Source organism: Streptomyces sp. NPDC024555 (assembly GCF_055559335.1).
This window is the reverse complement of record NZ_JBVHKV010000002.1, coordinates 288,461-344,929: the sequence shown is the minus strand read 5'-3', so window position 1 is coordinate 344,929 and position 56,469 is coordinate 288,461. Positions and strand designations below refer to the sequence as shown.

Below are 56,469 nucleotides of genomic sequence, written 5' to 3'. Positions count from 1 at the left end.
GACGTGTTCATGGGATGCCTTTAAGTTCCTCACTCATTGCAGCGTTCACAACCCGGCTCATCGTTCACAGACATGAACAACCTGTGTGCGGGCCGGGTTCCGGACCTCCCCGCAACCGGAAGGCACCCCCACATGCGCACCGGAACCATCGGCCTCGGCCTCGCCGCCGCCCTCGCGGCGCTCGTCACGGGCCTCACCCCGGGCCCCGCCTCCGGACGGCCCGCCGCCGTCCCCGACGCGGCCCCGGCCGCGGCCGCCGCCCCCGCGGCCTTCACCCACCCCGGCGTCCTGGTCAGCCGCCCCCAGCTCGACTTCGTACGCTCCAAGGTCCAGGCGGGCGCCCAGCCCTGGAAGAGCGCCTACGACCAGATGATGGCCGGCAAGTACGCCTCCCTGACCCGGACCGCCAAACCCCGCGCGGTCGTCGAGTGCGGCTCGTACTCCAACCCCAACTACGGCTGCACGGACGAGCGCGAGGACGCGATCGCCGCGTACACGCTCTCGCTGGCCTGGTACATCACCCAGGACAGCCGCTACGCGCGGAAGGCCATCGAGATCATGGACGCCTGGTCGGCCGTGATCAGGGACCACACCAACAGCAACGCCCCGCTCCAGACCGGCTGGGCGGGCTCCTCCTGGCCGCGGGCGGCCGAGATCATCGCGTACACGTACAGCTCCTGGCCGAACTCCGGCCGCTTCGCCACCATGCTGCGCGACGTCTATCTGCCGAAGGTCATCAACGGCTCGAACAGCAACGGCAACTGGGAGCTGTCCATGACCGAGGCCGCGATCGGCATCGCGGTCTTCCTGGAGGACCGGACCGCCTACGACAAGGCGGTCGCCAAGTTCCGGGGCAGGGTCCCCGCGTACATCTACGTGAGCGCGGACGGCGCGCTGCCGAAGACCGCGCCCGGCAGCGGGCTGGACACCCGCGACAAGATCATCAACTACTGGCAGGGGCAGTCCACGTTCATGGACGGCCTCTCCCAGGAGACCTGCCGCGACCTCACCCACACCGGGTACGGCCTCTCGGCCATCTCGCACATCGCCGAGACCAGCCGCATCCAGGGGCAGGACCTCTATCCGGAGATCGCTGAGCGGCTGCGTCACGCGCTGGGGCTGCACGCCAAGTACCAGGTGGGCAACCCCGTTCCGGGCAATCTGTGCGGCGGAAGCCTCAAGGACAACCTCGGTCCGGTCACCGAGGTCGGCTTCAACGCGCTGCACCACCGGATGGGCATCGCGATGACCAACACCCAGACCCTCACCGAGCGGCAGCGGCCGGCCGGTTCCAACAACCTGTTCGTCGCCTGGGAGACCCTGACCCACGCGAACAACCCGAACTGACCCGCACGCGCGCGGCCGCCCGGGAGGAGGGTGCTCCTCCCGGGCGGCCGCGTCGTGTCAGCGGTGGTGCGTTTCCGGCGTCCGGATCAGAAGGTCAGCTTGAAGCTGTTGATCTTCCCGGTGTCGCCCGAGTAGACGTCCTGGACCTTGAGCTTCCACGTGCCGTTCGCGACCTCGGAGGAGGCGTTGACGGTGTACGTCGCCTGGACGTTGTCCGCGGAGTCGCTGATCGAGGAGTTCTTCAGCCGGTACGTGGACCCGTCCGGGGCGACCAGGTCGATGACCAGGTCACCGCGGTAGGTGTGGGTGATGTCCACGCCGACCTTGAGGGCGCTCGGGGCGTTGCCGGTGACACCGGTGACGGCGACCGAGCTGGTGACGGCCGAACCGGCGTCGGGGATGGAGACGGTGGACTTGCTCTCGAAGACCGAGCCGGTGCCCGGGTCGGGGTCGGTGCCGCCGGGGCGCGAGCCGACGTTGATCGCGGCCCACGCGTCCGCCACGGACTTGTACTCGGCGCTGGTGGTGCCGTACAGCTCACCGGCCACCGCGAGCGTCCCGGTGCGGGCCGAGGCGTAGTTGGTCGTCGAGGTGAACTTGGTGCTGAGGGCCTTGAACCAGATCTGCTCGGCCTTGGCGCGGCCGATGCCGGTCACCGGCAGGCCGTCGGAGGTCGGGGAGTCGTAGTTGACGCCGTTGATGGTCTTGGCGCCGCTGCCCTCCGACAGGAGGTAGAAGAAGTGGTTGGCCGGGCCCGACGAGTAGTGCACGTCGATGTTGCCGATGCCCGAGTACCACGAGTCCTTGGACGCCCCGTCCCGGCTCGGCTTGTCCTGGTAGCGCAGCGGGGTGCCGTCGCCGTTGATGTCGATCTCCTCGCCGATCAGGTAGTCACCCGGGTCGGACGAGTTGTTCGAGTAGAACTCGACGGCGGTGGCGAAGATGTCGCTGGTCGCCTCGTTGAGGCCACCCGACTCGCCGCTGTAGACCAGACCGGCGGTGTTGGACGTGACACCGTGGCTCATCTCGTGGGCCGCGACGTCCAGCGAGGTCAGCGGGGCCGCGTTGCCGCTGCCGTCGCCGTACGTCATGCAGAAGCAGCTGTCCGACCAGAACGCGTTGACGTAGTTGTTGCCGTAGTGGACGCGGGAGTACGCGCCGACGCCGTCGCCCTTGATGCCGGTCCGGCCGTGGACGTTCTTGTAGTAGTCCCAGGTCTCGGCCGCACCGTAGTGGGCGTCCGCCGCCGCGGTCTCCGGGTTGCTCGGGGTGCCGTCGCCCCAGACGTCGTCGGAGCCGGAGAAGAGCGTGCCGGTCCCGGACGTGCCGTGGTTCAGGTTGTACGTCTTGTGGTTGCCGCGCGTGGTGTCGGTGAGGTTGTACGACCCCGAGGTGTTCAGCGTGACCTGGCCGCTGAACTGCGTGTTGCCGACGCCGTTCTCGATGGCCTGCCACTCGAAGAGCTTGGCGCCGCTGCTCGCGTCGGTGATGACGTGCAGCTCGTTGGGGGTGCCGTCCTCCTGGAGGCCGCCGACGACGGTCTCGTAGGCGAGCTGCGGGGTGCCCGAGGCCATCCAGACGACCTTGCGGGGCGCCTTGTCGGCCGCGGTCCGCGAGGAGCCGTCCGCCTTGGCGAGGCCCACGGCCTGCTTCTCGGCGGCGGCCGGGGCGACGTCGGCCGTGGTGTCGACGGCCTTGAGCTGCGAGGAGGTCACCCGGGAGGCCTTGGAGACGCCCTGGGTGGCGCCGGCCGCGGACTCCTTGACGACCAGGTCGCCGCCGAGGACGGGCAGACCGGCGAAGGTGCGCTCGTAGCGGGTGTGCGTGGTGCCGTCGTTGTCCTGGACGACGTCCCGGACGACGAGCTTCTCCTGCGAGCCGAGGCCCAGCTCCTTGGCGGTGGCCGCGCGGTTGGCGGTCGCCTCCCGGATCAGCTCGGCGCGCTGGGACGGGGAGAGCTGCTTGGGCAGGGCGCCGGGGCGGGCCTGCGACGTGGGGGCCGCGGCCTCGGCCCGGTCCGACGGCGTCGCCGTGGCCGTGGTGCCCTGGACGCCGACGGCGAGGAGGGCGGCTGCGGCTATCAGAGCGCCGGTCGCGGTACGACGGCTGTGCGTGGATCTCACGCGGAACTCCTTCTGCGAGGGGGGTACCGGCGGCTGGGTGACCGTCCGGGCAGAGCAGGCAAGCGCAGAACGGGGTGAAGAGTGTCAGCCGCACGCGTGTCCTGTCAGGACCGCGTCAACAACTTGGCCGGAATTCGTCCGTTGTCGGTTGGCTCATGTTCGTTAAGCGGACGTTTCGCCGATCATCACCGCACGGCCTTCCGGGGGCCCGGAATCCCGAAAGCGGAGCGAGGAGCGGGGGTGGGGCCGTTTGTGTCGTGTGCGAAGAGCGTGTGAAGAAGTGGGAAGTTCCCACCAGTCGAGACGGTCCGGTGGCATGGCGCGTTCCGCGCACACGGCGAACGCCCCGGCGCGCACACGGCGAACGCCCCGGCCGTGGCCGGGGCGTTCGTACGGCGGGTGCGAAAGGTCCTACGCCAGGCTCTCCCGCCAGGCGCGGTGCAGACCCGCGAAGCGGCCCGTGCCGCCGATCAGTTCGGCGGGTGTGCCGTCCTCCACGATGCGGCCGTGCTCCATGACGAGGACGCGGTCGGCGATCTCGACGGTCGAGAGGCGGTGGGCGATGACGACGGCGGTGCGGCCGTGCAGCACGGTGTCCATGGCCCGCTGCACCGCCCGCTCGCCGGGGATGTCCAGCGAACTGGTCGCCTCGTCCAGGATCAGGACCGCCGGATCGGCGAGCAGCGCCCGCGCGAAGGCCACCAGCTGGCGCTGGCCCGCCGAGATCCTGCCGCCCCGCTTGCGGACGTCCGTGTCGTACCCGTCCGGCAGGCCCGCGATGAAGTCGTGCGCGCCGATCGCCTTCGCGGCCCGCTCGATCTCCGCCCGGCTCGCGTCGGGGCGGCCGATCGCGATGTTCTCCGCGACCGTCCCGGAGAACAGGAACGCCTCCTGCGTCACCATGACCACCCCGCGCCGCAGCTCCGGCGTGGCCAGATCGCGCAGATCGGTGCCGTCCAGCAGGACCCGGCCCTCGGTCGGGTCGTAGAACCGGGCCAGCAGTTTGGCCAGCGTGGACTTGCCCGCGCCCGTCGAACCGACGACGGCCACCGTCTGCCCGGCCGGCACCGTCAGACCGAAGCGGGGCAGCACCTCGCCGCCCGTACGGTACGAGAAGCCCACCGCGTCGAAGACCACCTCGCGGCCCGGCAGTTCACCGGAACGCTCCGGCAGCTCCCGGGGTTCGGCCGCCTCGGGGACCGAGGGCGTCTGGGCCAGCAGGCCCGCGATCTTCTCCAGCGAGGCCGCCGCCGACTGGTAGGAGTTCAGGAACATGCTGAGCCGGTCGATCGGGTCGTACAGCCGGCGCAGGTACAGCACGACGGCGGCCAGCACCCCGAGCGCCAGATCCCCGGACGCCACGCGGTACGCGCCCCACAGCACGATTCCGGCCACCGCCGTGTTGGCGACGAGACGGGAGCCGACGACATAGCGGGCGTTCTCCAGCATCGCGTCGCCGTTGGTGCGCTCGTGCGTCTCGTTCAGTGTCCGGAAGACCTCGTCGTTGACGCGCTCGCGGCGGAAGGCCTGGACCGGCCGGATCCCGTTCATCGTCTCCGCGAACTTCACGATGACCGCGGCGATCGCCGTCGACCGGCCCGCGAAGATGACGGCCGCCCGGCGCTGGTAGAGCCGCACCAGCAGATACAGCGGGACGAAGGAGAGCACCGCGACGGCGCCCGTGGCGAGGTCCAGCCAGAGCAGCATCAGCGAGATGGAGACGAAGGAGAGGACGACGCCGATCAGTTCCTGGAGGCCCTCGCTCAGCAGCTCCCGCAGCGATTCCACATCGGTGGTCGACCGGGAGATCAGCCGTCCCGAGGTGTAGCGCTCGTGGAAGTCCACGCTGAGCGCCTGCGCGTGGCGGAAGATCCGGCCGCGCAGATCCAGCAGCACGTCCTGGTTGACCCGGGCCGAGGCCCGGATGAAGGCGTACTGCAGGGCCCCGGCACCGGCCGAGCAGAGCGCGTAGCCGAGCGCCACCGCGATCAGCGGCCCGTAGTCCTTCTCCCGGAACGCGGGCACCCCGCTGTCGATCGCGTACGCCACGATCAGCGGACCGGCCTGCACCGCCGCCTGCTGCACCAGCAGGAACAGCGCCGCCAGGGCGACCCGGCCGCGCATCGGCCGCAGCAGCGAGCGCAGCAGGGCGCCCGTGGCACCGGGCGGGGCGGGCAGGTCGTCCCGGTCGAAGGGGTCACCGGCGGATCCGCCGGACTCCGTGCCGGCGGACGCCGCCTTGCCGGTGCCGGTGGCCGTCGCGGGCGCCTCGCTGCCCCCGCGTGCCGGGGATGCCGGTGCGCCGGCCCCCTCGTCGCCGGTGTCCCCGTCGCCGTCCGGTGAGGCCGGCCGTCCCGTCGTGGTGCTGGTCATCGGGTGGTGCCCTTCCCGGCCGGGGCGTCGGTGCCCCGTGCGTCCTCGGCCGGGATGTCCTCGGGGGACGGCCCGGTACGTTCCTCGCCGTCGGCGCCCGACATCAGCCAGGCGTACTCGGCGTTGTCGCGCAGCAGTTCCTGATGGGTGCCCACCGCGCTGATCCGGCCCTCCGACAGCAGGGCCACCCGGTCCGCCAGCATCACCGTGGACGGGCGGTGCGCGACCACGATCGCCGTCGTCCGCGCCAGCACCCGCCGCAGCGCGGCCTCGACCAGCGCCTCCGTGTGCACATCGAGCGCGGAGAGCGGGTCGTCGAGCACCAGGAAGCGCGGGGCGCCGACGACCGCGCGGGCCAGGGCGAGCCTCTGGCGCTGACCGCCGGACAGGCTCAGCCCCTGCTCGCCGACCTGGGTCGCGGTGCCCTGCGGCAGCGCGTGGACGAAGTCGGCCTGGGCGACGGACAGGGCGCCCCGCAATTCCTCCTCGCCCCCGCCGGCCGTGCCCATCAGCACGTTCTCCCCGACGCTCGCCGAGAAGAGCGTCGGCTCCTCGAAGGCCACCGAGACCAGCGACCGCAGCCGCTCGCGCGGCATGGCGGTGATGTCCTCGCCGTCCAGCGTGATCCGGCCGGCCGTCGCCTCGTGCAGCCGGGGCACGAGCGCGGTCAGCGTCGTCTTGCCGGAACCGGTGGCCCCGACCAGCGCCATCGTCTCGCCGGGGCGGATCCGCAGATCGATGCGGGCGAGGACGGGCGGGGAGTCCTCCGCCGCGTCCGGGTAACGGAATTCGACGCCCTCGAAGACCATGCCCCCGGCGTCGGACTCCCCGGCGGCGGCCCGCGGTTCCGAGGTCACGGTCCCGGCGGCGCGCGGCGCGATGGTGCCCGGCGCCGGCTCCCCGCCCCCGGCGGTCTCCCGTTCCTCCGCCACGTCCATCACCTCGAAGAACCGCTCCGTCGCCGTCGCCGACTCCTGGCTCATCGCCAGCAGGAAGCCGATCGACTCCACCGGCCAGCGCAGCGCCAGCGCCGTGGAGAGGAAGGCGACCAGAGTGCCGGCCGACAGACCGCCGTCCGCGACCTCGACCGTGCCGAGCACCAGCGCCGCGCCGATCGCCAGCTCCGGGATGGTCGTGATGAGGGCCCAGATGCCCGCGAGGAGCCGGGCCTTGTGCAGCTCCGTGGTGCGCAGCCGTCCGGAGAGCGCGCGGAAGGCCTGCGCCTGGCTGCGGTGGCGGCCGAAGCCCTTGATGATGCGGATGCCGAGCACACTCTCCTCGACCACCGTCGTCAGATCGCCCACCTGGTCCTGGGCCCGCCGCGCCACCACCGCGTACTTCGCCTCGAAGAACGAGCAGATGACCACCAGCGGGATCACCGGCACCATCAGCACCAGCCCGAGGGTCCACTCCTGGAGCAGCAGGATCACGAAGCCGACCAGGATGGTGGTGGCGTTGACCAGCAGGAAGGTGAGCGGGAAGGCCAGGAACATCCGCAGCAGCATCAGGTCCGTGGTGCCGCGCGACAGCAGCTGCCCCGAGGACCAGCGGTCGTGGAAGGCCACCGGCAGCCGTTGCAGATGGCGGTAGAGATCCGCCCGCATCGCCGCCTCGACCCCGGCCAGCGGACGCGCCACCATCCACCGCCGCACCCCGAACAGGACCGCCTCGGCGATGCCGAGCAGCAGCAGGTACAACGCGCCCAGCCACACCCCGCCCGGGTCTCGGTCCGCGACCGGTCCGTCGACGATCCACTTCAGCACGAGCGGGATCACCAGACCGACGCAGGAGGCGGCGATCGCGATCAGGGCGGCACCGGACAGACGGATCCGCACGGGCCTCACATACGGCCACAGCCGCAGCAGCGAACGCGCGGCGGACCGGTCCTTGGGCACTGCATCTTTTTCGGGCATCAGGAGCGAGCCTACGTTTCGGCACTGACATCGTTCACGTGCTTTTCCGGCCGCGGAGCCCCCGTGACGACACCCCCGCAGCCCCGCCGGTGACGCTCCCGCAGCCCTCGCGGCAACGCCCCCGGAACCGCCGCGCGCCGGGCCCCGGCCCGCCCGGTCGTAGTCGCGGGTCAACCGATCGGACGATGCCGGTCCGAGCGCGACGGCGGATACCGGGACGGGGTCCGGCCCGCGAAGCTCCCCGTATGGCAATCATCGAAGTGGACGGGCTGCGCAAGTCCTACGGGGGCCGCGCCGTCGTCGACGGGGTGGGCTTCACCGTCGAGGAGGGGGAGATCTTCGGGATCCTCGGACCCAACGGCGCCGGCAAGACCACCACCGTCGAATGCGTCGGAGGGCTGCGGACCCCCGACAGCGGTACGGTCCGGGTCGCCGGACTCGACCCCGTCGCCGACCACGACCGGGTCGCCCTGCTGCTCGGCGCCCAGCTCCAGCAGAGCGAACTCCAGCCGAAGATCACCGTCGGCGAGGCCCTGGAGCTGTACGCCTCCTTCTACCCGCGCCCCGCCGACTGGCGCCCCCTCGCCGAACGCCTCGGGCTGCACACCCGGCTGACCACCCGCTACGGCCGGCTCTCCGGCGGCCAGAAGCAGCGGCTCTCCATCGCCCTCGCGCTGGTCGGCGCGCCCCGCGTCGTCGTGCTGGACGAGCTGACCACCGGCCTCGACCCCCGGGCCCGCCGCGACACCTGGCAGCTCATCGAGTCCGTCCGCGACGGCGGGGTCACCGTCCTGCTGGTCACCCACTTCATGGAGGAGGCCCAGCGCCTCTGCGACCGGGTCGCCGTCATCGACCGGGGCCGGGTCGCCGCCCTCGACACCCCGGCCGGGCTGATCGCCGGCGCCGGCCGCTCCACCGCGATCGCCCTCACCCCCTCCGCACCGCTGCCCGAGGCCGAACTGGCCGCCCTGCCCGGCGCGGTCTCCCGCGAGGACACCGACGGACGCCTCGTCATCCACGGCACCGACGAGACCGTCAACGCCGTCATCTCGCTGCTCGCCCGGCTCCGGGTCACCGCACACCGGCTCCGCGTCACCGAGGCCACCCTCGACGACGCCTTCCTCGACCTCACCGAACACCCCGTCCCCGCCGAGGGGCGCGGCACGACCGGACAGGCGGCCTGACATGACCGACCCGCACCCCGCCCCCGCACCGGCCGCCGCGCCCCGCGCCGCCACCGGGCCGATGCGCGCGGTCCTGCGCGCCGAGACCCGCCTCTTCCTGCGCGAACCGGGCAGCCTGTTCTGGATCCTGGTGTTCCCGACCGTGCTCATGACGATCCTCGGACTGGTCCCCTCCTTCCGGGACCCCGACGAGAACCTCGGCGGACGCCGCGTCATCGACCTCTACGTCCCCGTCGCCGTCCTCCTCGCCATGATCATGGCCGGACTCCAGGCGATGCCGCCCGTCCTCACCGGCTACCGCGAACGCGGCATCCTGCGCCGGCTGTCCACCACCCCCGTACGCCCCTCCGCGCTGCTCGGCGCGCAGATCGCGCTGCACGGCGTCGCCGCGCTCGGCTCGACCCTCCTGGTGATGGCGGTCGGCCGCGTCGCCTTCGGCGTGGACCTGCCCGGACAGCCCTTCGGCTACGCGCTGGCCCTGCTGCTCGCCGTCGCCTGCGTCCTGTCCCTCGGCGCGCTCGTCTGCTCGATCGCCCGCACCACCCGGATCTCCGCCGCGATCGGCTCGGTCGTCTTCTTCGTGATGATGTTCACCGCCGGGGTCTGGGTGCCCGTCCAGGCCATGCCCGACACCCTGCGGCGGATCGTGCAGGTCACCCCGTTCGGCGCGGCCTCCCAGGCCCTGGACCGGGCCGCCACCGGCGCCTGGCCCGGCTGGCTCTGGCTCGGCCTGGTCGCGGCCTGGACCGCCGTCGCGGCCGTCGCCGCCGTCCGCACCTTCCGCTGGGAGTAGCCGGCACGGGGCACACTGTCCGGGGGACGAGGGGGATCCGATGAGCAGTACGACGACGGCCGAGCAGTGGTGGGACCGCTTCTTCCGCTACGGGCCCTACGGCCTGCTCGCCCTCTCCACGGCCGTCGCGGCCGTCACCCGGGGACTCGTCATGACCGGCGCGGGCGTCCGGGCCGCCCTGGTGCTCGTCCCGGCCGTCCTCCTCCTCCACCTCGCGTGGAGCCGGTACCAGGACCGGGCGCCGGGCTGGGCGGCCCCCGCCTACTTCACCGTCCGCACCCTGCTGGCCTTCGCCCTCAGCTGGTGCAACCCGTTCTTCTCCATCTACGCCGTGCTCGGCTACTTCGACGCCGGCCGGGTGCTGGGGCCCCGGACCATGCGGGCCGGACTGCTGGCCACCGCCGTCATCATGGCGGGCGCGCAGTCCGGCGGCAGTCTGCCGCCCGCCACCCTGATGAACTGGGTCGTCTTCGGCATCGTGTTCGGCGTCCACGCCACCCTCACCATGGTCTTCGCCCAGATCGGCAACCGCGAGGCCGAGCAGGCCAGGACCCAGACCGACACCATCACCGCCCTGGAGTCCGCCAACGCCCGCCTCGAACAGGCCCTGGCCGAGAACGCCGGACTCCACGCCCAGCTCCTCGTCCAGGCCCGCGAGGCCGGTGTCGCCGACGAACGCGGCAGGCTCGCCGCCGAGATCCACGACACCATCGCCCAGGGGCTCACCGGCATCATCGCCCAGCTCCAGGCCGCCACCTCCACCCAGGACACCGATCCCGCACTCGCCCGCGAACACCTGCGCCGCGCCGCCGGCCTGGCCCGCCACAGCCTCGGCGAGGCCCGTCGCTCCGTACAGAACCTCCTCCCGTCCGCGCTGGAACACGACGACCTGCCCGGCGCACTGGAGAAGACCGTCCTCGGCTGGTCGGAACGGACCGGCGTGCGCGCCGACTTCACCGTCACCGGCACCGCCGAACCCCTCCACGACGAGGTCGGCGCCACCCTGCTGCGCATCGCCGAGGAAGCCCTCGCCAACGCGGCCCGGCACGCCCGCGCCACCCGCGCCGGCGTCACCCTCTCCTACATGGACGACGAGGTCTCCCTCGACGTGCGCGACGACGGCCGGGGCTTCGACCCGCACGCCCTGCCCGCCCGCCGGAGCACCGGCGGCTTCGGCCTCGGCGGCATGCGGGCCCGCGCCGAACGCATCGCGGGCACGGTCGAGGTCGAGACCGGACCGGGGCTCGGCACCGCCGTCTGCGCCCGCGTACCGCTGGTGCCGCACCACTGACCCGTCCCGTACCGTGACGTCCCATGGACCGGGAACCCGCGCGCGTCATCACCCTGATCGTCGTCGACGACCACCCCGTCGTACGGGACGGACTGCGCGGGATGTTCGCCGCGGCCGCAGAGTTCCGGGTGCTCGGCGAGGCCGCCGACGGGGTCGAGGGCGTCGAGATGACCGCCCGGCTCGACCCCGACGTCGTCCTGATGGACCTGCGGATGCCCGGCGGCGACGGCGTCGCGGCCATCACCGAGCTGACCCGGCGCCGGGCCCGCTCCAAGGTCCTCGTCCTCACCACGTACGACACCGACTCCGACACCCTCGCGGCCATCGAGGCCGGCGCCACCGGCTATCTGCTCAAGGACGCCCCGCGCGAGGAGCTGTTCACCGCCGTACGCGCCGCCGCCGACGGCCGGACCGTGCTCTCACCGGCCGTCGCCTCCCGGCTGGTCTCCGCCGTCCGCGCCCCCGCCGCGCCCGGCCACGAGAAGCTGTCCGCCCGCGAACGCGAAGTGCTCGCGCTGGTCGCCCGGGGCACCTCCAACCGGGAGATCGCCGCCGAACTGTTCATCAGCGAGGCCACCGTGAAGACCCACCTCACCCATCTCTTCGCCAAACTGGGCGCCAAGGACCGGGCGGCCGCCGTCGCCGTCGCCTACGAACGCGGCATCCTCGGCTGATCCCACGGGCGCCCCCCGTCACTCCCGCACCCGCAGCAGCAGCACCGACCGGGCCGGCACCGTCAGCTCCGCACCGCCCCGGTGGACCGTGCCCGGCGCTGCGGACTGCTCCTCGCGCGCGGTGTCCAGCAGCAGTTCGTACGCCCGCGCCCACGGCGGCCCCGGCAGCAGGAACTCCACCGGTTCCGCCCCGGCGTGCAGCACCGCCAGGAAGCTGTCGTCGCTCACCTGCTCGCCCCGGGCGTCCCGCCCCGGAATGTCCCGCCCCGACAGATACAGCCCGACCGTCGCGGCCGGCGCGTACCAGTCGGCCTCCGTCATCTCCGTCCCGCGCGCGGTGAACCACGCCAGGTCCCGCAGCCCGTCCGGGGCCTGTGCCCGGCCGGAGAAGAAGGCCCGTCTGCGCAGCACCGGATGGCGGTGGCGCAGCTCCAGTACCCGGGCCGTCAGCTCCGTCAGCTCCCGCCACCGGGGGTCCTCCAGGAGCGACCAGTCCACCCAGCCGGTCTCGTTGTCCTGGCAGTACGCGTTGTTGTTGCCGCCCTGGGTCCGCCCCATCTCGTCCCCGGCGACCAGCATCGGCACCCCGGTCGACAGCAGCAGCGTGGTGAGCAGATTGCGCAGCTGCCGCCGGCGCAGCGCGTTGATCCCGGCGTCGTCGCTCTCGCCCTCCGCGCCGCAGTTCCACGACCGGTTGTCCGAGGTCCCGTCCCGGTTGCCCTCGCCGTTTCCCTCGTTGTGCTTCTGCTCGTAGCTCACCAGATCGCGCAGGGTGAACCCGTCGTGCGCGGTCACGAAGTTCACCGAGGCGTACGGGCGGCGCCCGCCCCACGCGTACAGATCGCTCGACCCGGTCAGCCGGTAGCCGAGGTCCCGTACGTCCGGCAGCGCGCCGCGCCAGAAGTCCCGTACGGCGTCGCGGTAGCGGTCGTTCCACTCCGTCCACAGCGGAGGGAACGCCCCGACCTGGTAGCCGCCGTTGCCCACGTCCCACGGTTCGGCGATCAGCTTCACCCGGCGCAGCACCGGGTCCTGGGCGATCACCGCGAGGAACGGGGAGAGCATGTCCACGTCGTGCATCGAGCGGGCCAGCGCCGCCGCCAGATCGAAGCGGAAGCCGTCCACGCCCATCTCGGTCACCCAGTACCGCAGCGAGTCGGTGATCAGCCGCAGCACGTTCGGCTGCACCACGTGCAGGGTGTTCCCGCACCCCGTGTAGTCCGCGTACCGGCGGGCGTCCGCCTGGAGCCGGTAGTAGCCGCGGTTGTCGATGCCGCGCAGCGACAGCATCGGGCCCAGCTCGCCCGCCTCGGCCGTGTGGTTGTAGACGACGTCGAGGATCACCTCGATCCCCGCGTCGTGCAGGGCCCGCACCATCCGCTTGAACTCCCCGACCTGCTGGCCCGCCGTGCCGCTGGCCGAGTAGCCCGCGTGCGGGGCGAAGTAGCCGATCGAGTTGTAGCCCCAGTAGTTGCGCAGCCCCCGCCGCAGCAGATGGTCCTCGTGGGCGAACTGGTGCACCGGCAGCAGCTCCACCGCCGTCACCCCGAGGCGCCGCAGATGGCCGACCGCGGCCGGGTGCGCGAGCCCGGCGTAGGTGCCGCGCAGCTCCGGGGGGATCTCCGGGTGGCGGGCGGTGAAGCCGCGCACATGCAGTTCGTAGATGACGGAGTCGGCCCACGGCGTCTTGGGCCGGCGGTCCTCGGCCCAGTCGTCGTCGTCATGGACGACCACCCCCTTGGGGACGTACGGGGCGGAGTCCCGCTCGTCGCGCACGGTGTCCGCGACCTGCTGCTCGGGCCAGTCCCTCACATGGCCGTACACCTCGGCCGGAAGGGTGAAATCCCCGTCCACGGCCCGGGCGTACGGATCGAGGAGCAGTTTCGCCGCGTTCCACCGGGCGCCGGTCCACGGATCCCAGCGGCCGTGCACCCGGTAGCCGTAGCGCCGGCCGGGCCGGACGCCGGGCACGAAGCCGTGCCAGACCTCATGGGTCAGCTCCGTCAGCGGACAGCGGATCTCCGTGCCGTCCTCGTCGAAGAGACAGAGCTCCACCGCCTCCGCACCCCCCGCCCACAGGGCGAAGTTGGTGCCCGCGACCCCGTCGGGGCCCACCCGGAACCGGGCCCCCAGCGGCATCGGGGCCCCCGGCCACACGGGGACGGGGGAGCCCGCGCCCGGCACCGGCCCCGTTCTCGGGGCCGTCTCCTGCTCGGCTGCGCTCGACACCTGCACGCCTCCCGCGGCTCGTGGGGACCGGCCCCGGAAACGGGGCGCGCGGCGTCCCGGCCGCGGCTCCCCGTGTGTCGTCGTCCCCTCTGTTCTGCCCACGAGCGGCCCCGCACTCACGTTTCCCTCCGGCCGCCCCCGTCGTTGGGGGGACGTGAACCACGTAGCGAAGAAGGCAGGGACGGGCCCGGCGACCGGGCCGGCACGCGCCGCGCTGCTCGCCGTACTGGCCGCGCTGGCCGTGCTGACCGGCTGTTCGGGCTCGGGCACGCTCATCGGCGGGAAGTCCGGGCAGGCGGCCGGCACCATCCGGGTCACGCCCGAGGACGGGGCGCGGAACGTCGCGGCCGACCGGCGCGTGACCGTGTCGGTCCCCGACGGGCGGCTGGAGAGCGTGCGGGTGACCCGGATCGAGGACGCGCAGCGGCAGGAGGTGCGCGGGCTCATCGCCGAGGACGGGCGGTCCTGGGCTCCGCAGGGGACGGGCGGCCGGCTGGGGCTGGCCGCCAAGTACAGCGTCGACGCGGTGGCGGTGGACGGCGCGGGCCGCCGCTCGGCGCGCCACACGACGTTCACCACGGTGATCCCCGACCACCGCTTCATCGGCTACTTCAAGCCGGAGAACCGCTCGACCGTCGGCACCGGGATGATCGTCTCGTTCGCGTTCAGCAGCCCCGTCACCCGCCGGGCGGCCGTGCAGCGGGCGATCCGGGTGCGCTCCGACCCGCCCGTCGAGGTGGTGGGCCACTGGTTCGGGAAGACCCGGCTGGACTTCCGCCCGAAGGCGTACTGGCGGCCCGGTACGGAGGTGACCGTGGACGTGGGGCTGCGCGATGTGGAGGGGGCGCCGGGGGTGTTCGGCAGCCAGCGCAAGACGGTCCGGTTCACCGTGGGCCGGGAGCAGATCTCCCGGGTGGACTCGGCCGCGCACACCATGGAGGTGCGCCGCGACGGGCGGCTCGTCGCGACGGTCCCCATCACCGCGGGCTCCCCGACCACCACCACGTACAACGGGCGGATGGTCGTCTCCGAGATGCACGAGGAGACGCGGATGGACGGGCGGACCGTCGGCTTCGGCGGCGAGTACGACATCAAGGACGTCCCGCACGCCATCCGGCTCACCGACTCCGGGACCTTCCTGCACGGCAACTACTGGTCCGACGACGACATCTTCGGCTCGGAGAACGTCAGCCACGGCTGCATCGGACTGCGCGACGTCCGGGGCGGCGGCGGTGACACCCCGGCCGGCTGGTTCTTCGACCGGACCCTCGTCGGGGACGTCGTCGAGGTCGTCAACTCGCGCGACAAGAAGGTCGCTCCGGACAACGGACTGGGCGGCTGGAACATGGACTGGGCGCGGTGGAAGGCGGGTTCCGCGCTCTGATCCCGCCCGGGGGCGTACGCGGGAGCGCAACGACGGCGCGGCCGGAACGGCCGCGCCGTCGCCGTTTCCGCCGCCCGGGACGTCCGCACCGCTGCGACCAGGTGAACTCCCGGGGTGAGTTGGGACGGAACGGTGACATTCGCGAGGCGAAATGCCCACTGTCAGTGTGATTATCTTTTCGCTGAGCGCGCATATGCAGCGCGCGGGGGCAGGAGCCCGAGGGCTCCCATGACCTTGGCACGGCCGGGCCGTGTGAGGGGAGACGACCACATTGAACGGGCAGCCGATATCGGGGGCATCGGCCGGGGCGGGCAACAGGCGACGGGGGCGTGGGGCCACCGGACTGTCGGCTCTGGCGCTGGGTGCGTTGCTGATGCTGGTGACGGCGTGCGGCGGGGGAGACGGCGACGCGGGCAAGGGCGGCAAGGCCGGTGCGCGGTCCGACGACACGGCCGCCTCCCAGGCCGTCGTGAACATCGTGCCGAAGGACGGGGCCGAGTCCGTCGCCACGAACGGGGCGCTGAAGATCTCCGCCCAGCAGGGGAAGCTCGCCACGGTCAAGGTCTCGGACCCGAAGGGGGCCGAGGTCGAGGGGAAGATCGCGGCGGACGGCGCGAGCTGGGTGCCGGACCACCATCTGGCCGCCGCCACCAAGTACAAGGTGCACGCGGTCGCCAAGGACGCCAAGGGCCGTGAGTCTGCGAAGGACACCACCTTCACCACGCTGGTCCCGCAGAACACCTTCATCGGGCAGTACACCCCCGAGGACGGTTCGACGGTCGGCGTCGGCATGCCGGTCTCGATCCACTTCACCCGGGGCATCACCGACCCCGAGGCCGTCGAGAACGCCATCAAGGTGACGGCCGAGCCCGCCGTCGACATCCAGGGGCACTGGTTCGGCAACGACCGGCTGGACTTCCGCCCCGAGCGGTACTGGGCCGCGGGCACCAAGGTGACCGTCAAGCTGAACCTCGACGGCGTCGAGGGGCGGCCGGGGGTCTACGGCAAGCAGGCCAAGACGGTCTCCTTCACGATCGGGCGCAGCCAGGTCAGCACCGTCGACGCCGAGACGCACCGGATGAAGGTCGTCCGCGACGGGCAGCAGATCAAGGACATCCCGATCTCGGCGGGCGCCCCGGCGACCACCACGTACAACGGCCAGATGGTCATCAGCGAGAAGCTGAAGGTGACCCGGATGAACGGGGACACCGTCGGCTTCGGCGGTGAGTACGACATCAAGGACGTGCCGCACGCGATGCGCCTGTCCACCTCGGGCACCTTCATCCACGGCAACTACTGGGGCGGATCCGGCATCTTCGGCTCCACCAACACCAGCCACGGCTGTGTGGGCCTCCAGGACAGCCGCGGCGCCGGCGACCCGGGCACCCCGGCGGCGTGGTTCTTCGACCACTCCCTCATCGGTGACGTCGTGGTCGTCAAGAACTCCCACGACAAGACGATCCAGCCGGACAACGGCCTCAACGGCTGGAACATGGACTGGTCGGAGTGGACCGCGTAGCCGTTCCGTACCGAACGGGGAACGGGCCCGGTGCTGTGACCAACGGCACCGGGCCCGTTCATGTGAGCGCCGGTTAACCTGCGGGGCATGACCGTAACCCTCGAAGCAAGCGGCGGCGTCGGCACCATCCGGCTGGACCGGCCGCCCATGAACGCCCTGGACGTCGCCACCCAGGACCGGCTGCGCGAACTGGCCGAGGAGGCCACCCGGCGCGACGACGTGCGGGCCGTGGTGCTCTACGGCGGCGAGAAGGTGTTCGCGGCCGGCGCGGACATCAAGGAGATGCAGCGGATGGACCATCCGGCGATGGTCGCCCGGTCCAAGGCGCTCCAGGACTCCTTCACCGCGGTGGCCCGCATCCCCAAGCCCGTGGTCGCGGCCGTCACCGGGTACGCGCTGGGCGGCGGCTGCGAACTCGCCCTGTGCGCCGACTTCCGGATCGCCGGGGACAACGCCCGGCTCGGCCAGCCGGAGATCCTCCTCGGGCTGATCCCCGGCGCGGGCGGCACCCAGCGGCTCGCCCGGCTGGTGGGCCCGGCCAAGGCCAAGGACCTGATCTTCACGGGCCGTCATGTGAAGGCCGACGAGGCGCTGTCCATGGGGCTGGTGGACCGGGTGGTGCCCGCCGCCGAGGTGTACGAGCAGGCGCACGCCTGGGCCGCCCGGCTGGCGAAGGGGCCCGCCCTCGCGCTCCGCGCCGCCAAGGAGTCCGTGGACGCGGGCCTGGAGACGGACATCGACACGGGGCTGACGATCGAGCGCACCTGGTTCGCCGGGCTGTTCGCCACCGAGGACCGCGAGCGCGGCATGCGCAGCTTCGTGGAGGACGGACCGGGCAAGGCCGAGTTCCTCTGACCCCTCAGGACCCTGTCGGACGCCCCCGGCCGAACGCGCGTGGGGAACGGATCCGGCGGCGTTCATCCGTGTGGGCGGATTAGCTGAGCCTTAAGGCAACCTTAAGGCTCAGCCTTCCGTCCACTGGCGCCAGGCCCGTCGGGCCTGGCGTTTTCGCAGTTCAGGGGCGCTCCGGAGGGGTGCATTCTGCCGCTGGCATATGCCTGAAGCCCACACCGGAATCCCTGATTCCGGGTCAGGGATTCCTCCGGAACGGCCCCCGGGGCCCCCGCGTGCCGCCATGATGGTGTGCATGGCGGGCCTGGAGGGTGTGGAGCAGCCGCGACCGCGCAGCAGCGCGACAGCGGCACGGTTGAAGCCGGCCGTCGAGGACGAACAGGCGTTCAAAGCGCTGGAGTTGTTCGGAAATCCGACGGAGGCGGAGGTCCGGCTGCCGTCCCGTCCGGAGTCCGCGGCCACGGCCCGGCGGATCACCTCGTGCGTGGTGCTGCGGCAGTGGGGACTCTCCCCGCAGACCGCCGAGCACGCCGTCCTGCTGGTCTCCGAACTCGTCGGGAACGCCGTGCGGCACACGGGCGCCAGGGTCTTCGGCTTACGCATGATGCGCCGCCGGGGCTGGATCCGGATCGAGGTGCGCGACCCGTCGCGCGGTCTTCCGTGTCTGATGCCGGTCCAGGCGATGGATATCAGCGGACGCGGTCTGTTTCTGGTCGACAAGCTCTCCGACCGGTGGGGGGTGGATCTGCTGCCGCGCGGCAAGACCACCTGGTTCGAGATGCGGATCTCCGACCGCTGAGCCGGGCGCGCCCGGGTGCACAGAAGCCCCCGGACGGCCGTGGTGCGGCGCCTGCGGGGGCTTCTGTGTGGGGGACCGTGAAGTGGGGGTGTGTTCACGGCCGCTTGGTGACGACCTGGCCCGGGTCAAGGGGGTCGTGTCACCGACTATGGCAGACGGATGACTCCTTCGCCAAAGCCGCAACACTCCCATTTAGGTAAAGAACCGGACATTTCTGCAATGAATCGCAGGTGTGTTGGGTCACTCGCCTGCAAACCATTGAACATACCGGGATTCTCCCGAGCGATTCATTGATCGTCCGCAGAGTGGACGCGCGCATCCGTGTGGGCTCCGCGGCGCCACCGGACCAATGGTGAGATTTCCGGCAAAGCGGTTCTACTGTTCCGCGTATGAACGTCCCCGACGGACCGCTGCGCCGCCGCGAGGCCCTGCGCGCGGGTGCCGGAGCGGCCCTGGTCACGGCACTCGCCTCCGGTTGCGCCGACCCCGCCCCGGCCGGCCGCGCGGTCGCGTCCCCCGCCACCCCGGAAGCGGCCCGGCCGTCCCCCGGCACCGGTGCGCACGCCGCCGCCCCCGCGCCCCGGCGCTTCCCCGGACAGCCCGCGCAGATCGACCACGGCCCCCGCGACCGTGCCCGGGTCGCCCTCACCTTCCACGGCCAGGGCGACCCCGCCGTCGCCGAGGCCGTACTGGCCGAGGCCGAACGCGCCGGCGCCCGGGTCACCGTTCTCGCCGTCGGCAGCTGGCTCGACGCTCACCCCGCGCTGGCCCGCCGCGTCCTCGACGGCGGCCACGACCTCGGCAACCACACCCAGCACCACATCGACATCTCCACGCTCGACGAGACCCGGGCGTACGCCGAGATCACCGACTGCGCCCGGCGGCTGCGCCGGCTCACCGGCTCCATCGGCACCTGGTTCCGGCCCTCCCGGACCCAGGACGCCACCCCGCTCGTCCGGCGGCTCGCCGCCCGCGCCGGATACCCGCACGTCCTCTCGTACGACGTGGACTCCCTCGACTTCACCTCGCCCGGCGCCGCGGCCGTCACCCGCACGGTGACCGGGCAGATCCGCAACGGGTCGGTGGTGAGCCTGCACTTCGGCTACGCGGACACGGTCGCCGCGCTGCCCCCTCTCCTCGCCGAACTCGACCGCCGCGGACTGCGCGCGGTGACGACCACGGAGCTGCTGACCTGATGCCTCCCACCACGACCCGTACCGCCGCCCTGCTCGGCGGGGTCCTCCTCGCCGCGCTCACCGCCTGCGGAACCTCCCCCGACAAGGCCGCGCACACCACGTCCACGGAGGCCGCCGCGCCCGCCCGCCGTGAGCCCGTCACCCCGGCCGCGCCGCCCGGACTGCCCGGCATGCCGCCGGTGCTCGACCCCCACAACATCTACGCGGCCGACGCCCCGGGCAAGCTGTCGCCCGTCGTCCGGGACTTCCCGTCCCGCGTCTACGTGCCCAACACCAACTCCAACACCGTGACGGTCATCGACCCCGCCACCTACAAGGTCGTCGAGACCATCCCGGTCGGCCGCCAGCCCCAGCACGTCGTGCCCTCCTGGGACCTGAAGACGCTCTGGGTCAACAACGACCTCGGCGACAGCCTCACCCCGATCGACCCCGCCACCGGCAAGGCCGGAAAGACGGTCGACGTGTCCGACCCGTACAACCTGTACTTCACCCCGAACGGGAAGTACGCCGTCGTCATGGCCTCCATGGACCGCCAGCTCGTCTTCCGCGACGCGCACACCATGAAGACCGCCAAGGCGGTGCCGGTGAGCTGCGCGGGCGTCAACCACGCCGACTTCTCCGCCGACGGCCGGTACTTCATCGTCTCCTGCGAGTTCTCCGGCGAACTGCTGAAGGTCGACACCGAGAAGATGGAGGTCGTCGGGCAGCAGAAACTGCCCTTCCAGGGGGCCATGCCCCAGGACGTGAAGCTCTCGCCCGACGGCGGCACCTTCTACATCGCGGACATGATGGCCGACGGCGTCTGGGTGCTGGACGGGAAGAAGTTCACCACCCCGGAACTGCTGCACACCGGCAAGGGCTGCCACGGCCTCTACGTCAGCCGCGACGCCAAGGAGATGTACATCTCCAACCGAGGCGAGGGCTCGGTCTCCGTCTTCGACTTCGCCCGGAAGAAGCTGACGAAGAAGTGGCACCTGCCGAACGGCGGCAGCCCCGACATGGGCGGGGTCTCCGCCGACGGCAAGGTCCTGTGGCTGTCGGGACGCTACAACGCCGAGGTGTACGCGATCGACACCACCAGCGGCAAGCAGCTGGCCCGGATCCCGGTCGGCAGCGGACCGCACGGCCTCGCCGTCTACCCGCAGCCCGGCCGCTACTCGCTCGGCCACACCGGCGTCTTCCGCTGACCTGACCTGACCCGACCCGACCCGGCCCGCACGGGGCCGGGTCACCGGTCAGCCCGCGATCAGCAGCGCCTCCGAACCCACCGGCCGGAACCCCGCCGCCTGGAACGTCCGCACACTGCGGGCGTTCCCCGGCGACTGCTGCGCCCACACCACCGCGTCCGGCACCAACTGCCGGGCCGCGCGCGCCAGCCGGACGCCCAGCCCCCGGCCGCGCGCCTCCTCGGCCACCTCGACGGCGGTCTCCCAGCGCCCGGCGACGCCGCGGCCGAGGATCAGCACCCCGCCCTCGGTGCCCCACACCCGGACCTCGTCGCGGTACTTCATCGCCCGCGCCACCCGCGGGTGTTCGGGGTCGCGGATCTCGCGCAGCTCCACCTCCGGCTCCCCGGGCAGCGCCCCGGCGGCCGTGAGCAGGTCGATGGTGTTCATGTGCCGGCCGGTCCGGGCCGCCAGGGCGGTCAGGAAGGCCGGGTTCATCGTCGCGGCCAGTGCGTCCCCGGGGGTCGCGGCCAGCGTGGCGCGCACCCACGCCGGGTCCTCGTCGAGGAAGACCACCGAATGCGCGGTCAGGGCCAGCACCCCGGCGTCCCGGCCGTTCGGCTGCGGCACGACCGTCGTGCCGCCGTCCGCCGCGGGGAAGCGCCCCCGCGCCGCCGCCTCCAGGACCCGCCCCAGCGCCGCCGTGTCCATCGTTCCGTGCTCCCCCGCTCGGTGACCGCCGCCGGACGGCGGACGGACCTCCCATGATCGAGGACCGGCCCCCGCACGGGCCACCCGGAGCGCCCGATAATCTGACCGTCGTCAGACAGTCATACGAAGGGGTGGAACGTGGCGGACATCGAGTCGGCGCGCAAGGCATTCGAGCGGTACGACCTGAACGGCGACGGGCTGATCTCGGCCGCCGAGTACAAGAGCGTCATGGCTCAGCTGGGTGACCCCTATGTCACCGAGCCGGTCGCCCAGGCCGTGATCAACTCGCACGACGCCAACGGGGACGGCCTCCTCACCTTCGAGGAGTTCTGGGCCGCGCAGAACAAGGCCTGACCTCCGGGCGGGACCGACCCGGCGTCCGGGAGGCCCGGGGCCCCCGGTCGCACCGGGGGCCGCCGCTCAGGTCCCGGCCGCCGCCGCGGTCCCGGGCCCCCGGAACACCTCGTCCGGGGTGGCCACCGGACGGAACAGATCGTGCAGCCGCCCGGCCCGGAGCAGCCGGAGGATCCTCGGGCAGTCGCACACCAGCGAGAACCGCCCGTCGCGGTCCAGCGCCCGTCTGCGGGCCCGGCACAGCAGGCTGAGCCCCGAGCAGTCGAGGAAGCTCACCTCCGACAGATCGACCACCAGGTCCGGTGCGTCCTGTGCCGTGGCCCCGTCCAGGGCCGGTCCGATGAGCGCGGCGGTCGCGAGGTCGATCTCGTCGCGCAGGGCCACCACCGTGCGTCCGTCGCGGCGGTACACCCTGCCGCACGGCTCGGGGAGCGGGGCGGGCACGGGGGCGGCAGTGGGGGCCGGCGTGTGGGTCATGGGGGCCTCTCCTCGCAGCGACGGGCCCGCCGGGGGTGATGCGGACCCGAAGGACTGTCGGTGGGGTGACGGTCGGTGAGGTGACAGTCGGTGAACCTAACCCGGGGGTCGGCGGCACCGCGACGCAGAAACGTTCGCGCGTCCCGCAATGCCTTCTTCCGGGTGAACGTCCGAGGATCCCATGGACAGGGACCGGCCTTCACATGGTTGCCAGTCGGAGTCTTCACAGGCTTGTCAGTCGGAAGGGGAGCGGGCGATGATCCCGACCCGTGCGCCCGCGACCGGGCGCCGGCGGCCGAGAACGGCCGCGCTCGTCGTCGCGGGGGCCGCGCTCTGCGCCGTGGCGGCGGCACTGCTCGCCACCCACGTCGTCGGCCGCGGCACCGGTGAACTGCGGATACCCGCCGCCGGAACCGCCGTCCTGCTCCGGACCGCCCTGTTCGCGGCGCTCGCCGTGCACATCGGCGCCCTCGCGCTCGGCCCGCTCGTCCGCTCCGTACCCGGCCGGCCCCGCACCCTCCCGCCCTCCTGGGCCGTCGCCGCCTCGGCCGTCGGCGCGCTCGCGGCGGCCGGGCAGATCGTGCGCCTGGCCCGGATCAGCGGCCTCGGACTCGTCGAGACCTACGGCACCCGCGAGGGCGGGCTCCTGCTCCTCGTCGCCAACGGCTTCGCCCTCGCGGCCTGCTGCGCGGCGAGCCGCCGGCCCGCGCTCGCCGCCGCACCGCTCGCCCTGGCCGTCGGCGCCGAGGCGCTGCGCGCCCACCCCGAGGCGTACACCCCGCTCGTCGGCGCCGCCCTCACCGTCGTCCATCTGACCGCCGCCTCCCTCTGGGCGGGCGCACTCCTCCAGGTGCTCCGCACCATGCGCCACTGGCGCACCGCCCCCGCCGCGGCCCGCGCCCTCCTCGGCCGCTACGCCCGGCTGGCCGTCTGGCCGTACGCCGCCCTCGCCGCGACCGGCACGTGCAGCGCGCTGCGCCGGCTGCCCGCGGAGGTGGTGTTCACCTCCGCGTACGGGCGGACCCTGCTGGCCAAGCTCGCGCTGATGGCCGTGGTGAGCGTGCTGGCCCTGGCGGCGCGCCGGCGACTGGCCCGGGACGGCGGTCCGGAGGGGGCCCGGCGCGCGGCCCTGCGCGAGGGGGCCGCCCTCGGGGCGGTCGTGCTGGTGTCGGCGGTGCTGACGGTCGTGCCCGACCCGCACTGGATCGCCACCCGCTGAGCGCCGGGCGGCCTTCAGCGGTACGGGGCCCAGCCGCGCAGTTCGTCGTCGCGCGGGGCGTGCACCAGGGCCGGGGCGCCGGGCCCGAAGCGCATCACCGGCCGGCTCCCGTCCCAGGACGGCCACCCCGGGTCCCCGCTCTCCGTGAACCGCACCCAGGCCGTGTGCATCGCGGCGGCCAGCTCCCGGGGGGCGTCCGGCCCGGCCAGGGCCACCGCGTCGGGCCCGGCCAGATTGTCGAAGACGAAGCCGATCTCCAGTCCGTGGCAGGCGCCGAGCCCCAGGACGGGGGAGGGCCAGCCGAATTCGTAGAGCCGCGTGGAGCCGGCCGCCCCGGTCCGCGCGTCGGCCAGCAGATTGAGCGGGACGCGCAGCAGCAGGTCCGTGGCGAGGGCGCCGAGCAGTTCGCCGGGGGTGGCCCCGGGGCGGTTCGCCCGGTACGTACGGGCGGTGGCGGCCGGCACCCGGAACCGCCACAGCGCGAGCCGCAGCCGGGTCCGGGAGAGCCGTTCGGTCAGCCCGGTGGGCACGAACCAGAGGCGGTACTCCTCGGTGGTGGACCCCAGCAGCAGATCGACGCCGGACGACGCCCCGTCGCGCAGCGCCGCGAGCGGGTCGCGGGGCAGCAGCTCGCCGTCGACCACGAGCTGGAAGGTGTTGCCGCCGGTCAGCGGGGTGCCCCCGGTGGTCACCGCGGTCTGCGCGGCGAGCAGCGCGGCCGGGTCCACGGCGGCCAGCGCCCGCGCCGTGGCGGGCACCCCGAGGCGGGCGGCGACGCGCGAGGTCGTGCGGCGGGCGGCGTCCGGCGGCAGCGCGGTGGGCGCGCCGCTCTGCAGCACGGCCCGCCGGAAGAGCCCCGCGGCGCGGGGTGCGGCGAGCAGCGCGCCGATGCAGATCGCCCCGGCCGACTCCCCGCAGACGGTGACCCGGTCCGGGTCGCCGCCGAACGCGGCGATGTTCTCCCGGACCCAGCCGAGCGCGGCGATCTGGTCCAGCAGCCCCCGGTTGGCGGGCGCGTCCGGGAACAGTCCGAACCCCTCCGTGCCGAGGCGGTAGTTGAGGCTCACACAGACCACGCCGTCACGCGCGAAGGCGGCACCGTCGTAGAGCGGTACGGCGGAGGAGCCGTGCAGCAGCGCTCCGCCGTGGATCCAGACGAGGACGGGCAGCCGGGCGGAACCGGGCGCGGGCGTCCACACATTGAGGTTGAGACAGCCGTCGCCGGGCACCTCGGGATCGGGCAGCAGCCGGTCCAGCGGCGGGGCGTACGGCCGCTTGGGCGCGGTCGGCCCGAAGGCCGCGGCCTCGCGCACCCCGTCCCAGCGTTCGGGCGGGGCCGGGGCCCGGAAGCGGTGCGGGCCGACGGGGGCGGCCGCGTACGGGATGCCGCGGAAGACGTGCACACCGCGCTCGCGGGTGCCGCGGACGGTGCCGTACGCGGTGCGGACCGGGGGTGCCGGCCGGGTGTCGTCGTCCGGAGCGGGGCCGGACATCGGGAACGGTGTGGTGGCCATGGGACGGCTCCCGCCCTCGTGCGGACGTCGGGCGTGTCTTCCAGCAGAGCACGGCCCGGCGCGGGGGGCCATGCGGGGAGGCGTCGCGCGGGGCGGCGGCCGGTCGGTCGTGAGCCGGGGGAGGGCCTGATTCAGGTAACGCGGCTTTCCGGCCGCCTGGGGAGCGGCCGGAGAGCCGGGAGCGTACGGCGCTGAAATGTCCGGAAATCGTGCCGCCGGACGGGGATATTCCGCGCGGGGCGCCGCTCAGGCGGCGAAGTTGCGCGACAGGGAGTCCTGCGCGTCGGTCTCGGTCAGTTCCGGGCGGGTGTAGCGCTCGGCGCGCGCGTGGTAGTCGAAGTCGCCGCGGACGAGGCCCCGGTAGTCGCGGACACAGCGTTCCAGGGCGATGCGCGGCTGTCCCTGGATGCCGGCCGCCTCGATCTCCTCGACGAGCTCCTTCTCGGCCCGCTGCACCCGGTCGGCGATCCGCCCGAGCAGCAGACCGGCCTCGTCGACGGCCTCCTGGAGCGTGCAGCCGCGGTCGCGCTGGATGAGCCGGACGGTGTTGTGCTCGTAGCCGAGCAGGGCCTCCTTCTCGAACGAGCAGATGTCGTTGCAGAGGCCCGAGTGGTCGGCCACCGCATTGCGTAAGGCGATGTAGGCGGGAAGGCTCCGGACGGATTCCGGCAGATCGATTCCGGCGGTGATCTCGTGCAGGTCGAGGAACGGCTGCATGGCCACCGAGTCCCGTCGGTGGCGTACGAAGTCGGCGGTGCCGGGCACATGGCCGGCGGCCCGGTCGACGGCCTCCGCGTAGTACGTCCACAGCCAGGCGGCCGTGTCGCGGCGGAACTGCCGCAGCCAGTGCGGGGGTCGTCCCGTGCAGGTGCGGGCCAGGAGCTGGGCCAGGGCGTTCTCCATGGGGCCTTCGGGTTTCCGCAGGCCGTCCAGCACGTCCACCAGGCGGGTGATGGCGCCCTCGCAGAGGCGGGGATCGCGGCCCGCCGGTCCGTCGTCGAACTCGTCGTCGACGAGGAAGGCCCAGAACAACCACTGGCAGAAGAGGTCGAGATGCTTCTGCGAGGCCTCGGGGAAGATCAGCGAGATCCAGAGTTCCGGCCGGGTCCGGATCATCTTCTTCCGGGCCACCGGGGACAGTACGAGATCGCCGGCGGCCGCCCATTCCCAGGCGGCCCGCTTGGTCTGTTGGATTCCCGGATGACATCCCGCGCTGTCGAACGGCATATGGAATGCGGGAAGCATGAGCTTACTCATGGTGCACCTCGTCGGACGATGGGAACAGGGAACGGGCGCGCGGAGGAACCGCGCACCCGAGGGATCGGTGCGGAGTGGTGGGACGCCGGGGGCGACGGCCGGTGCCGGGGCGCGGATCAGCGCCCGGGGGGCGGGCCGTCGTTGTGGGGGGCCCCGGGCGTTCTTCGGGCACGAGGGCAGGGCCGGACGGCCGGATCCCGTCGGGGACGCGTCGTGGGAGGGGCGCCTGTCATCGCTGTCCTCTTTCCTCCGCAGGGCCGGGTCGTCGAGCCGGGCCCCGCGGGGGCCCGGGGCAGCGGGCCGCCTGACGTGCACGGCGGCCGCGTCACCACTCGTCACGACCAGTGAACTCCCAGTATGCGGGGGAGGGAAGCCATGCGTGACCGAAAATGTATGATCGCCACGAATACCTGCTCAGTTATGAACAGTTGAGATGCGCGTGGGGCGGATGGGATCAACCGCCCGTACGGACGGACTGGCTGGTTCGGACCGGGGCCGACGCAAGCCAGTTGAGCAGGATCCCGTTGACCTCCTCGGGCCGCTCCTGCTGGATCCAGTGGCCGCAGCCCTCCAGGAGATGAGAGGCGACCAGGCCCGGGAGTGTCGCCGGATACGCGGCGATGGCGTCGGACAGCCAGGTCGTGGAGGCGTCGCGGGTGCCGCCGACGAACAGCGACGGCTGGGTGACGGGCGCCCCGTCGAAGGCGGCCAGGTCCTCCCAGTCGCGGTCCATGTTCCGGTAGCGGTTGAGCGCGCCGGTCAGCCCCGTCCGCTCGAACTCGCCCGCGTAGACGTCGAGATCGTCCTCGCCGAGCCAGCCGGGGCGTCCGGCGGGGAAGCGTTCGCGCAGGGTGCCGGTGCGGGCGGCGAAGTGCGGATCGGGCGCGTCGGGGCCGGGCATCGTGTCGGCGGAGAACGCGGCGTAGAAGCCGGCGAGCCAGCCGCGCACATCGGGTTCGATCTCCGCCTCGGCCCGGCCCGGCTCCTGGAAGCGCGCGACGTAGAACTCCTCCTCCCCGCCCATCCCGGCGAAGACCTCGCCGGGCCGGGGGCCGCCGCGCGGCGCGTACGGAACGCTCAGCAGCGCGACCGCGCGGAACACGTCCGGCCGCAGCAGCGCCGAGTTCGCCGCGATCGTCGCCCCCCAGTCGTGGCCGACGAGGACCGCGCTCCGCTCGCCGAGGGCCTCCACCACCGCGACGTTGTCCTCGGCCAGCTCGGTCATCCGGTACGCCGACACGTCCGCCGGCCGCGAGGAGCGCCCGTAGCCGCGGACGTCCATGGCCACCGCGCGGTATCCGGCGGCCGCCAGCGCGGGAAGCTGGCGGCGCCAGGAGTACCAGGACTCGGGGAAGCCGTGCACCAGCAGCACCAGGGGGCCGCTGCCCTGCTCCACCAGATGGATCCGCCCGGCCGGACCCGGCACGGTGCGGTGGACGGGGGCGGGGACGGGCTGCTGCGGCATGGCTCCTCCAGGGCATCCGGCCGGACCCCCGGTCGGCCCGGGGGTCCGCTCGGCACCGATCCTGTCCACGCCCCACGACCGCCGCCAGTTCTGTTGCCGTTCCGGCAAAGAGGCCCGGGACCTGCACGGGAACGGCCGCCCGGATGTGCCTGGGCGTGCCGGGCGTCGCCGGGCAGGCGGGATCTTCCGGCCACTCCCTAGCGGTAGCCGAAGCCCGCCGGGAGGGCGGACGGGAGGAACAGGCGCTGCGGTACGGCACCGGCCAGCGCGCGGTAGCCCGCCGGGTTCAGATGCAGATGGTCCCCGGTGTCCAGTTCCGCCCGCAGCGCCCGGGGCGCGTCCGGGTCCCGGACGGCCCGGTCGAAGTCGAGCACGGCGTCGAACCGCCCCGAGGTCCGGATCCAGCGGTTCACGGTCTGCCGGGCCCGCTCGCGGTGGCCGTCGGGATCGTCGTAGCCGGTGTTCCCGCCGAACGGCGTCAGCGTGGCCCCGTAGACCCGGATGCCCAGGGCATGGGCACGGGTCACGATCTGGTCGTACGCGCCGATCACGTCCTTCGCCGTCCGCTCCTGCGCCGGGGCGGTGGCGTCCGCCGTGCCGAGGTCGTTGACGCCCTCGAAGACGATCAGCCGGTCGACACCGCTCTGCGCCAGGACGTCGCGGTCCAGCCGGGCCAGCCCGTTCGGGCCGAGGCCGTCCTGGAGCAGCCGGTTGCCGCCCGCCGCCTGGTTCAGCACCGAGATGCGCGCCGGGCCGCCGGCCAGCCGCCGCTGGAGGACGTCGGGCCAGCGGTCGTTGCCATTGGTGGTGGAACCCCGCCCGTCCGTGAGGGAGTCGCCCAGCACCGCCGTCGCCGAGACGGTGTCCCGGGCCCAGACCTCCACCCCGCTGAGGAAGTACCAGTGGTCGGTCGGGACCGCCCCGGGGAGCGCCGCGTCCGTCACATGGTTCCCGGCGCGGAGGTAGGAGGTCGTCCGCGAACCGGGGTGCGAGGTGATCGCGGTGGACGCCTGCCCGGTGGCCAGATAGACCGTCGCGGTCAGCTCGGAGCCCGGTTCGAGCGCGAAGTCCAGCGGATCGGACACGATCTGCGCCCCCGCCGGCACCTCCACCGAGGAGGCGCCCCGGAAGGTCACCCGCCGCGAGGACCCCGGCCGGATCGCGTCGGTGCCGGCCCGCCCGTCCCGCGGCAGCGCCACCGACACCTCGGTGATCGGCAGCACCGCGCCCCCGAACGCGTTCGAGAACCGCAGCCGGATGTGGTCGCCGCCCGCCGAGACGTGCACGGTCTGCCGCAGCGTGGCGTCCGTCAGCACCGCATCGTCCCCCGTGAACGGCGCCGGCGGCATGTTGGACGGCTCGGTCAGCTGCGGCATCGAGGTCCAGGCCCCGACCCAGTGCGCGTTCCGCGCCCCCGGACCGGGATCCCCCTCCGTCCCGTCCGCCCCGCCCCCGGCCCCGAGGGCCGGCGGAACGGCGACGAGACAGGCGCCCAGCGCCACGGCGGTGATCAGGCTGACGAGCGACGATCTTCGGCTCATGGAGTGTTCCCTTGCGGAGTGGGAGAACGGAAGGAATCGCACAGCGTCCGCCGACGCGGACGCGTATCTCGTCCGTGCGCCCGCCGGACCACGCGGCAGGCTAGCCCCTCCGATTGTTGCGGTCAATCATTCGAAATATTTCGAAGAATGGGGGTCGCCGCCCGGACGGCGACGGCGGCCGGGCGTCCGCGGAACGACGAGTACGCTGACCGCTTTCACCCCGCCCAGGAGGTTCGATTGGTCCGGCACGGCGCACTCGGGCGGGACTTCCGGCGGCTGTGGACGGCGTACGCCGTCAGCGCGGCGGGCAGCGCGATCGGCATGGGCGCGCTGCCGCTGATCGCCCTGCTCGTGCTGGACTCCTCGCCCGTCGAGGTCTCCGCGCTCGCCGCCCTGTCCGCGCTGGCCAGCGGGGTGATCGCCCTCCCGCTCGGGGTGCGCATCGAGTACCGGCGCAAGCGGCCGGTCATGATCACCGCCGATCTGGTCCGCTGCGCGGTGCTGGCGACCGTACCGCTGGCCATGGCCTTCGACGCGCTCACCTTCGCCCAGCTCTGCGCGGTCGGCATTCTCCAGACGGCGGCGGCCGTGGCCTTCGACGCGGCGGGCGGGGCCCATCTGAAGGCGCTCGTCCGGCCCGAGCACCGGCTGCGCGCCAACAGCCTGTTCGAGACGACCAACTGGATCACCGTCAGCGCCGGACCGCCCCTCGGCGGACTGCTGATCGGGGTCCTGGGCGCGGCCGCGACGCTGGTGGCCGACGCGCTGTCCTTCCTCGGATCGGCTCTCGGCATCGGCCGCATCCGGGAACCCGAACCCGCCCCGCCGCGGCGCCCCGCCGCCTCCCACGTGGGCCGCGACATCGCCGCGGGCTGGCGGTTCCTCCTGGGCCACCCCGGGCTGCGGCCGCTGTTCCTCAACGCCCTCGTCTTCGGGGGCGCCGTCATGATGTCGTCGCCGCTGATGGCCGTCCTCATGCTGGACGACCTCGGTCTGGCGCCGTGGGGCTACGGACTCGCCCTGGGGCTGCCGTGCCTGGGCGGGGTGCTGGGCTCCCGGCTGGCCCCGCCGCTCACCCGGCGCTTCGGGGCGCGCCGGGTCCTGCTGCTGTCCGGCGCCGCGCGCACGCTCTGGACGGTCCTGCTGCCCCTGACGCCCTCCGGCGCCCTCGGCGTGGCCTTCATCGTGGTGGCCGACTTCGGACTGCTGCTCTGCGCGGGGGTGTTCGGCCCCTCGTTCACCACGTACCGCATGGCCGCCACCCCCGACGCGTACATGTCCCGCGTCGGCACGTCCTGGTCGGTCGGTTCCAAGGCCTGCCAGGCCGTCTTCATGATCGCCGGTGGTCTGATCGCCACCGCGGCGGGCGTGCGCGGCACCCTGTTCCTCGCGGGTCTGCTCTGTCTGGCGAGCGCGCCGCTCCTTCCGTGGCGCGGGGACCGGCCGGCTTCCGGGACCGTCCCGGCACCGGCGGACCGGACGGCCCCGTCGCCCCGCACCGACAGTCCCTCCGCGTAGCGGTACGGCCGCCGCCCCTCCCCGGGCGGGAGGGGCGGCGGCCGTATGCCGGTATCCGTCAGAAGGGCTTCGTCGGCAGGTACTTGCCGTCCAGGGTGATGACCGCGCGCTCGCCGCCCTCGGGGTCCGCGACCTTCTTCACGTCGAGGCGGAAGTTGATCGCGGAGATGATGCCGTCGCCGAACTCCTCGTGGACCAGGGCCTTGAGGGTGGTGCCGTAGACCTGGAGCATCTCGTAGAAGCGGTAGATCGTCGGGTCGGTCGGCACCCGGTCCGGGATCGAACCGCGGGTCGGGATCGTCCCGAGCAGCAGGGCCGCGTCGTCGTCCAGGCCCAGCAGTTCGGCCACGGCCTTCGCGGACTCGGCCGGGAGGGCGTGCTGGCCGAGGACCGCGGCGGTGGTGAAGGCGGTCGACAGGCCCGACGCCTCGGCGATCTCCTTCCAGGACAGGTTCTTGCGGATCTTGGCCTCGACGGCGCGGTCGGCCAGGGCCTCACGGGCGGTCGGCGTGAACTGTGCGTGCACCATGATCGGTGGTTCCTTCCGGTGGGGGGTGGGGCCGCTCCGCGCGGAGGGGGTGCGCGGAGCGGAGAACGGGGGCGGCCGCTCAGGCCGCGGTGGCGGTGGCCGGGGTGAGGTCCTCGACCCGGCCGGTGGCGATGTCGTAGACCCAGCCGCGCAGGGTGAGCCGCCGCTCCGCCAGGGCCCCGGCCACCGAGGGGTGGGTGGCCAGGCCGGCGAGCTGGGCGAGCACGTTCTGCCGCACCAGGGCCGCGACGTCACCGCGCCCGCCGGTACGGGCCACCGAGGTGTCCGCGAGCCGCAGCCAGTCGGCGACCGCGGGGGCGCCGCTCAGATCGTGGCCCTCGGCCAGCGCGGTCATCGCCCCGCACGCCGAGTGGCCGCAGACGACGACGTCCCGGACGCCCAGCGTGGTGACGGCGTACTCGATGCTGGCGGCGACCCCGTCGGCGCCCGGCGTGTACGCGGGCACCAGATTGCCGGCGGTCCGGACGACGAACAGCTCGCCGGGCTCCGCGCCGGTGATCAGCTCGGGCACGACGCGGGCGTCGGAGCAGCCGATGAACAGTGTGTGCGGGGCGTGGTGCGCGGCCAGCCGGGCGAACAGCTCCGCCTTGGCCGGGAACACGTTCTCCTGGAATCGGGCGACGCCGTCGGCGAGGTTCCGCACGGTCACTCCTCTCGGTGGTGGATCGGCCCTGGGGGCTTGATGAATCCACCATGCATGACCTGCTCCTATAGTGTCCAAGAGCTGTTACGCCTGACTTCTATCGACCGTGTCTATAGTCGGAGCATGGCCGCTCTCGAACTACGTCATCTCCGCTATCTGCTCGCCGTCGCGGAACACGGCAGCTTCACCCGTGCCGCCGAGGAGCTGCACATCTCCCAGCCCACGCTGTCCCAGCAGATCAGGCAACTGGAACGGACCCTGGGCGTGCAGCTGCTGGACCGGACCGGCCGCACGGTCCGGCTCACCGACTCCGGAGCCGTCTACCTCGCCCACGCCCGGAACGCCCTGCGGGACCTCGCCGCCGCCGAGCGCGCCGTCCACGACGTCACCGACCTCTCGCGCGGCCATCTGCGCCTCGGTGTCACGCCCACCTTCACCGCGTACCTCGTCGGCCCGCTCGCCGCCGAACTGCGCGCCCGCCACCCCGGCGTCACGCTCTCCCTGACCGAGACGACCCAGGACCGCGTCGAATCGGCCCTCGTCGCCGACGCCCTCGACCTCGGCATCGCCTTCACCGGCGCCCACCACCCCGGCGTCGGCGCCACCGCCCTCTTCGAGGAGACCCTCACCCTGGTGACCGGCGACCGCCACCCCGGCGCGCCCACCGGACCGCTACCGGCCGACACCCTCGGAGACGTGGAACTCGCCCTGCTCAGCGGGGACTTCGCCACCCGCACGCACATCGACGCCTACCTCGCCCGGCACCGCACCGCGCCCCGCATCACGGTCGAGGCCAACTCCGTCCAGGCACTCACCGAGATCGTCCAGCGCACCGGCCTCGCCACCGTCCTGCCCGCCGCCGTCACCGACGACCACCCCCACCTCACCCCCGTCCCCCTCGACCCGCCCCTCCCGACCCGCACCGTCGCCCTGCTGCGCCGCACCGACGCCTACGAGAGCGCCGCGTCCCGCGCCTTCACCGGGCTCGTCCACGCCCTGGTCCGCGAGCGGGGGTATGCCGCGCCCGCGTGAGAGTCCGGGGGAATCGGCCCGGGGCCGGGGTAGGGTCCGCCGTGACGACCGAAGGAATCCACCGGTCCGGGCAGTTCCGCAACGGCGACGGGCCGTACGTCTTCATCGCCGAGGTCCCCGGGCTCCACGCTCGCCATGACCTTCCTGCCGGCGCCCGGCCTCGTCGACGAGGCCGGGCGCTCCGGTCTCCGGGCGAGCGAGAAGGGCGCCCGGACATCCGGAACGCCCTTCATCAGCTTCTGCACCCCCCAGGAGATGCCGGCCCTGGCCCGCGAAGCCGGGTTCGCGGACGCCCGCCACGTGCCGGGGACGTCGCTCGCCGACCGCTACTTCGCCGATCGCACCGACGGCCTGCGACCGTCGAGCGGGGAGGACCTGCTGCCGGCCACCGTCCGACCTCCGCCCAGCGGCGCCGGACGGGCCTCAGCACTCGATGATGTTCACCGCGAGCCCGCCCCGGGCCGTCTCCTTGTACTTCACGGACATGTCCGCCCCGGTCTCCTTCATGGTCTTGATGACCTTGTCGAGGGAGACCTTGTGACTGCCGTCGCCGCGCAGGGCCATCTTCGCCGCGGTGACGGCCTTCACGGCGGCCATGCCGTTGCGCTCGATGCAGGGGATCTGGACGAGGCCGCCGACCGGGTCGCAGGTCAGGCCCAGGTTGTGCTCCATGCCGATCTCGGCGGCGTTCTCCACCTGCTCGGGGGTGCCGCCCAGGACCTCGGCGAGGGCGCCGGCGGCCATGGAGCAGGCGGAGCCGACCTCGCCCTGGCAGCCGACCTCGGCGCCGGAGATGGAGGCGTTCTCCTTGAAGAGCATGCCGATGGCGCCCGCGGCCAGCAGGAAGCGGACGATGCCGTCCTCCTTCTCGGCCTCGGTGGCGCCGCCCGCCGCGAAGTTCATGTAGTAGTGGAGCACCGCCGGGATGATGCCGGCCGCGCCGTTCGTCGGGGCGGTGACCACACGGCCGCCCGCGGCGTTCTCCTCGTTGACCGCCATCGCGTAGAGGGTGATCCACTCCATGGCGTGGGCCTGGGGGTCGCCCTCGGCGCGCAGCTGGCGGGCGGTGGTCGCGGCGCGGCGGCGGACCTTCAGACCGCCGGGCAGGATGCCCTCGCGGGCCATGCCGCGCGACACGCACGCCTGCATGGCGCGCCAGATGTCCAGCAGCCCGGAGCGGATCTCGTCCTCGGTGCGCCAGGCGCGCTCGTTCTCCAGCATCAGGGAGGAGATCGACAGACCCGTGTCGCGGGCCAGGCGCAGCAGTTCGTCGCCGGTGCGGAAGGGGTGCTTGAGGACGGTGTCGTCGAGCACGATCCGGTCCTCGCCGACCGCGTCCTCGTCGACGACGAAGCCGCCGCCGACCGAGTAGTACGTCTTCTCCAGGAGCGGTGCGCCCTCGTGGTCGTACGCGAAGACCGTCATGCCGTTGGCGTGGTACGGCAGCGCCTTGCGGCGGTGCAGGACCAGCTGCTCGTCGGCGTCGAAGGGGATCTCGTGCATGCCGAGCAGGTTGATCCGGCCGGTCGCGCGGATCGCCTCGACCCGTTCGTCCGCCGTCTCGACGTCGACCGTACGCGGGGACTCGCCCTCCAGACCGAGCAGCACGGCCTTGGGGGTGCCGTGGCCGTGCCCGGTGGCGCCGAGCGAACCGTACAGTTCGGCCCGTATCGAGGCGGTGTGGGCGAGCAGGCCCTCGTTCTTCAGACGGCGCGCGAACATCCGGGCGGCGCGCATCGGACCGACCGTATGGGAGCTGGACGGGCCGATGCCGATCGAGAACAGGTCGAAGACCGAGATGGCCACGGGGAACTCCTAGGGGTTGGTAGACGCCGTTGTCTGCCGGGTGGTGCGGTACGGGCGGGGTGCCCGGAAAGCAGGGGACAGAGCGGAGGACAAGGGACGGGGCACCGCACTCACCTCTCAGTGTGCGCGGTGCCCCTCCCGGACGCGCGGACGCGCCGGTCCGGCTACTTCTTCAGGCCGGGGTACAGCGGGAACTTCTCGGCGAGCGCGGTGACCCGGGCCTTCAGGCCCTCCGCGTCGTAGGCCGGCTTGAGGGCCGAGGCGATGATCTCGGCGACCTCGGTGAAGTCCTCGGCGCCGAAACCGCGGGTGGCGAGGGCCGGGGTGCCGATCCGCAGGCCCGAGGTGACCATCGGGGGCCGCGGGTCGTTCGGGATGGCGTTCCGGTTGACCGTGATGCCGATCTCGTGGAGCCGGTCCTCGGCCTGCCGGCCGTCCAGCTCGGAGTTCCGCAGGTCCACCAGGACCAGGTGCACGTCCGTGCCGCCGGACAGCACGGAGACGCCCACCTCGGTGACGTCGGGCTGGACCAGACGCTCGGCGAGGATGCGGGCGCCCTCCAGGGTGCGCTGCTGGCGCTCCTTGAACTCCTCGCCCGCCGCGACCTTGAAGGAGACGGCCTTGGCCGCGATGACGTGCTCCAGCGGACCGCCCTGCTGGCCCGGGAAGACCGCCGAGTTGATCTTCTTGGCGAGCTCCTGGGTGGAGAGGATCACGCCACCGCGCGGGCCGCCGAGGGTCTTGTGCGTGGTGGTGGTGACGACGTGGGCGTGCGGCACCGGGTTGGGGTGCAGGCCCGCGGCGACCAGACCGGCGAAGTGCGCCATGTCGACCATCAGGTACGCACCGACCTCGTCCGCGATGCGGCGGAAGGCGGCGAAGTCCAGCTGGCGCGGGTAGGCCGACCAGCCGGCCACGATCAGCTGCGGCTTGGACTCCTTGGCCAGGCGCTCGACCTCGGCCATGTCCACGACGCCGGTGTCGTCGACGTGGTACGGGACCACGTTGTAGAGCTTGCCGGAGAAGTTGATCTTCATGCCGTGGGTCAGGTGACCGCCGTGGGCCAGGTTCAGGCCCATGATCGTGTCGCCCGGCTTCAGCAGCGCGAACATCGCGGCGGCGTTGGCCTGCGCACCGGAGTGCGGCTGGACGTTCGCGGCCTCGGCGCCGAAGAGCGCCTTGATGCGGTCGATCGCGATCTGCTCGACCACGTCGACGTGCTCGCAGCCGCCGTAGTAGCGGCGGCCGGGGTAGCCCTCGGCGTACTTGTTGGTCAGGACGGAGCCCTGGGCCTCCATGACCGCGACCGGAGCGAAGTTCTCCGAGGCGATCATTTCGAGGGTGGACTGCTGGCGGTGGAGCTCGGCGTCGACGGCGGCGGCGACGTCCGGGTCCAGCTCGTGGAGGGAGGAGTTGAGAAGCGACATCAGGTGGTCCCTTGGGGTCTTTAGTTGCCGGAGAACGCGGTGTACTCGTCGGCGGAGAGCAGGTCCTCCGGCTCCGCCGCGACGCGCACCTTGAACAGCCAGCCGCCCTCGAACGGAGCGGAGTTCACCAGCGACGGGTCGTCCACGACGTCCTGGTTCGCGTCGGTGACCTCACCGGTCACCGGCGAGTACAGGTCGCTGACCGACTTGGTCGACTCCAGCTCGCCGCAGGTCTCGCCCGCGGTCACCGTGTCACCGACCGCGGGGAGCTGGGCGTAGACGACGTCGCCGAGCGCGTTGGCGGCGTACTCGGTGATGCCGATCGTCGCCACACCGTCCTCGACGGCCGACAGCCACTCGTGCTCCTTGCTGTACCGCAGCTGCTGGGGGTTGCTCATGACCTGAATTCTCCTGTACGCGGGGGAGTGCTGATGGACGGTGGTCTTACGGTGTGAGACAGGACTGCGTCACGTCGCGCGGGGTCCCGCCTCCCACGGTGCTACTTGCGCCGCTTGTAGAACGGCAGCGCCACGACCTCGTACGGCTCGTGGCTGCCCCGGATGTCGACGGCGACGCCCTCGGTGCCCGGCTCGGCGTACGCCGCGTCGACGTACGCCATGGCGATCGGCCTGCCCAGCGTCGGGGAGGGGGCGCCGGAGGTGACCTCGCCGACGGTCTCGCCGCCGACGACGACCGGGAAGCCGGCGCGCGGGACCCGGCGGCCCTCGGCGACCAGGCCGACCAGCTTGCGCGGCGGCGCGGTCTCGGCGCGCTCGGCGGCGGCCTCCAGGGCCTTGCGGCCGACGAAGTCGCCCTCCTTCTCGAACTTCACGACCCGGCCCAGACCGGCGTCGAACGGGGTCAGCGCGGTGGTCAGCTCGTGCCCGTACAGCGGCATGCCGGCCTCCAGGCGCAGCGTGTCGCGGCAGGAGAGCCCGCACGGGATCAGGCCGCGCGAGGCACCGGCCTCGGTGAGGGCCTTCCACAGCTCCTCGGCGTGCTCCGGCGCGACGAACAGCTCGAAGCCGTCCTCGCCGGTGTAGCCGGTGCGGGCGATCAGGGCCGGCACCCCGGCGACCGTGCCGGGCAGACCGGCGTAGTACTTCAGACCGTCCAGGTCGGCGTCGGTGACCGAGGCCAGGATGGCGGGGGACTCGGGACCCTGGACGGCGAGCAGCGCGTAGGCGTCGCGGTCGTCGCGCACCTCGGCGTCGAAGCCCGCGGCGCGCTCGGTGAGCGTGTCCAGCACCAGCTGGGCGTTGCCGGCGTTGGCGACGACCATGTATTCGGTCTCGCCGAGCCGGTAGACGATCAGGTCGTCCAGGATGCCGCCGTCCTCGGCGCAGATCATCGTGTAGCGGGCGCGGCCCGGGGAGACGGTGCCGATGTTGCCGACGAGCGCGAAGTTCAGCAGGTCGACGGCCCCGGGTCCGGTGACCGTGATCTCGCCCATGTGGGAGAGGTCGAAGAGCCCGGCCTTCGTGCGGACGGCGTTGTGCTCGTCGCGCTCACTGGCGTAGCGCAGCGGCATGTCCCAGCCGGCGAAGTCGGTCATGGTGGCGCCCAGCGAACGATGCAGGGCATCGAGGGCGGTGAGACGGGGGGCGGTGCTCATGGATAAGGCTCCCAGGGCATGACGACGAGGACGGTCCTCCCCATCTGTCATCGGAACCTGAGAGGTTCGCCGGGAGCCCCCGAGGGGGTTCGGCTTGCACCTTGGGTGGGGCCGCCGGGCGGCCCGCTTTTCAGATCTGCCTCATCCACGCGGTACGGGGCCTGAGAGATTCAAGGGAGGGACTTGCTCCTTCGGCGCCCGGCCTGGGCCGGGACTCTCCCGCGCGGATTCGAGCGGCCTTTATGCAGTTGACCCGGTCATCATCGCACGGTGTGCGGGAGAGTGGGATGCGGGGACGGGCAGCGGTCGCGACGGGGTTCCGGCGGGTCGGACGGTTGTGCCGCATTACCTTTTCTTTACACTTCATGGGCAGGTGAGGGTCGGCCGACAGGGGGAGGGCGATGACATCGCAGCGGTACGCGACGACCGCGGGGGTCGCGAGCGGCGCACTGCCCGCTCAGCCGGGAGCGCCGGCGAGGGAGGCGGTGGGCCCGCGCGCGCCCGTCGTCCGTGACCTGCGGGACCGCGCCGGACGCGGCCCGTGCGCGCTGCACTTCGCGGCGGGCGACGTGGTGGTGGTCTCCGGACTGCCCGGCAGCGGGAAGTCCACGCTCATCGCGCGCACGGTCGAGGTCCGCGCCGTCGACTCCCAGGACACCCGGGACCGCTGGGCGGCCCGGATGCCGGCCTTATGCCCGTACGCCCTCTACCGTCCGCTGGTCCGCGTCGCGCACTACTGGGGTCTCTGGCGCGTGCTGCGCTCCGGCGTCTCTGTAGTGGTCCACGACTGCGGCACCCAGTCCTGGGTGCGCAACCTGCTCGCCCGCCATGTCCGGCGGCGCGGCCGGACCCTGCACCTGGTGCTGCTGGACGTCACCGAGGAGACGGCCCGGCGGGGCCAGCGCGACCGCGGCCGGGGCGTCTCCGGCTACGCCTTCGCCCGCCACCGCAGGGCCGTGGGACGGCTGCTGCGCGAGACCGCCTCCGGCCTGCTGCCGCGCGGCTGCGCCTCGGCGGTCCTGCTCGACCGGGAGGCGGCGGGGCTGCTCGCCCGGATCTCCTTCGCAGACGCACAGACCACGGAGTGACCGCGGACCGTCCGAGTGCTGGACGGTCCGGCGGCGGGGTCCGGATCCGGCCGTACGGAGATAATCTCTAGGCCGCGAGAGGCCGCGAGACAGCGCGTACCCGGTTGCCCGGGGTGAGAGAGGGACACAGTGGACATTCCGGCACCGGCCCGGTCCGACGCGCAGGGCGGATGGCCGGCCAATGAGCTCGAAGAGGTGCTGAGCGCCTCGCTCGGCAGCCCGGAGGCGGGCGGCCGGCTGGTCGAGGTGCTCGGACGCAGCCAGGTCTGGGTGCCGCTGCCGGCCGGCGGCGGCCCGGACTCCGGCGTCCTCGATCTGCCGACCCTGGAGATCGAGGGCGCTCCCTATGTCCCGGTCTTCAGCTCCGAACAGCAGTTCCTCACCTGCGTCGGCCCGCACATGTCCTTCACCGTCGCGCCCGCCCGCGACTTCGCCCGCGGACTGCCCCCGCAGCTGGGCATCGCCGTCAACCCGGGCGGAGCCGTCGGCATGCCGCTGCCCCCGCCCGCCGTGGCCGAACTCTGCCGGGCCGGCCGCACCGCGCTCGACGGACCCGCCAGCGGCGGCCGGGTCCGGCTGTTCGAACCGGACTGGCAGGAGGAACCCGTCGACTTCCTCGCCGCCGCGGCCGGGGAGTTCCAGGAGAGCGGCGTCGTGCGCACCGCCCGCCGCGCGCTGGCCAGCATCGAGGGCGGCGACCCGGTCCTCTTCGTCGGCGTCGAGTTCTCCACCTGGGACGGGGCCGGGCGCAACGCCCCCATGGACGCCCTGGGCCGGGCGCTGGGCCGGGTCGAGGTCCGCTGGCCGGTCAATCTGGTCCTGCTCGACGTCGCCCAGGACCCGGTCGCCGACTGGATGCGCTCCCGGGTGCGCCCCTTCTACCAACGCGCCGAGGTGTAGGGCATGGCCCCGGGCCGTGGCGTCAAGCCGGTGTCAGGGCCGCCGCATAAGCTGGTTTGATGGGCTGGTGCCTCGGCACCGTGCCGTCCCCGAGAGCCCCGGGGAGCGGCGGGCCGACACAGAGGATCGAAGAGGGGCGGGACCCAGGGTGAGCGCGTCAGGCACCGCGGCGGCCGGACAGGTCGAGCACATGCTGCGCCAGGTGACGCCCGGACGCTACGACGCGTACGAGGCTCTGCTCCGGGCCCTGGCGGAGAGCCGTGTCTGGATGCTGCTGTGGCACGGCCGGGCCGGCTCGCCCGACGCCCAGTACGGCAACATGGAGGTCGACGGCCTCGGCTACGCCCCCTGTGTCACCTCCGCCCAGGAGCTCACCGCCAGCGGCTGGACCCGGGACCACGAGATCGTCGGCGGCCGCGACATCGCCCGCGCCCTGTTCCCCGACCGCTGGGGCATCTGGCTGAACCCGCACGCCCCGGGCGGCGGCGTCGGCGTCCCCTGGCTCGACCTGCGCCGCATCGCCACCGGACTGGACCGGATGCCCGCCGGACCGCTGCGGATCAGCGAGCCCGCCATCGACCTCCCGCAGTTCTACGCCCAGCTCACCCGCAACGCCCACCACACCCCCGCGATCCGCTCGCTGCGCCGCGCCTGGGTGCAGCCCGCCCTCGGCTCCCCGTACCTCGCCATCGGTCTCGATCTGTACGACACCGGCCGGGCCTCGGTCGACGCCGTGCGGGCGATGATGCGGCAGTCGGTGGGCGCGGTGCCCGAGGGGCTCCCGGTGTCCACCGTGGCGATGTCCGACGCGTACGACCCCGTCGCGATGTGGCTGCGCGCCAACGCGCGTCCGTTCTACGATCGCGAGCCGCACGGCCCGGCCGCGGGTGGTCCCGCCGTCGCTCCGAGTTACGGCTACCCGCAGACCCCCGGCCCGGCTCCGCACGCCTACTGACGATCCGTCAGCCCGTCCGCGTATCGGACAAAGTGCTCCGCGGCGGGGCAAGACACCCGCTCGCGCCGCCCAAATCGCCACCCCATCACACCTGTTGGGCGTCATGTCCGTTCTGGTGGATTAGCGGCCGAGTGGTCCGCTCACTCGATCAAGCTGTCCGGATAACGGAAGCTCACTGACCGCATCACGTTTGAGCAAACATTCCCCGTCAGGTCTGGCGGGTGATCGCAACGGCACTGAAGACTCCCGGCTAGTGGCGATCGTCGGCCCTTTGTACGAGGTTGCACCGGCGGTCACTCCACGGACGCATTCGCACCGAAAACATCAGCCGCAGTACGCGCCGCGGCTGACACGCGCCAGGCCGTCACCGCGGCGAGTAGGGGCCGGCCACCGCCGGCGGGAGGGGTCAAGGGCACTGTGACCGCACCGATCGAGACCACCGGATCGGCTGCCGACGCGCAGCCGGAGGCAGTACTCACGGGAGTCAAGCAGAGCCAGATCGAGGGCCGTTCGCTCGGACAGATCGCCTGGACGCGCTTCAAGCGCGACAAGGTGGCCGTGGCCGGCGGCATCGTTGTCATCCTGCTGATCCTGCTCGCCGTGCTCTCCAAGCCGATCCAGGCCGTCTTCGGACTGGACCCCAACGAGTTCCACCAGGACCTCATCGACCCGGCGCTGCTCGCCCCCAAGGGCGACTGGGGCGGCATCAGCTGGAGCCATCCGCTGGGCGTCGAACCGCAGTACGGCCGCGACATCATGACCCGCATCATCGAGGGCTCCTGGGTCTCCATGGTCGTCGCCGTCGGGGCCACCCTGCTCTCCGTGGTCATCGGCGTCTTCATGGGCGTGGTCTCGGGCTTCTACGGCGGCTGGGTCGACACCGTCATCAGCCGCATGATGGACACCTTCCTCGCCTTCCCGCTGCTCCTCTTCGCGATCTCCATCTCGGCCGCGCTCCAGGACGGGGCCTTCGGCCTGGAGGGGCTGCCGCTGCGCATCGCGGTCCTCATCTTCGTGATCGGCTTCTTCAGCTGGCCGTACATGGGCCGTATCGTCCGCGCCCAGACCATGAGCCTGCGCAACCGCGAATTCGTCGAGGCCGCCCGCTCGTTGGGCGCCCGCGGCCCCTTCATCCTCTTCCGGGAGCTGCTGCCCAACCTGGTGGCGCCCGTGCTCGTCTACTCCACGCTGCTCATCCCCTCGAACATCCTCTTCGAGGCGGGGCTCAGCTATCTCGGAGTCGGTATCGCGCCGCCGCAGGCCTCCTGGGGCGGGATGCTCACCAACGCGATCGACTTCTACGAGAACGACCCGATGTACATGATCGTGCCGGGCGTGGCCATCTTCGTCACGGTCCTGGCGTTCAACCTGCTGGGAGACGGGCTGCGTGATGCGCTCGATCCCCGCGGCAAGTAGGTCCCGGGTGCTCGTCACGACGACGTGCGACATGCCACGGCAACCATCGATTGAGGGGGATTTCCTCAGGTGAAGACCAGAAAAACGACAGCGTTGGTTGCCACGGCCGTGGTTCTGATGCTGGGCGCGTCCGCGTGCAACGGCTCCAAGGACGACGACGGCGGCTCGAAGGGCAAGGGCGGCTCCGGCGCCACCGACGCCGCGCTGACGTCCATCGTCAACAAGTCGGACAAGAAGGGCGGGACGCTCAAGCTGGAGATGTCCGACGAGCCCGACTCGCTCGACCCCGGCAACACGTACTACGGCTGGGTGCAGAACTTCGCCCGCCTGTACAGCCGCAGCCTCACGTCCTTCAAGCCGGCCGCCGGCAAGGAGGGCCTGGAGGTCGTCCCGGACCTCGCCGAGGGCCTCGGCAAGGCCAGCCCGGACGCCAAGACGTGGACGTACACCCTGAAGAAGGGTCTCAAGTACGACGACGGCACCCCGATCACCTCGAAGGACGTCAAGTACGCCGTCGAGCGGTCGAACTTCGCGCCGGAGGCCCTGTCCAACGGCCCGACGTACTTCAAGGCCCACCTCATCGGCGGCGACAAGTACAAGGGTCCCTACAAGGACAAGAACCCGAACGGCATCGCCTCCATCGAGACGCCGGACGACTCCACCATCGTCTTCAAGCTGAAGGACGCCTTCGCGGACTTCGACTACCTGGCGACCTTCTCGCAGACGGCCCCCGTGCCGGCCGCGAAGGACAAGGGCGCCGACTACGTCAAGAGCATGGCGTCCTCGGGCCCGTACAAGTTCGAGTCCTACGAGGAGGGCCGCGGCGCGACCCTCGTCCGCAACGAGAACTGGGACCCGAAGACCGACCCGATCCGCCCGGCCCTGCCGGACAAGATCACCGTCCGCTTCAAGGTGAAGCAGGAGACGGTCGACAACAACCTGCTCTCCGACAACATCACGGTCGACGGCGCCGGCACCGGTGTCGCCCCGGCGACGCAGCCGAAGGTCCTCACCAAGGCCGACCTGAAGAAGCAGACCGACAACTCGTACGCGGGCGCCACCTCGTACATCGGTCTGAACGTCAACGTCGCCCCGTTCGACAACATCCACTGCCGCAAGGCCGTCCAGTGGGGCATCGACAAGGCGTCGATCCAGGCCGCCCAGGGTGGCGACCCCAAGGGTGACGTCGCGACGACCCTGCTGCCGCCGACCGTCAACGGCTACGAGAAGTTCGACCTGTACGAGTCGGCCGGTCACAAGGGCGACGAGGCCAAGGCCAAGGACGAGCTGAAGCAGTGCGGCAAGCCGAACGGCTTCGACACCAAGATCTCGGCCCGTTCCGACCGTCCCGCCGAGATGGCCATGGTCACCGCGGTGCAGGCCTCGCTGAAGAAGATCGGCGTCAACGCCGAGATCAAGACCTTCCCGGCGGGCAAGTACTTCCAGAACTTCGCGGGCAACCCGAGCTACGTCCACGCCAACAAGCTCGGCATGATCATGAGCGCCTGGGGTGCGGACTGGCCGACCGGCTTCGGCTTCCTCGACCAGATCATCAACGGTTCGGCCATCAAGCCGTCCGGTGGTAACAACGTCCAGGAGCTGAACGACCCGGCGATCAACAAGCTCCTCAACGAGGGCATCGCCAACACGGACGACACCGCCCGCGCCAAGGCCTGGGCCAACGTCGACCGCGCGGTCGCCGAGGGCGCCACCGCCGTGCCGCTGATCTACCGCAAGAACCTGCTGCTCCGCCCGGTCTCCGCGACGAACGTCACGGTCACCCAGGCCTACCTCGGCATGTACGACTACGTGCTGATGGGTTCCGCCAAGTAGGAACGGCCCCGCTCCCCGGGCCGGGCCGCGCGCGCGGCCCGGGGAGCGGCCTCCGGACCCCCAGAATTGTCCCGAAAGGCAGGTGAAGGCACGGTGTCCGACCGTATGGGTCATCCCCGGCGGGCGGGTACCGGCGCCGGATAGCTGTGGCTGCGTACATCATCCGACGCGTCTTCGGCGCGGTGCTGCTGCTGTTGATCGTCAGCGCAGTCACCTTCGCGATCTTCTTCCTCGTCCCCCGGCTGGCCGGTCAGACGATGGACCAACTGGCAGCCCAGTACGTGGGCAAGGACGCCAACCCGCAGTCCATCCTCGCGGTCAAGCAGAACCTCGGCCTCGACCAGCCGCTCTACGTGCAGTACTGGCACTTCCTCAAGCAGCTGTTCGTCGGCGCCGACTTCCAGTTCGGCCCCGAGGCCACGCACTGCGGAGTGCCCTGCTTCGGCTACTCCTTCAAGCGGCACGTCGAGGTGTGGCCCGAGCTGACCGCGCGTATCCCGGTCACGTTCTCGCTGGCCATCGGTGCCGCGGTGATCTGGCTGATCAGCGGTGTGGCGATCGGTGTCGTCTCCGCCCTCAAGCGCGGTTCGATCCTCGACCGCTTCTTCATGGGCGTCGCGCTCGCCGGTGTCTCCCTGCCGATCTTCTTCACCGGCATGCTCGCGCTGGGCGTGCTGACCGTGCAGTGGCCGATCTGGGAATCGATCACCTACGTGCCCTTCACGGAGAGCCCGCTGGACTGGGCGTGGAACCTGCTCATCCCGTGGTGCTCGCTCGCCTTCCTCTACTCCGCCCTCTACGCCCGCATCACCAGAGCCGGGATGCTGGAGACCATGGGCGAGGACTACATCCGCACGGCCCGCGCCAAGGGTCTGCGGGAGAGCAAGGTCATCGGCAAGCACGGCCTGCGCGCCGCGCTCACCCCGATCGTCACCATCTTCGGCATGGACTTCGGTCTGCTGGTCGGCGGCGCGGTCATCACCGAGACCGTCTTCTCCTTCCAGGGGATGGGCCAGTACGCCATCAAGAGCGTGCAGGAGAACGACCTCCCGATCGTCATGGGCGTGACGCTCGTCGCCGCCTTCTTCATCGTCATCTGCAATCTGCTGGTGGACCTGGTGTACGCCGCCATCGACCCCAGGGTGAGGCTCTCGTGAGTGAGGTTTCCAAGGCACAGACCGCGGCAGTGGGCGAGCCCGCCGCCGCGCCGGCCGGCAGCGACGAGGCCTTCCTCTCGGTACGGGACCTGCGCATCCACTTCAAGACCGACGACGGTCTGGTCAAGTCGGTCGACGGCGTCAGCTTCGACGTGAAGCCCGGCCGGACCCTCGGCATCGTCGGCGAGTCCGGCTCCGGCAAGTCCGTCACCTCGCTGGGCATCCTCGGACTGCACCGCACGGCCCCCAACGCGCAGATCTCCGGCGAGGTCTGGCTGGACGGCGAGGAACTGCTCGGCGCCTCCGACGCGCGGGTGCGCGAACTGCGCGGCCGCAAGATGGCCATGATCTTCCAGGACCCGCTCTCCGCGATGCACCCGTACTTCACGGTCGGCTCGCAGATCGTGGAGGCCTACCGGGTCCACCACAAGGTCAGCCGGAAGACCGCCCGCACGCGGGCCGTCGAGATGCTCGACCGGGTCGGCATCCCCGAGCCGCACAAGCGGGTCGACTCCCACCCGCACGAGTTCTCCGGCGGTATGCGCCAGCGCGCCATGATCGCGATGGCCCTGGTCAACAACCCGGAACTGCTCATCGCCGACGAGCCGACCACCGCCCTGGACGTCACCGTCCAGGCGCAGATCCTGGACCTGATCCGGGACCTGCAGAAGGAGTTCGGCTCCGCCGTCATCATGATCACGCACGACCTCGGGGTCGTCGCCGAGATGGCCGACGACCTCCTGGTGATGTACGGCGGCCGGTGCGTGGAGCGCGGCCCCGCGGAGAAGGTCTTCTACGAGGCCCAGCACCCGTACACCTGGGGCCTGCTCAGCTCGATGCCGCGCATCGACCGCGAGGAGACCGACCGGCTGGTCCCCGTCAAGGGCCAGCCGCCGTCGCTGATCAACGTGCCGAGCGGCTGCGCCTTCAACCCGCGCTGCCCGTACGCGGACATTCCGAAGGACAACCTCACCCGCACCACGCGTCCCGAACTGACGCAGGTCGGTGACGGCCACTTCTCCGCCTGCCACATGGCGCCGGAGGAGCGGTCCCGGATCTGGACCGAAGAGATTGCGCCGAAGCTGTGAGCGAGGCGAGTGAGGCGAGCGACGTGAGCGAGAAGAAGGATCCCCCGGTGCTGGAGAAGGACGTGAAGATCCCGGAGCAGGCGAGCTCCCCGCGCGAGCCGCTGCTCAGGGTCGAGGGCCTGGTCAAGCACTTCCCGATCCGCAAGGGCGTCCTCCAGCGTCAGACCGGCGCGGTGAAGGCCGTCGACGGCATCGACTTCGAGGTGTACCCCGGGGAGACCCTGGGCGTGGTCGGCGAGTCCGGCTGCGGCAAGTCGACGATGGGCCGGCTCATCACCCGGCTGATCGAACCGACGGGCGGCAAGGTCGAGTTCGAGGGCCGTGACATCACGCACCTGTCCATGGGGCAGCTGCGGCCGATGCGGCGCGACGTCCAGATGATCTTCCAGGACCCGTACTCCTCGCTGAACCCCCGCCACACGATCGGCACGATCGTCAGCGCCCCGTTCCGGCTCCAGGGCGTCGAGCCCGAGGGCGGTCTGAAGAACCACGTGCAGGAGCTGCTGTCGCTGGTCGGGCTCAGCCCCGAGCACTACAACCGCTACCCGCACGAGTTCTCCGGCGGCCAGCGCCAGCGCATCGGCATCGCCCGCGCGCTGGCCCTGCGCCCCAAGCTGGTCGTGGCCGACGAGCCGGTCTCGGCGCTGGACGTGTCGATCCAGGCCCAGGTGGTCAACCTGCTGGACGACCTCCAGCAGGAGCTGGGACTCACCTACGTGATCATCGCGCACGACCTCTCGGTCATCCGCCACGTCTCGGACCGCATCGCGGTGATGTACCTCGGCAAGATCGTCGAGCTGGCCGACCGCAAGTCGCTCTACTCGGCGCCGATGCACCCGTACACCAAGGCCCTGATGTCGGCGGTGCCGGTCCCCGACCCGCGCCGGCGCGGGATGAAGAGCGAGCGCATCCTGCTCAAGGGCGATGTGCCCTCGCCGATCTCGCCGCCCAGCGGCTGCCGCTTCCACACCCGGTGCTGGAAGGCGACGGAGGTCTGCAAGACGCAGGAGCCGCCGCTGATCGCGCTGAAGACCGGCCACCGGGTCGCCTGTCACCACCCGGAGAACGCCGAGGGCCTGAGCACCACCGGGACCGCGACACCCGCCGCACCCTCCGAGGAGGGCACGAAGGAGTAGTACCGGCACAATTGCCCGGTGCTCAACGAACTGTTCACGCCCTCCGTCCAGCATGCGCTCGACATCGTCGGGATCTTCGTCTTCGCGATCTCGGGCGCCCTGCTCGCCGTACGCAAGAACTTCGATGTCTTCGGCATCGCGGTCCTCGCCGAGGTGACCGCGCTGGGCGGAGGGCTGTTCCGTGACGTGATCATCGGTGCGGTCCCGCCCGCCGCCTTCACGGATCTCGGCTACTTCACCACCCCGCTGCTCGCCGCCGGGCTGGTCTTCTTCCTGCATCCGCACGTGGAGCGGATCCAGACCGGGGTCATGGTCTTCGACGCGGCGGGCCTCGGACTGTTCTGCGTCACGGGGACGGTGAAGGCCTACGACTACGGCCTCGGGCTCACCGCGTCGGCCGCGCTCGGTCTGGCCACCGCCGTCGGCGGCGGTGTGCTGCGCGACGTCCTGGCCAACGAGGTGCCCTCGCTGCTGCGCTGGGACCGCGATCTGTACGCGGTGCCGGCGATCGTCGGGGCCACCATGATCGTCCTCTGCATCCGCTTCGAGGCGCTCAACGCCTTCACCAGCGGCACGGCCGTGATCACCGCCTTCGTGCTGCGGCTGCTGGCGCTGCGCTTCCACTGGCGGGCCCCGCGCGCCTTCAACCGCCGTTCCGCGACGGCGGAGGAGAACTGAAAAAAGCTACCGCTCAGTAATGGAATCGGTGTACGGTGCATGCCATGGCACAGGCAGCAGAGCAGGCGGCATTGGCCGCGCGGGCGACCATCGGCGACAGCGAGTTCGACCGGGACACCGCCGTCACCCTCCGGGAGGAGGGCGTCTACGACGCGGACCTCTCCGCGGGCTGGACGATCATCCACGCCGTCAACGGCGGCTATCTGCTCGCCCTGCTCGGCCGCGCCCTCGGCGAGGCCCTGCCGCACCCGGACCCCTTCTCCGTCTCCGCGCACTATCTGACCGCGTCGGTCCCCGGCCCGGCGGTGATCCGCACCGAGACCGTCCGCACCGGCCGCACCCTCTCCACCGGCCAGGCCTCCCTCTTCCAGTACGCCGAGGACGGCACCGAGATCGAGCGCATCCGCGTCGTCGCCACCTACGGCGACCTGGACGCCCTCAGCGACGACGTCCGCACCTCCGCCGAGCCGCCCGCCTTCCCGCCCCGCGAGCACTGCCTCGGCGCGAGCGACGGCGACGCCCCGATCCCGGGCAGCTCCGCCATCACCGAGCGGCTCGACATCAAGCTCGACCCGGCCACCGTCGGCTGGGCCGTCGGACAGCCCTCGGGCAAGGGCGAGATGCGCGGCTGGTTCGGACTGGCCGACGGCCGCGACGCCGACCCGCTCTCCCTGCTGCTCACGGTCGACGCGCTGCCGCCGACCTCCTTCGAGCTGGGGCTGAAGGGCTGGACCCCCACCGTCGAGCTGACCGCCCACATCCGCTGCCGCCCGGCCCCGGGACCGCTGCGCGTCTCCATCACCACCCGCAATCTGGCGGGCGGCTTCCTGGAGGAGGACGCGGACGTCTGGGACAGCCGGGACCGCCTGGTCGCCCAGTCCCGCCAGCTGGCCCGCGCCCCGCGCGCCTGACCCCCGCGCCGCCGGGGCCCCGCGCCCCGCGCGGTCGGCCCCGTTCCGCCGAGGCCCCGCTCTCCCGACCGCCGGGAGGCCGGGGCCCTCGTCATGCGGAGGGCGGGGCGCCGGGCCCGTCCAGCCAGTGCAGCCGGCCGAGCGTGATCAGCCGCAGCCGGCGCCGGGCCGCGCCCGTGACTGCCTCCTCGCCGCCCTCGCCCGCGTCGAGCAGGGCCGACGCGGTCAGGACCATGTGGTCCACGTAGAGACCGCCGAGCATCAGCAGGTCCTCCTCGCTCCACCCCCGCGACTCCGGCTCCCCGGCGAGCGCGGCGGCCACCTCCTCGGCGAAGCGGCGCAGTTCGGCGGCGATCGCCTCGCGGACGGGCCCGACGCCGCCGTGCTGTTCGCGCGCGATGAAGCGGAAGTGGGCGGGCTGCGCGCGCACATGGCCCGCGATCAGCTCCACGCCCCGGTCCAGCCGGACCTCGCTGTCGCCGGTCTCGGCCAGGATCGCGCCGATCATCCCGTGCAGACTGCCCAGCGTCTGCTCGACCAGGGCCACCCCGAGCGCGGCGATGCCGTCGAAGTGCCGGTAGAAGGCGGTCGGGGCGACGCCCACCGCCCGCGTCACCTCGCGCAGTCCCAGACTGCTCAGGCTCTGCTCCTCCAGCAGGACCAGAGCGGCGTCCAGCAGTGCCTGGCGCGTCCGCAGCTTCTGGGTCTGGCGGACCCCCGTGGTGTGACTCATGCCATTCAGTAAACAACTGTTCTCCGGGACGGGGAAGCGGGGCACGGGTCTAGACTGATGAGTCAGTGAACAGTCGTACTCCGAACTGTTCACGGCATCCGTGATCCACCCCGACACCGAAAGGCCGACCATGATCGTCCTTGTCGCCGCCCTGCTCCTGCTGGGGATCGTGCTGGGAGCGGTGGCCCAGATCCCTCCCGCGCTCTCCCTCGCGCTCGGCGCCCTCATCGGCTGCTGGCTGCTGGTCTTCGCCGTACGCGAGCGGGCGGGTACGCGCCGCCGCGCCTCATGACCGCCCGCGCCGCCGCCCGGCCCGCCACCCGGGACGCCGACGGACTGGCCGTGGCCTCCTTCGTGCTGGGGCTCGTCGGCCTGCTGGTGATGAACCTGCTGCTGGGGCCCGCCGCCATCGTCATGGCCCTCGTCGCGCTGGCCCGCTCCACGGCCCGCCGGGGCCGCGCCCTGCTCGGACTCGCCCTCGGTATCGCCGACCTGGCGGTCCTCGCCTTCCTGGTCACCGGAAACGGCGTCGTCGCCTGGAACGTCGGGGGCTGAATCCCGCGGCGGCCGGGGGCCGCCCCGGCCGGACCCGACCCGCGTCCGGCGGTGCGCGGGCGCCGGGACCCCGTGCGCCCGCCGTACGCCCGGGGTCTGTCGTTCGGATCCCGGCCCCCGGCTCGTAGAATCGAGCCCACCATGGCTTACCTCGACCACGCCGCGACCACGCCGATGCTTCCGGAGGCGATCGCGGCGATGACCGCGCAGCTCGCCGCCACCGGGAACGCGTCCTCACTCCACGCCGCCGGGCGCCGGGCCCGCCGTACCGTCGAGGAGTCCAGAGAGACCCTCGCCGACGCCCTCGGCGCCCGGCCCAGCGAGGTGGTCTTCACCTCCGGCGGGACCGAGGCCGACAACCTCGCGGTGAAGGGGCTGTACTGGGCCCGCCGCGACGCCGACCCCCGCCGCACCCGGGTGCTGGCCAGCCCCGTCGAGCACCACGCGGTGCTGGACGCCGTCGACTGGCTCGCCGAGCACGAGGGCGCCACCGTCGAGTACCTCCCCGTCGACTCCTACGGCCGGGTGAGCCCCGAGGACCTGCGCGAGGCGGTGCTCCGGGACCCCGACGACGTCGCCCTGATCACCGTCATGTGGGCCAACAACGAGATCGGCACCGTCCAGCCGGTCCGTGAACTGGCCGGGACCGCCCGGGAGTTCGGCATCCCGATGCATGCCGACGCGGTCCAGGCGTTCGGCCAGCTCGATGTCGACTTCGCCGACTCCGGGCTCGCCGCGATGACGGTGAGCGCGCACAAGATCGGCGGCCCCTTCGGCGTCGGCGCGCTGCTGCTGGGCCGTGACCAGGTGCCCGTGCCGGTGCTCCACGGCGGTGGGCAGGAGCGGCATGTGCGCTCCGGCACGCTGGACGTGCCCGGCATCGCGGCCTTCGCCGTCGCCGGCCGGCTGGCCGCCGACCGGCGCGAGGACTTCGCCCGCGAGATCGGCGGACTCCGCGACGACCTGGTGGCGGCCGTGCTGGACCAGGTCCCCGACGCCGTCCTCGGCGGCGACCCGGCCCCCGGCGGCCGGCTCCCGGCCAACGCCCACTTCACCTTCCCCGGCTGCGAGGGCGACTCGCTCCTGCTGCTGCTGGACGCCCAGGGCATCGCCTGCTCCACCGGCTCCGCCTGCACCGCCGGCATCGCACAGCCCAGCCACGTCCTGCTGGCCACCGGCACCGATCCGGACCTGGCCCGCGGCACCCTGCGCTTCTCGCTCGGCCACACCTCCACCAAGCAGGACGTGCAGGACGTGGCCCGTGCGATCGGCCCGGCGGTGGAACGGGCCCGGACGGCCGGTCTGAGCTGATCCCGGCGCGCGCCCGGAGCGTGCGGGCGGACCCGGGCGCGGGTGGGCCCGCGCGCCCTCAGACCTTCGCCGCGCGGACCAGCTTCAGATAGCGGTCCCAGTCCCAGTGCTTCCCGGGGTCCGTGTGCTCGGCGCCCGGCACCTCCACGTGCCCGATGATGTGCTCGCGGTCGACGGGGATGTCGTACCGGGCGCATATCGTCGCGGTCAGCCGGGCGGACGCCCCGTACATCGCCGCCGTGAAGTCCTGCGGGCGGTCGACGAAGCCCGCGTGCTCGATGCCCACGCTGCGTTCGTTGTACGAGCGGTTGCCCGCGTGGAAGGCGACGTCCAGCTCGCGGATCATCTGCGTCACATGCCCGTCCCCGCGCACGATGTAGTGCGCCGCGGCCTTGTGCCCCGGGTCCTGGAAGGCCCGGACCGCGCTGGTGAAGCTGCCCTGGGTGACATGGACGACGACCCGGTCGATGTCGTAGTCGTCCGGGCGGTCGGCACGGCGCCAGTTCGCCCCGGCGGCCGGGGTCCAGGTCGCCCGCGCGTAGTCCACCGCCCCCGGGGTGCGCGGCTTGTCCACCCCGGGCAGCCGCCACCAGGCCCGCTTCAGCCGGTCCCGCGCCAGCACCGCCGTACCCGCTGCCGTGACGGCACCGCCGATCAGCACCGCGCGCCGGCTGATGCCGCTGCCCGTCGCCGACGTGCCGGACCCGCCGTCCGAAGACCCCTTGCTCCCCATGTGTGCGACAACGCATATCCGCGAGCCTTCGGTTCCCGGGGAGCCGTACCCTGGTGGGGCTATGACTGAGACTTCCCCGCGCCCCCTCCGTGTGCTCGCCGCCATGTCGGGCGGTGTCGACTCCGCCGTCGCCGCGGCCCGCGCCGCCGAGGCGGGCCACGACGTGACCGGTGTGCACCTCGCCCTCTCGGCCAATCCGCAGTCCTTCCGGACCGGGGCCCGGGGCTGCTGCACCATCGAGGACTCCCGGGACGCCCGCCGTGCCGCGGACGTCATCGGCATCCCCTTCTACGTCTGGGACCTCGCCGAACGCTTCCGCGAGGACGTCGTCGAGGACTTCGTCGCCGAGTACGAGGCCGGACGCACCCCCAATCCGTGCCTGCGCTGCAACGAGAAGATCAAGTTCGCCGCGCTCCTCGACAAGGCCCTGGCCCTCGGCTTCGACGCGGTCTGCACCGGCCACTACGCCACCGTCGTCACCGGCGACGACGGCAACCGGGAGCTGCACCGCGCCAGCGACATGGCCAAGGACCAGAGCTATGTGCTCGGCGTCCTCGACGAGCGCCAGCTCGCCCACGCCATGTTCCCGCTCGGCGACACCCTCACCACCAAGGACGAGATCCGCGCCGAGGCCGAGCGCCGCGGCCTCGCGGTCGCCAAGAAGCCCGACAGCCACGACATCTGCTTCATCGCGGACGGCGACACCCAGGGCTTCCTGGCCGGCCGTCTCGGCGGCCCGGCCGAGGGCGACATCCTCGACGAGTCGGGTACGAAGCTGGGCACCCACGACGGCGCGTTCGGCTTCACCATCGGCCAGCGCAAGGGCCTGCGCATCGGCCACCCGGCCCCCGACGGCAAGCCGCGCTACGTCCTCGACATCTCCCCGGTGAACAACACGGTCACGGTCGGCCCGGCCGAGGCCCTGGACGTCACCTCCCTGACCGCGATCAAGCCCCGCTGGTGCGGAACGCCGCCGTCCGGCCCGGGGACGTACACCGCCCAGCTCCGCGCCCACGGCGGCGAGACCGAGGTGACCGCCGAACTCGTCGACGGAACCCTCCGTGTCGCGTTCACCGAGCCGGTACGCGGCGTGGCCCCCGGCCAGGCGGTCGTGCTGTACGACGGGACGCGCGTGGTCGGCTCGGCGACGATCGCCTCGACGGTGCGCCGGGCGGCGGCCGGAGTCTGACGGCCGCCCCGGACACCCCCTGGGTCCCCGCGCGGTCATGCCCGACCCCTGTACGGGCGTGACCGCGCGGGGGGCATCGGCCCCCCGCCCCGCCCGCAGTGGTCTCAGGACGCCTGTGCCTCGCGTACGGACAGGTCCCGGGCGAAGAACTCCGCCAGGGCCGGGGCGACCGCCTGCGGGGCCGGCTCGCGGGTCTGGCCCGTCAGCGTGCGGTGCCGGCCCCGGGGGAGGGCGTCCGCCAGGAGCCGGGCCGAGGTCCGGACCGACGCCGGGCTGAAACCGCCGCAGACCACCAGGGTCCGCGCGGTCACCGAGGCGAACCGCCCGGCCGGAACCGTCCCGTCGCCCAGCACCGCGTCGTCGTACGCCAGGGTGTGCGCCACGGACTCCAGGGTCCGCCACAGCGGCGCCCTCCGCATCCTGGCGATCATGTCGGCGGGGACCCCCGTCCGGGACAGGAACAGCTCCACCGCGCCGTCCCGGTCCGAGGCCGACAGCAGCCGGTGCAGCCGGAGCGTGCAGTCGGCCTTGAAGAGGAGGCCCGCCGGTCCCGGGGTGTACGGCGGCTCGTACACCGCGAGGCCCGCGACCGCGAGACCGGCCGCCTGGGCCTCCAGGGCCAGCGCGCCGCCGGCCCCGACGCCGAACACACAGGGCCGGCCGCCCACGGCCTTCGCCACGGCCGCCAGATCCTCGATCTCGCGCTCCACCGCGTACGGCGCGCGGTCCCCGCTGGCGCCCCGGCCGCGCCGGTCGTACGTGACGACCTCGAAGCGCGGGGCGAGCAGCCGGGCCAGCGGCGCGTCGGTCGCCGCGGTGGCCAGCGCCCCGCCCACCAGGATCAGCGGCGGGCCTTCGCCCCGGCGCCGGTACGCGATCAGAGTGCCGTCGCGGGAGAGAGTCTTGTCCATGCGGGGGTGGACTCCGGGGCCCGCGGAAACTCATCGCTCCGTGCGAAGATTTTCCGGACTTCTTCGAAGCCGCAGCTCACCGGGGGTGCGGACCCGGGTGCCCGGCCGGTGGCGGCGGGCTCTACCGTGGCAGCCATGAACATCTGCGTCTTCCTCTCCGCCGCCGACCTCGACGACCGCTACACCGTCCCCGCCCGCCAGTTCGCCGAACTGATCGGCCGCGGTGGACACACCCTCGTCTGGGGCGGTTCGGAGAGCGGGCTGATGAAGGTCGTCGCCGACGAGGTGCAGGAGGCGGGCGGGAAGCTCGTCGGGGTGTCGGTGGACTTCCTGGCCGCCAAGGCGCGGACGAACGCCGACGAGATGGTGATCGCCCGCGACCTCGCCGAGCGCAAGGCCCTCCTGCTCGCCAAGTCCGACGCCATCGTGATCATGGTCGGCGGCACCGGGACGCTCGACGAGGCCACCGAGATCCTGGAGCTGAAGAAGCACGGCAAGCACACCAAGCCGGTCGTGCTGCTCAACACCGCGGGCTTCTACGACGGGCTGCACGCCCAGTTCCAGCGCATGGAGGACGAGGGCTTCCTGCCCCTTCCGCTGACCGAGCTGGTCTTCTTCGCCGAGGACGGCGTCGGCGCCCTGGCCTATCTGGAGGAGTCCGCCGGCCTGCGGTGACGTACCGGGGCGTGCCCGGGGCCCGGGGGACGGGTGCGACGATGGGGCCATGCCCACTCACCTCATCACCGGTGCCGGTTCCGGCATCGGCGCCGCCGTCGCCCGCCGCCTCACCGAGCGCGGTGACGACCTCGTGCTGCTGGCCCGCGACGCGGCCCGCGCCAGGGAACTCGCCGCGCTCCACCCCGGCGCCCGCACGCTCGTCGGCGACCTCTCCAACCCCGACCGGCTCTCCTGGGCCCTCGCCCAGCAGAGCGTCCCGGACCGCCTCGACTCGCTGCTGCACATCGCGGGCGTCGTCGAACTCGGACCGGTCGGCGAACTCACCCCCAAGGCCTGGCACGTCCAGCTCAACGCCAACCTCGTCGCCCCCGCCGAACTGACCCGCCTGCTCCTGCCCCAGGTGCGCGTCGCCCAGGGCCACGTCCTCTTCGTCAACTCCGGCGCCGGACTCTCCGCGAGCCCCGGGTGGAGCGCGTACGCCGCCAGCAAGCACGGCCTGAAGGCGCTGGCCGACTCGCTGCGCCACGAGGAACACGGCAACGGCGTCCGCGTCACCACCGTCTACCCCGGCCGCACCGCCAGCCCCATGCAGGAGAAGGTCCACCGGCAGGAGGGCAAGGACTACGACCCCGCCCGCTGGATCGACCCCGAGTCCGTCGCCACCACGATCCTCATGGCGCTCGACCTGCCCCGCGACGCCGAGGTCAACGACCTCACGGTCCGCCCCGGCCGCTGACGTACGGGACCGCCGCCCGCCGTAGGCTTCCCGCGTGAGCGAGACGAACAAGTTCAGCGGGTGCCCGGCCACCGGAATCGGATCGATGCCCGGCGGCGACGCGCGGGAGGCGGCCAAGACCGTCACCGGTTCCTTCGACGACGGCCACGGCCTGCCGCACCTGCCGGAACTCCCCGCGCGCGGACCCGGCGCCGACATGATCGGCCGGAGCGTCGGCCTGCTCGTCGAGATGTACGGACACGTCGAGCCGAGCGGCTGGCGGATCAGCGACCGCCCCGGCCGCGACACCCGCCGCGCCCGCTCCTGGCTCGGCGAGGACCTCGACGCGCTGGAGGAGTTCACCCAGGGCTACGAGGGCCCGCTCAAGGTGCAGGCAGTCGGCCCGTGGACGCTCGCCGCCGCGCTGGAACGCCGCGGCGGCGAGGCCGTCCTCGGCGACCCCGGGGCCTGCCGCGACCTGGCCGCCTCCCTCGCCGAAGGACTCACCGG

51 protein-coding genes, 1 pseudogene and 1 riboswitch (1 of these 53 running past the window's edge) are annotated in these 56,469 nt (G+C 72.4%); of the genes and pseudogenes, 33 read left to right on the top strand and 19 right to left on the bottom strand.

Annotation, left to right across the window (positions count from 1 at the left end; all coding sequences use genetic code 11):
* Positions 1-132 precede the first annotated feature (132 nt).
* Positions 133-1,347, top strand: a complete 1,215-nt coding sequence (locus ACZ4FH_RS04140; RefSeq protein WP_467302093.1) for an alginate lyase family protein — start codon at positions 133-135, stop codon at positions 1,345-1,347.
* 86 nt (positions 1,348-1,433) lie between these two features.
* Here ACZ4FH_RS04140 and ACZ4FH_RS04135 read toward each other — a convergent pair whose 3' ends face one another.
* The 3 genes from ACZ4FH_RS04135 to ACZ4FH_RS04125 form a co-directional block, all read right to left on the bottom strand.
* A complete protein-coding gene (locus ACZ4FH_RS04135) occupies positions 1,434-3,470 on the bottom strand; it encodes a M4 family metallopeptidase (RefSeq protein WP_467302091.1) in 2,037 nt (678 codons plus the stop codon).
* Between the two features lie 411 nt (positions 3,471-3,881).
* Complete coding sequence (locus ACZ4FH_RS04130) at positions 3,882-5,843, bottom strand: ABC transporter ATP-binding protein (RefSeq protein ID WP_467302090.1); 1,962 nt, start codon at positions 5,841-5,843, stop codon at positions 3,882-3,884.
* Positions 5,840-7,756: an ABC transporter ATP-binding protein gene (locus ACZ4FH_RS04125; protein ID WP_467302089.1), complete on the bottom strand. Its 1,917-nt coding sequence runs from the start codon at positions 7,754-7,756 to the stop codon at positions 5,840-5,842. Before ACZ4FH_RS04125 ends, ACZ4FH_RS04130 begins: the two co-directional genes overlap by 4 nt.
* 245 nt (positions 7,757-8,001) lie before the next feature.
* Between ACZ4FH_RS04125 and ACZ4FH_RS04120 the strand changes: the two genes are divergently transcribed.
* Genes ACZ4FH_RS04120 through ACZ4FH_RS04105 form a run of 4 tightly spaced genes read left to right on the top strand, consistent with a single transcriptional unit; the run spans position 8,002 to position 11,698 of the window.
* A complete protein-coding gene (locus ACZ4FH_RS04120) occupies positions 8,002-8,940 on the top strand; it encodes an ABC transporter ATP-binding protein (protein ID WP_467302087.1) in 939 nt (312 codons plus the stop codon).
* A 1-nt stretch (position 8,941) separates the two neighbouring features.
* The gene (locus ACZ4FH_RS04115) at positions 8,942-9,733 is read left to right on the top strand and encodes an ABC transporter permease (protein WP_467302085.1); all 792 of its coding nucleotides are present in this window, start codon (positions 8,942-8,944) and stop codon (positions 9,731-9,733) included.
* 40 nt (positions 9,734-9,773) lie between these two features.
* The gene (locus ACZ4FH_RS04110; RefSeq protein ID WP_467302083.1) at positions 9,774-11,024 is read left to right on the top strand and encodes a sensor histidine kinase; all 1,251 of its coding nucleotides are present in this window, start codon (positions 9,774-9,776) and stop codon (positions 11,022-11,024) included.
* Between the two features lie 23 nt (positions 11,025-11,047).
* Positions 11,048-11,698, top strand: coding sequence for a response regulator (locus ACZ4FH_RS04105; protein ID WP_467302081.1), 651 nt, complete (start codon positions 11,048-11,050; stop codon positions 11,696-11,698).
* A gap of 18 nt (positions 11,699-11,716) precedes the next feature.
* On the opposite strand, the gene glgX is transcribed toward ACZ4FH_RS04105, so the two are convergent.
* The gene (gene glgX, locus ACZ4FH_RS04100) at positions 11,717-13,927 is read right to left on the bottom strand and encodes a glycogen debranching protein GlgX (protein ID WP_467302080.1); all 2,211 of its coding nucleotides are present in this window, start codon (positions 13,925-13,927) and stop codon (positions 11,717-11,719) included.
* Between the two features lie 154 nt (positions 13,928-14,081).
* Here glgX and ACZ4FH_RS04095 point away from each other — a divergent pair, with 154 nt between their 5' ends.
* The 6 genes from ACZ4FH_RS04095 to ACZ4FH_RS04070 all read left to right on the top strand — a co-directional run bounded on the left by ACZ4FH_RS04095 (position 14,082) and on the right by ACZ4FH_RS04070 (position 20,864).
* Positions 14,082-15,311, top strand: a complete 1,230-nt coding sequence (locus tag ACZ4FH_RS04095; RefSeq protein ID WP_467302078.1) for a L,D-transpeptidase — start codon at positions 14,082-14,084, stop codon at positions 15,309-15,311.
* Between the two features lie 271 nt (positions 15,312-15,582).
* Positions 15,583-16,830 carry a L,D-transpeptidase gene (locus tag ACZ4FH_RS04090; protein WP_467302077.1) on the top strand — a complete coding sequence of 416 codons (1,248 nt, stop codon included), beginning with the start codon at positions 15,583-15,585 and terminating at the stop codon, positions 16,828-16,830.
* 87 nt (positions 16,831-16,917) lie between these two features.
* Positions 16,918-17,685: an enoyl-CoA hydratase/isomerase family protein gene (locus ACZ4FH_RS04085; protein WP_467302076.1), complete on the top strand. Its 768-nt coding sequence runs from the start codon at positions 16,918-16,920 to the stop codon at positions 17,683-17,685.
* 280 nt (positions 17,686-17,965) lie between these two features.
* The gene (locus ACZ4FH_RS04080) at positions 17,966-18,481 is read left to right on the top strand and encodes an ATP-binding protein (protein ID WP_467302074.1); all 516 of its coding nucleotides are present in this window, start codon (positions 17,966-17,968) and stop codon (positions 18,479-18,481) included.
* 389 nt (positions 18,482-18,870) lie between these two features.
* Entirely contained in the window at positions 18,871-19,677 is an 807-nt protein-coding gene (locus ACZ4FH_RS04075; RefSeq protein WP_467302072.1) for a polysaccharide deacetylase family protein, read from the top strand.
* A complete protein-coding gene (locus ACZ4FH_RS04070; RefSeq protein WP_467302070.1) occupies positions 19,677-20,864 on the top strand; it encodes a YVTN family beta-propeller repeat protein in 1,188 nt (395 codons plus the stop codon). The genes ACZ4FH_RS04075 and ACZ4FH_RS04070 overlap by 1 nt, the downstream gene beginning before the upstream one ends.
* 48 nt (positions 20,865-20,912) lie before the next feature.
* Here ACZ4FH_RS04070 and ACZ4FH_RS04065 read toward each other — a convergent pair whose 3' ends face one another.
* The gene (locus ACZ4FH_RS04065) at positions 20,913-21,554 is read right to left on the bottom strand and encodes a GNAT family N-acetyltransferase (protein ID WP_467302069.1); all 642 of its coding nucleotides are present in this window, start codon (positions 21,552-21,554) and stop codon (positions 20,913-20,915) included.
* A 138-nt stretch (positions 21,555-21,692) separates the two neighbouring features.
* Here ACZ4FH_RS04065 and ACZ4FH_RS04060 point away from each other — a divergent pair, with 138 nt between their 5' ends.
* The gene (locus ACZ4FH_RS04060) at positions 21,693-21,908 is read left to right on the top strand and encodes an EF-hand domain-containing protein (protein ID WP_383635275.1); all 216 of its coding nucleotides are present in this window, start codon (positions 21,693-21,695) and stop codon (positions 21,906-21,908) included.
* Positions 21,909-21,974: 66 nt separating this feature from the next.
* Here the strand turns inward: ACZ4FH_RS04060 and ACZ4FH_RS04055 are convergent, their stop codons facing one another.
* Positions 21,975-22,385 carry an STAS domain-containing protein gene (locus ACZ4FH_RS04055; RefSeq protein WP_385111889.1) on the bottom strand — a complete coding sequence of 137 codons (411 nt, stop codon included), beginning with the start codon at positions 22,383-22,385 and terminating at the stop codon, positions 21,975-21,977.
* Between the two features lie 256 nt (positions 22,386-22,641).
* Here ACZ4FH_RS04055 and ACZ4FH_RS04050 point away from each other — a divergent pair, with 256 nt between their 5' ends.
* Positions 22,642-23,604 (top strand): CopD family protein, encoded by a 963-nt coding sequence (locus ACZ4FH_RS04050; protein ID WP_467302066.1) that lies wholly within the window; start codon positions 22,642-22,644, stop codon positions 23,602-23,604.
* Positions 23,605-23,618: 14 nt separating this feature from the next.
* On the opposite strand, the gene ACZ4FH_RS04045 is transcribed toward ACZ4FH_RS04050, so the two are convergent.
* The 4 genes from ACZ4FH_RS04045 to ACZ4FH_RS04030 form a co-directional block, all read right to left on the bottom strand.
* On the bottom strand, positions 23,619-25,097 hold the full coding sequence (locus ACZ4FH_RS04045; protein ID WP_467302432.1) for a carboxylesterase/lipase family protein: 1,479 nt from the start codon (positions 25,095-25,097) through the stop codon (positions 23,619-23,621).
* A gap of 267 nt (positions 25,098-25,364) precedes the next feature.
* Positions 25,365-26,375: a terpene synthase family protein gene (locus ACZ4FH_RS04040; RefSeq protein ID WP_467302064.1), complete on the bottom strand. Its 1,011-nt coding sequence runs from the start codon at positions 26,373-26,375 to the stop codon at positions 25,365-25,367.
* A gap of 454 nt (positions 26,376-26,829) precedes the next feature.
* Entirely contained in the window at positions 26,830-27,840 is a 1,011-nt protein-coding gene (locus tag ACZ4FH_RS04035) for an alpha/beta hydrolase (protein WP_467302063.1), read from the bottom strand.
* 197 nt (positions 27,841-28,037) lie between these two features.
* Entirely contained in the window at positions 28,038-29,381 is a 1,344-nt protein-coding gene (locus ACZ4FH_RS04030; RefSeq protein ID WP_467302061.1) for an SGNH/GDSL hydrolase family protein, read from the bottom strand.
* A gap of 237 nt (positions 29,382-29,618) precedes the next feature.
* Between ACZ4FH_RS04030 and ACZ4FH_RS04025 the strand changes: the two genes are divergently transcribed.
* Complete coding sequence (locus tag ACZ4FH_RS04025; RefSeq protein ID WP_467302060.1) at positions 29,619-30,899, top strand: MFS transporter; 1,281 nt, start codon at positions 29,619-29,621, stop codon at positions 30,897-30,899.
* Between the two features lie 58 nt (positions 30,900-30,957).
* On the opposite strand, the gene cynS is transcribed toward ACZ4FH_RS04025, so the two are convergent.
* Together cynS and ACZ4FH_RS04015 are read right to left on the bottom strand one after the other, a co-directional pair.
* Positions 30,958-31,428, bottom strand: a complete 471-nt coding sequence (gene cynS, locus ACZ4FH_RS04020; protein WP_467302059.1) for a cyanase — start codon at positions 31,426-31,428, stop codon at positions 30,958-30,960.
* 79 nt (positions 31,429-31,507) lie between these two features.
* A complete protein-coding gene (locus tag ACZ4FH_RS04015) occupies positions 31,508-32,092 on the bottom strand; it encodes a carbonic anhydrase (RefSeq protein WP_467302058.1) in 585 nt (194 codons plus the stop codon).
* A 123-nt stretch (positions 32,093-32,215) separates the two neighbouring features.
* On the opposite strand from ACZ4FH_RS04015, the gene cynR reads away from it, so the two are divergent.
* Both cynR and ACZ4FH_RS04005 read left to right on the top strand, forming a co-directional pair.
* Positions 32,216-33,124 carry a transcriptional regulator CynR gene (gene cynR / locus ACZ4FH_RS04010; RefSeq protein WP_467302056.1) on the top strand — a complete coding sequence of 303 codons (909 nt, stop codon included), beginning with the start codon at positions 32,216-32,218 and terminating at the stop codon, positions 33,122-33,124.
* A 78-nt stretch (positions 33,125-33,202) separates the two neighbouring features.
* Positions 33,203-33,514, top strand: a pseudogene (locus ACZ4FH_RS04005) (SAM-dependent methyltransferase); the annotation flags it as partial.
* Between the two features lie 33 nt (positions 33,515-33,547).
* Here ACZ4FH_RS04005 and ACZ4FH_RS04000 read toward each other — a convergent pair.
* The 4 genes from ACZ4FH_RS04000 to gcvT all read right to left on the bottom strand — a co-directional run bounded on the left by ACZ4FH_RS04000 (position 33,548) and on the right by gcvT (position 37,972).
* Complete coding sequence (locus tag ACZ4FH_RS04000; protein ID WP_467302055.1) at positions 33,548-34,930, bottom strand: L-serine ammonia-lyase; 1,383 nt, start codon at positions 34,928-34,930, stop codon at positions 33,548-33,550.
* Positions 34,931-35,094: 164 nt separating this feature from the next.
* Positions 35,095-36,357: a serine hydroxymethyltransferase gene (glyA, locus tag ACZ4FH_RS03995; protein WP_467302054.1), complete on the bottom strand. Its 1,263-nt coding sequence runs from the start codon at positions 36,355-36,357 to the stop codon at positions 35,095-35,097.
* A 20-nt stretch (positions 36,358-36,377) separates the two neighbouring features.
* Complete coding sequence (gene gcvH, locus ACZ4FH_RS03990) at positions 36,378-36,755, bottom strand: glycine cleavage system protein GcvH (protein WP_467302053.1); 378 nt, start codon at positions 36,753-36,755, stop codon at positions 36,378-36,380.
* 101 nt (positions 36,756-36,856) lie between these two features.
* Positions 36,857-37,972 carry a glycine cleavage system aminomethyltransferase GcvT gene (gene gcvT / locus ACZ4FH_RS03985; protein ID WP_467302051.1) on the bottom strand — a complete coding sequence of 372 codons (1,116 nt, stop codon included), beginning with the start codon at positions 37,970-37,972 and terminating at the stop codon, positions 36,857-36,859.
* Positions 37,973-38,112: 140 nt separating this feature from the next.
* A riboswitch (glycine riboswitch) is annotated at positions 38,113-38,204 on the bottom strand.
* 169 nt (positions 38,205-38,373) lie between these two features.
* On the opposite strand from gcvT, the gene ACZ4FH_RS03980 reads away from it, so the two are divergent.
* The 10 genes from ACZ4FH_RS03980 to ACZ4FH_RS03935 all read left to right on the top strand — a co-directional run bounded on the left by ACZ4FH_RS03980 (position 38,374) and on the right by ACZ4FH_RS03935 (position 49,134).
* Positions 38,374-39,060, top strand: coding sequence for an AAA family ATPase (locus ACZ4FH_RS03980; RefSeq protein ID WP_467302050.1), 687 nt, complete (start codon positions 38,374-38,376; stop codon positions 39,058-39,060).
* A gap of 129 nt (positions 39,061-39,189) precedes the next feature.
* Positions 39,190-39,960, top strand: coding sequence for an enhanced serine sensitivity protein SseB (locus ACZ4FH_RS03975; protein ID WP_385111860.1), 771 nt, complete (start codon positions 39,190-39,192; stop codon positions 39,958-39,960).
* Positions 39,961-40,108: 148 nt separating this feature from the next.
* Positions 40,109-40,915, top strand: coding sequence for an enhanced serine sensitivity protein SseB C-terminal domain-containing protein (locus ACZ4FH_RS03970; protein WP_467302046.1), 807 nt, complete (start codon positions 40,109-40,111; stop codon positions 40,913-40,915).
* Between the two features lie 417 nt (positions 40,916-41,332).
* On the top strand, positions 41,333-42,331 hold the full coding sequence (locus ACZ4FH_RS03965) for an ABC transporter permease (protein ID WP_467302044.1): 999 nt from the start codon (positions 41,333-41,335) through the stop codon (positions 42,329-42,331).
* Positions 42,332-42,400: 69 nt separating this feature from the next.
* Positions 42,401-44,164 carry an ABC transporter substrate-binding protein gene (locus ACZ4FH_RS03960; protein ID WP_467302042.1) on the top strand — a complete coding sequence of 588 codons (1,764 nt, stop codon included), beginning with the start codon at positions 42,401-42,403 and terminating at the stop codon, positions 44,162-44,164.
* A gap of 146 nt (positions 44,165-44,310) precedes the next feature.
* A complete protein-coding gene (locus tag ACZ4FH_RS03955) occupies positions 44,311-45,321 on the top strand; it encodes an ABC transporter permease (protein WP_383635336.1) in 1,011 nt (336 codons plus the stop codon).
* Positions 45,318-46,409: an ABC transporter ATP-binding protein gene (locus tag ACZ4FH_RS03950; protein WP_467302040.1), complete on the top strand. Its 1,092-nt coding sequence runs from the start codon at positions 45,318-45,320 to the stop codon at positions 46,407-46,409. Before ACZ4FH_RS03955 ends, ACZ4FH_RS03950 begins: the two co-directional genes overlap by 4 nt.
* A gap of 50 nt (positions 46,410-46,459) precedes the next feature.
* A complete protein-coding gene (locus ACZ4FH_RS03945; protein ID WP_467302430.1) occupies positions 46,460-47,545 on the top strand; it encodes an ABC transporter ATP-binding protein in 1,086 nt (361 codons plus the stop codon).
* An 18-nt stretch (positions 47,546-47,563) separates the two neighbouring features.
* Positions 47,564-48,223, top strand: coding sequence for a trimeric intracellular cation channel family protein (locus tag ACZ4FH_RS03940; RefSeq protein WP_383635342.1), 660 nt, complete (start codon positions 47,564-47,566; stop codon positions 48,221-48,223).
* Positions 48,224-48,267: 44 nt separating this feature from the next.
* On the top strand, positions 48,268-49,134 hold the full coding sequence (locus tag ACZ4FH_RS03935; protein ID WP_467302038.1) for a thioesterase family protein: 867 nt from the start codon (positions 48,268-48,270) through the stop codon (positions 49,132-49,134).
* A gap of 91 nt (positions 49,135-49,225) precedes the next feature.
* Here the strand turns inward: ACZ4FH_RS03935 and ACZ4FH_RS03930 are convergent, their stop codons facing one another.
* Positions 49,226-49,867 (bottom strand): TetR family transcriptional regulator, encoded by a 642-nt coding sequence (locus ACZ4FH_RS03930; RefSeq protein WP_467302037.1) that lies wholly within the window; start codon positions 49,865-49,867, stop codon positions 49,226-49,228.
* A 130-nt stretch (positions 49,868-49,997) separates the two neighbouring features.
* On the opposite strand from ACZ4FH_RS03930, the gene ACZ4FH_RS03925 reads away from it, so the two are divergent.
* The 3 genes from ACZ4FH_RS03925 (at position 49,998) to ACZ4FH_RS03915 (ending at position 51,733) form a co-directional block, all read left to right on the top strand.
* Complete coding sequence (locus tag ACZ4FH_RS03925) at positions 49,998-50,159, top strand: hypothetical protein (protein WP_467302036.1); 162 nt, start codon at positions 49,998-50,000, stop codon at positions 50,157-50,159.
* The gene (locus ACZ4FH_RS03920; protein WP_467302428.1) at positions 50,099-50,422 is read left to right on the top strand and encodes a DUF4190 domain-containing protein; all 324 of its coding nucleotides are present in this window, start codon (positions 50,099-50,101) and stop codon (positions 50,420-50,422) included. The genes ACZ4FH_RS03925 and ACZ4FH_RS03920 overlap by 61 nt, the downstream gene beginning before the upstream one ends.
* A gap of 141 nt (positions 50,423-50,563) precedes the next feature.
* Positions 50,564-51,733, top strand: coding sequence for a cysteine desulfurase family protein (locus tag ACZ4FH_RS03915; RefSeq protein WP_467302035.1), 1,170 nt, complete (start codon positions 50,564-50,566; stop codon positions 51,731-51,733).
* A gap of 58 nt (positions 51,734-51,791) precedes the next feature.
* Here the strand turns inward: ACZ4FH_RS03915 and ACZ4FH_RS03910 are convergent, their stop codons facing one another.
* Positions 51,792-52,466 (bottom strand): N-acetylmuramoyl-L-alanine amidase, encoded by a 675-nt coding sequence (locus tag ACZ4FH_RS03910; protein ID WP_467302033.1) that lies wholly within the window; start codon positions 52,464-52,466, stop codon positions 51,792-51,794.
* Between the two features lie 61 nt (positions 52,467-52,527).
* Between ACZ4FH_RS03910 and mnmA the strand changes: the two genes are divergently transcribed.
* Positions 52,528-53,655: a tRNA 2-thiouridine(34) synthase MnmA gene (gene mnmA, locus ACZ4FH_RS03905; protein WP_467302031.1), complete on the top strand. Its 1,128-nt coding sequence runs from the start codon at positions 52,528-52,530 to the stop codon at positions 53,653-53,655.
* Between the two features lie 104 nt (positions 53,656-53,759).
* Here the strand turns inward: mnmA and ACZ4FH_RS03900 are convergent, their stop codons facing one another.
* Positions 53,760-54,566 (bottom strand): alpha/beta fold hydrolase, encoded by an 807-nt coding sequence (locus ACZ4FH_RS03900; protein ID WP_467302029.1) that lies wholly within the window; start codon positions 54,564-54,566, stop codon positions 53,760-53,762.
* 135 nt (positions 54,567-54,701) lie between these two features.
* On the opposite strand from ACZ4FH_RS03900, the gene ACZ4FH_RS03895 reads away from it, so the two are divergent.
* The 3 genes in view from ACZ4FH_RS03895 to ACZ4FH_RS03885 are tightly spaced (at most 49 nt apart) and all read left to right on the top strand, a layout consistent with a single transcriptional unit that may run on beyond the window.
* Entirely contained in the window at positions 54,702-55,241 is a 540-nt protein-coding gene (locus ACZ4FH_RS03895; RefSeq protein WP_467302028.1) for an LOG family protein, read from the top strand.
* 49 nt (positions 55,242-55,290) lie between these two features.
* Positions 55,291-55,980 (top strand): SDR family oxidoreductase, encoded by a 690-nt coding sequence (locus tag ACZ4FH_RS03890; RefSeq protein ID WP_467302026.1) that lies wholly within the window; start codon positions 55,291-55,293, stop codon positions 55,978-55,980.
* A 34-nt stretch (positions 55,981-56,014) separates the two neighbouring features.
* Positions 56,015-56,469: the start of a methionine synthase gene (locus tag ACZ4FH_RS03885; RefSeq protein ID WP_467302025.1), read on the top strand. Its footprint extends 571 nt past the window's final position; the window shows 455 of its 1,026 coding nt (coding positions 1-455); the start codon lies at positions 56,015-56,017; its stop codon lies off the right edge, out of view.

Bases quoted from the DNA above. Each gene is read 5' to 3' on its own strand.
- ACZ4FH_RS03980 (WP_467302050.1), top strand. From the start codon at position 38,374: ATGACATCGCAGCGGTACGCGACGACCGCGGGGGTCGCGAGCGGCGCA.
- ACZ4FH_RS04035 (WP_467302063.1), bottom strand. From the start codon at position 27,840: ATGCCGCAGCAGCCCGTCCCCGCCCCCGTCCACCGCACCGTGCCGGGT.
- ACZ4FH_RS04080 (WP_467302074.1), top strand. From the start codon at position 17,966: ATGATGGTGTGCATGGCGGGCCTGGAGGGTGTGGAGCAGCCGCGACCG.
- ACZ4FH_RS04085 (WP_467302076.1), top strand. From the start codon at position 16,918: ATGACCGTAACCCTCGAAGCAAGCGGCGGCGTCGGCACCATCCGGCTG.
- ACZ4FH_RS03925 (WP_467302036.1), top strand. From the start codon at position 49,998: ATGATCGTCCTTGTCGCCGCCCTGCTCCTGCTGGGGATCGTGCTGGGA.
- ACZ4FH_RS04105 (WP_467302081.1), top strand. From the start codon at position 11,048: ATGGACCGGGAACCCGCGCGCGTCATCACCCTGATCGTCGTCGACGAC.
- ACZ4FH_RS03910 (WP_467302033.1), bottom strand. From the start codon at position 52,466: ATGGGGAGCAAGGGGTCTTCGGACGGCGGGTCCGGCACGTCGGCGACG.
- ACZ4FH_RS04065 (WP_467302069.1), bottom strand. From the start codon at position 21,554: ATGGACACGGCGGCGCTGGGGCGGGTCCTGGAGGCGGCGGCGCGGGGG.
- mnmA (WP_467302031.1), top strand. From the start codon at position 52,528: ATGACTGAGACTTCCCCGCGCCCCCTCCGTGTGCTCGCCGCCATGTCG.
- ACZ4FH_RS04070 (WP_467302070.1), top strand. From the start codon at position 19,677: ATGCCTCCCACCACGACCCGTACCGCCGCCCTGCTCGGCGGGGTCCTC.
- ACZ4FH_RS03915 (WP_467302035.1), top strand. From the start codon at position 50,564: ATGGCTTACCTCGACCACGCCGCGACCACGCCGATGCTTCCGGAGGCG.
- glyA (WP_467302054.1), bottom strand. From the start codon at position 36,357: ATGTCGCTTCTCAACTCCTCCCTCCACGAGCTGGACCCGGACGTCGCC.
- ACZ4FH_RS04125 (WP_467302089.1), bottom strand. From the start codon at position 7,756: ATGCCCGAAAAAGATGCAGTGCCCAAGGACCGGTCCGCCGCGCGTTCG.
- ACZ4FH_RS04110 (WP_467302083.1), top strand. From the start codon at position 9,774: ATGAGCAGTACGACGACGGCCGAGCAGTGGTGGGACCGCTTCTTCCGC.
- ACZ4FH_RS03930 (WP_467302037.1), bottom strand. From the start codon at position 49,867: ATGAGTCACACCACGGGGGTCCGCCAGACCCAGAAGCTGCGGACGCGC.
- ACZ4FH_RS04030 (WP_467302061.1), bottom strand. From the start codon at position 29,381: ATGAGCCGAAGATCGTCGCTCGTCAGCCTGATCACCGCCGTGGCGCTG.
- ACZ4FH_RS04050 (WP_467302066.1), top strand. From the start codon at position 22,642: ATGATCCCGACCCGTGCGCCCGCGACCGGGCGCCGGCGGCCGAGAACG.
- ACZ4FH_RS04055 (WP_385111889.1), bottom strand. From the start codon at position 22,385: ATGACCCACACGCCGGCCCCCACTGCCGCCCCCGTGCCCGCCCCGCTC.
- ACZ4FH_RS04075 (WP_467302072.1), top strand. From the start codon at position 18,871: ATGAACGTCCCCGACGGACCGCTGCGCCGCCGCGAGGCCCTGCGCGCG.
- ACZ4FH_RS04045 (WP_467302432.1), bottom strand. From the start codon at position 25,097: ATGTCCGGCCCCGCTCCGGACGACGACACCCGGCCGGCACCCCCGGTC.
- cynS (WP_467302059.1), bottom strand. From the start codon at position 31,428: ATGGTGCACGCACAGTTCACGCCGACCGCCCGTGAGGCCCTGGCCGAC.
- ACZ4FH_RS03900 (WP_467302029.1), bottom strand. From the start codon at position 54,566: ATGGACAAGACTCTCTCCCGCGACGGCACTCTGATCGCGTACCGGCGC.
- ACZ4FH_RS04040 (WP_467302064.1), bottom strand. From the start codon at position 26,375: ATGAGTAAGCTCATGCTTCCCGCATTCCATATGCCGTTCGACAGCGCG.
- ACZ4FH_RS03935 (WP_467302038.1), top strand. From the start codon at position 48,268: ATGGCACAGGCAGCAGAGCAGGCGGCATTGGCCGCGCGGGCGACCATC.
- gcvT (WP_467302051.1), bottom strand. From the start codon at position 37,972: ATGAGCACCGCCCCCCGTCTCACCGCCCTCGATGCCCTGCATCGTTCG.
- ACZ4FH_RS03895 (WP_467302028.1), top strand. From the start codon at position 54,702: ATGAACATCTGCGTCTTCCTCTCCGCCGCCGACCTCGACGACCGCTAC.
- ACZ4FH_RS04115 (WP_467302085.1), top strand. From the start codon at position 8,942: ATGACCGACCCGCACCCCGCCCCCGCACCGGCCGCCGCGCCCCGCGCC.
- ACZ4FH_RS04120 (WP_467302087.1), top strand. From the start codon at position 8,002: ATGGCAATCATCGAAGTGGACGGGCTGCGCAAGTCCTACGGGGGCCGC.
- gcvH (WP_467302053.1), bottom strand. From the start codon at position 36,755: ATGAGCAACCCCCAGCAGCTGCGGTACAGCAAGGAGCACGAGTGGCTG.
- ACZ4FH_RS03890 (WP_467302026.1), top strand. From the start codon at position 55,291: ATGCCCACTCACCTCATCACCGGTGCCGGTTCCGGCATCGGCGCCGCC.
- cynR (WP_467302056.1), top strand. From the start codon at position 32,216: ATGGCCGCTCTCGAACTACGTCATCTCCGCTATCTGCTCGCCGTCGCG.
- ACZ4FH_RS04140 (WP_467302093.1), top strand. From the start codon at position 133: ATGCGCACCGGAACCATCGGCCTCGGCCTCGCCGCCGCCCTCGCGGCG.
- ACZ4FH_RS04130 (WP_467302090.1), bottom strand. From the start codon at position 5,843: ATGACCAGCACCACGACGGGACGGCCGGCCTCACCGGACGGCGACGGG.